A 55,442-nucleotide genomic window follows, 5' to 3' on the forward strand; every position below is an offset into this window, starting at 1 on the left:
CTGTAAACTTCGGAACCGGGTCAGGATGTTGTTGACGGTTGAGCGACCGATGTTCAGCGTTAATGCTATTTGCCGATCAGTCATCCGCCGCTCAAACTTCAAACGAAAAATGTCCAGATAAGTCCGCATATCCGTCCTCGCTTTTTTCTTTGCTTTAGTCATGATTGCCTCGGCTCACAGATAAAAACTCTGTTATGCCGAAACTCGAAAAGCGAGGGAAGAAAAACTTGTCCGGATGAGACCGAAACGGTTGTCCGGACGACGCCGAAATCACTGTCCGGATGATACCGAAATGCTTGTCCGGCTCAGACCGAAATCAATGTCCGGATGACCCCGAAATACGCAAACGTAAAGCACTTGAAGCGGAAAGTTCTTAGTGGAGATTATGAATACGTCAGGTTTATATCTGTTGGCGCATGTGCAAATTTAGTGAAGAACGTGCTAACGGATATTCGGGAGCATAGCCATGAGTGAGTCAACTGCCCAACAGCCATTTGGATCTACTGTCGTGCCTATTATTGTCGCTGTGATTATGACTGAAGCACTTATGTATAGCTTAGGCTCACAGTACAACCCACTCAGTGATGACTTTGATATCGCGAACTTCCTAATTGATTTAGGCGTGTTTGTAACAATTGCAGTGACCGCTTCATGGTTATATCAGCGAGTATTTAAGTTGCTGCGAAGAAAAACTACGAACAAGGAATAGTTAGAATATGACTATCCAGCTCAAACGCATCTATGACGATGCATCATCTGACGACGGTTACCGAGTTTTGGTGGATAAACTCTGGCCTCGTGGCATTTCAAAAGATGCAGCCAACCTTGATGAATGGATAAAAGACATAGCGCCTTCCGATGAGCTTCGTCAATGGTTTCACAGTAATCGCTCTGAGTGGGGCGACTTTCGCAATCGCTACCTATCTGAATTAAAAAAACATAAAGAAGCCTTACGCGACTTAGCAAGCAAGGCTAGTAGTGAAAAAGTCACACTGCTGTATTCCTCTAAAGATACTGAGCACAACAATGCCGTGGTGTTGAAAGAGTATCTAGAAAAGTTAACGCTATAACGTCTTGGTGCTATAACGTCTTGGTGCTATAATGTCATGGTGCTTTAAGTGTAGGAGAGTATCATGAGCGAGACAACAAAGCGGTCAACGATTTACTTTGACCCTCAATTACATGCTGCGTTGAGATTGAAGTCGGCGCATACGCATCGCTCTGTTTCGGATATTGTTAATGATGCAGTCAGAGCTGCGTTAGCAGAAGATCAAGAAGATCTAGCCGCTTTTGAGGACCGAGTAGCCGAGCCAACGATAAGTTATGAAGCTTTATTAGATGACTTGAAAGCCCATGGCAAAATATAAAGTTGTCTTTAAACGGTCTGTCGCAAAAGATTTTCGTGCCATCCCAAACTCTGACGTGGAACGGGTTTTACAAAGGATTAACCGCTTAATTGAAGACCCAAGGCCGATAGGTTGTGAAAAGTTATCTGGGCAAGAGCGTTACCGAGTCAGGCAGGGCGTTTACAGAATTATATATGAAATTAAAGATGAAGAGCTTGTTGTAACCGTGGTGAAAGTGGCTCATAGAAAGCATGTTTATAAGATTAAATAGAAAATCGTCATAAGTGCTACTATAGTATCACTATGAGATAGATGACTAGGCGGTATGCTATGAAAGTAGAGCTTGTTACAAGTCTAAAGCGTCAGGCGACAAAAATATTGGCTGATTTACATTCATCGAAAGAGCCGGTCTTGATAACGGAACACGGACAACCATCGGCTTATTTGGTGGACATTAAAGATTATGAATTAATGCAAAAGCGTTTAGCGCTTTTAGAGGGGCTCTCAAGAGGAGAGCGGGACTTACTTCACGGAAGAACGTATAGTCAGAATGAGGCCAAGAAGAAAATGAGTAAATGGCTGAAGTAATATGGACACATTCAGCATTACAAGATCTCAATGATATTGCAGAGTATATTGCGTTAGATAATGGGGCAGCTGCTGAAAAGTTAGTGAAGTCTGTATTTAATAAAACAGATAGGCTAAGTGAATTTCCTCTTTCAGGTAGGGTTCCCCCTGAACTTCAAAGCTCGGTATACAGAGAAGTCATCGCTTCTCCCTGTCGCATTATTTATCGCGAACAAGATGGCACAGTTAATATTCTATTTGTGTTCAGAGAAGAACGAGAGTTTAGAGCCTACCTTTTAAATGAAAATTAAAAAAACGTGCTAACAATAAAAACAAAGGAAAGGAACAATGGAACAACACGCACAATATGCCGGCTTTTGGATTCGCCTGCTGGCAGTCATCATTGACTCAATCATTATGCTCATTGTTTTCGCTTTACCAGCGTCGTTTATATACGGCCAGGTTTATTGGGAAGGCAATGAAATGATTTACGGCTTCTGGGACCTGTTATTAAATTATATTTTGCCGGTAGTCCTCACTATTTTCTTCTGGGTGAAATATCTAGGTACGCCGGGGAAAATGTTACTGAAGCTGCGCGTTGTTGACGAAAAAACGGGTGACAAGCTGAGCGTAGGTAAGGCAATTGGCCGTTACTTTGCGTATATTCCAGCGGCTATTCCGCTATTTCTTGGCTTTTTCTGGATAGGTTGGGCAAAGCGCAAGCAAGGGTGGCATGATCTTTTAGCGGGCAGTGTCGTTGTGAGAAGTGAAACAAAAGGGCCGTTTAAGTTCGAAGATATTGAACAACCAAACGACCAATCCAGTTAGTGCGCAATCGGGTGTTGCGGTTTTAACCACAACACCCCGATATATCTGCTTTCTCTCCCGCCTTAACGGCTCGCGCATCGCGAATAATGCGTATTGCAGAACGCAACACAACCAAGGCAATTACTGTTGCTATCACTAAGTCTGGCCACGCCATATTGAGCTGAGCGACCAGAAGCGCAGAAATAATGACACCGGTGTTCATGAGCATGTCGTTGCGAGAACATATCCAGCTGGCGCGAATATTAATATCGCCGTTTCTGGAGCTGTAAAGAAGGGCAAAGCAAGCTACGTTAACCACCAATGCCAAACCTGCAACCCATAGCATCATGTTTGCATTGGGTGCGCTGCCGAAGACTAATCGCTGCACTACGTCAGCTAATACTAATAACGCCAATAAGGTTTGCAGTGTTCCGTTAAAAATAGCTGCGTTGGCTTTGTATTTAATGGCTTTACCAACAGCGTATAAACTGACGCCATAAACGAGTGTATCGGCCAGCATATCCAGTGAGTCCGCAATAAGTCCACTGGACTGTGCTAACCAACCGGCAATGAACTCCACAAAAAACATAACCCCGTTAAGGACTAATACTGTCCAAAGCAGTTTTCGCTGTGATTTATCGATATGATCTTGCGTGGTACTGCATGAACTGCCACAGCAGGATGACATAAACTAACTCCCAAATAGACTTTTGCTGGCGCTATACTAGCAAACCGGCGTACTTAAAGACTAGGTTGCGCGCTTTTTCATTTGTCGTCATGCCCGTCTTTCGGTATACTACTTTCCCGTCTTAAAGCAATCCCAAATTCGACCTGACCAACTGGGTATCACATGGCGACAAACTATATTTTCGTAACCGGCGGAGTTGTATCCTCGCTGGGTAAAGGCATTGCTGCAGCCTCCTTGGCGGCAATTCTTGAAGCACGGGGCTTAAACGTAACTATCATGAAACTGGACCCCTACATTAACGTAGATCCAGGCACCATGAGCCCGACTCAGCACGGTGAAGTATTCGTTACCGTAGACGGGGCTGAGACCGACCTTGACCTTGGTCATTACGAGCGCTTCATTCGCACTCGCATGACCAGCAACAACAACTTTACCACCGGCCGTGTCTATGAAGACATTATTCGCCGTGAGCGTAAAGGTGAGTTTTTAGGGGCGACCATTCAGGTCATTCCTCACATTACCAACGAAATTAAGCGCCGTGTCATTGAAGGCAGCGAAGGTTTCGATATTGCCATTATTGAAATTGGTGGCACCGTCGGTGACATAGAGTCGCAACCTTTCCTGGAAGCTATTCGCCAGTTAGGCACGGAAATTGGCCGCGACCATACTTTATTTATGCACCTGACCTTAGTGCCGTTCTTAGGCGCAGCAGGTGAGGTGAAAACCAAGCCAACTCAGCACTCTGTAAAAGAACTGCGTTCTATTGGTATCCAGCCTGACGTTCTGGTGTGTCGTTCTGACCGCTCATTGCCGGCGTCTGAACGCTCGAAAATCGCCTTGTTTACCAATGTAGAAGAGCGTGCGGTTATCGGCTTACGCGACGTTGACAGCATTTACAAAATCCCGTCTATGTTAAAAGCGCAGGGGCTGGATGAAATTGTTACTCATCGCTTCCGTTTAGACTGTCCTGAAGCCGACTTGCACGAGTGGGAAGAGGTTCTGTATCAAGAGTCGAACCCGAATGGTGAAGTAACTGTCGGCTTTGTCGGTAAGTACGTTGAGCTGCCGGATGCCTACAAATCGGTAAACGAAGCGCTAGCGCATGCTGGGCTTAAAAACCGCTTAACCGTTAATATTCGTTACATCGACTCACAAGATTTAGAAACCAAAGGTACGTCCAAGCTAGAAGATGTGGATGCGATTCTGGTTCCTGGTGGTTTTGGTGATCGTGGTATTGAAGGCAAGCTTATTGCGGCGAAATACGCACGTGAGAACAACATTCCATACTTAGGCATTTGTTTAGGTATGCAAGTGGCTATGATTGAATTTGCACGCAATGTTGCAGGCTTATCTGGCGCGAACAGCACCGAGTTTGACGAAAATTGCAGCGATCCTGTTGTGGGTCTTATCACAGAGTGGATGGATGCTAACGGTCAGAAAGAGCTGCGAGACAAGCATTCTGACTTGGGTGGTACCATGCGCCTTGGGTCACAGGAGTGCCACTTGGAAAAAGGCTCAAAAGCGCTTGATATGTACGGTAAAGAGGTGATTGAAGAGCGCCACCGTCATCGCTACGAAGTGAATAACCATTACATTGAGCCGTTGGAAAAAGCGGGCTTAAAAATTACCGGTTACTCGCACGACAAGCAGTTAGTTGAAATTCTGGAAAACCCGAAACACCCATGGTTTGTGGCGGTGCAGTTCCATCCGGAATTCACATCAACGCCGCGCGATGGGCATCCGTTATTTAAAGGCTTTATCGAAGCCGCGGGTAAATTCCGTAAAGAGCGCATGGCTTAATTGAGTCACTTAACGAAACGTTACGCATTAAACAGGATTGAAGCATGAGCAAGATTGTTAAAGTTGTTGGTCGCGAAATTATGGATTCTCGCGGTAACCCAACCGTAGAAGCCGATGTTTATTTAGAGTCTGGTCACATGGGTCGTGCCGCAGCACCAAGTGGTGCGTCAACCGGTTCACGTGAGGCGTTAGAGCTGCGTGACGGTGACAAGTCGCGTTACCTCGGTAAAGGCGTACAAACCGCTGTCGCTAATATTAATGGCGCTATTGCTGAAGCTTTAATGGGCAAAGACGCTGACAGCCAGGACGCTATCGACAACATTATGTTGAAGTTAGACGGTACTGACAATAAAGAAAAGCTGGGCGCAAACGCTATTTTGGCGGTGTCTTTGGCGGTAGCGAAAGCAGCAGCGTTGAGTCAGGGCGTTGAGCTTTATCAGCACATTGCGAACCTGAACAACACCAGCGGTAAATACAGCATGCCACTGCCTATGATGAATATTCTTAATGGTGGTGAGCACGCAGACAATAACGTCGACATTCAGGAGTTTATGATCCAGCCGGTTGGCGCTGACAGCTTTAAAGAAGGCCTGCGTATGGGCGCTGAAGTATTCCATGCTCTGAAAAAGGTTCTGCAGCAGCGTGGTTTAAGCACGGCGGTGGGTGACGAAGGCGGCTTCGCACCAAACCTGGCATCTAATGAAGAAGCCTTGCAGGTTATTGTTGAAGCGGTTGAAAACGCGGGCTACAAAATGGGCAGCGACATTACGCTGGCATTAGACTGCGCAGCCTCTGAATTTTACCGTGATGGAAAATATGAGTTGTCAGGTGAAGGCAAGTCATTTACTGCGGAAGAGTTTGCCGACTATCTGGCAGAGCTTTGTGACCGTTACCCAATTATTTCTATTGAAGACGGTCTGGACGAAAGCGACTGGGATGGTTGGAAAGTTTTAACCGAAAAACTGGGCCGCAAAGTTCAGTTGGTGGGTGATGACCTGTTTGTCACGAATACGCGTATTCTGAAAGAAGGCATCGACAAGTCGATTGCTAATTCAATTTTGATTAAATTTAATCAGATTGGTAGCCTGACAGAAACCTTAGCAGCGATTGCAATGGCGCGTGAAGCTGGTTATTCGGCGGTTATTTCTCACCGTTCAGGTGAAACCGAAGACGCCACTATTGCAGACTTAGCCGTGGGTACAGCCGCCGGGCAAATTAAAACTGGTTCACTGTGCCGCTCTGACCGGGTTGCTAAGTACAACCAACTATTGCGTATAGAGGGCGATTTGAATGGCCAAGCGCCTTACCGCGGACGACAGGAAGTCAACGCTGGCTAATCAACAAGCTGACATATTTCAGCCGCTGGCACAGCAAGGCGATTTTGCCGAGCTGTGCTCTGCGCTGTATGAACGCGAATTGCAGCAACTGTCGCAAGTCGATGACATGCCGGTTGCTGCACTGCAACGCCGTTTAGCCAGCTTACCTCACTATATACGTCATGCCGCTCACGGCTGTTTGAATGCCGCTAAGCAGTCTCCGCTAAAGCTGGACGTTCAAAATGCCAGTTGGCAGGCACCGCAGCCGACGAAAGTACCTTCATCGGGTACTTCAGCAGAAAAACAAATTCCCTGGTTCTCAAAGCATGCCGCTTTAGGTCTGGTTGTGCCGGTACTTTATAGAACCCCGGAATTTACTACCATTATGCTCGATAGTATTGATCGGGTGGACACCGATAAACAGCGTTTGCGGTTGAACTACCGAGGCTGGTTAGACTTTGCCGGGCAGGGCGAGCATGAAGAAGATACGTTACTCAAGCCCAATAAGCGAGTTATGACAGCTGCCTGTTGTGGGCATCAGTGGAATCACAAAGGTCGAATTAACCCGCGCACCCTCACGCTGCGCGAGCTATTATTGGTTGCTACTCTGGACTGGAAAAAGTTTCAGGTGGCTTTGCGGATAGCTCATTAAGCCAGTCGGTCCAGACAGGCTGCAACCCTTTTGCTTTTATGGCCTCGGCCACCTCGTTGACAGAGCGGTCATCGTCTATTGAAAACTGCTCCAGCTCTTCTTTTTCGTTGGCATAACCGCCAGGCTGTGTTTTGGACTCAGCACTGACCGAGGTAACACCTAAGCTGAATAGCCCATCTCGTAAACCTTCTTGCTCACGCGTTGACAAGCTGAGCTCTACGTCTGGAAACCTCAGGCGGTATGCGCAAATAAGTTGTACGAGTTGCTTGTTCGTCATGTCCTTGCTGCCAGCAACGCCGCCGGTACAGGGGCGTAAACGTGGAAATGACAACGAGTATCGACTGCGCCAGTAGCGTTTGCGCATATAGTCGAGGTGTATTGCCGTGAAGGTACTGTCGATACGCCAGTCTTCCAGTCCAATCAACGACCCAAGACCTATTTTATCCATGCCGCATGCACCGAGCCTATCCGGTGTTTCAAGGCGCCAACGGAAGTCCCGTTTTTTGCCTTTTAAATGGTGTTGAGCGTAGGTTAGGGAGTTATAGGTTTCCTGGTATACCATTACCGCATCCAGGCCGAGACCTTTGAGTTGCTTGTACTCGCTTGTCGATAGCGGCTGAACTTCAAACATCACATAGCTGAAGTAGCGTTTAATTATTGGCATGGCCTGCCGGAAGTATTCGATGCCGACTTTGGTTTCGTGCTCTCCGGTAACAATGAGAACCGTGTCAAAACCCTTCGCTTTTATCGCGCGGCACTCCCGCTCAATTTCATCCAGAGACAAGGTTTTTCTTTTTAAGCGGTTGCTCATTGAAAAACCGCAGTAACTACAATCGTTGGCGCACAAATTTGACAGATACAATGGAATAAAGAGCTGCAATGTATTTCCGAAGCGTTGTCGCGTTAGCATGCGTGACCGTTCGGCTAAAGCGGGAAGGTAGCTCTCTGCTGCCGGTGATAACAAAGCCATAAAGTCGTCGCTGGTGAGCGTGCTTCTACTCAACGCACGCTCGACATCGGTGGCACTTGTGCTGTAAAGCTTAAGCCTAATGTCATCCCAGCGAAGTTGCTGCCAAATATCATAAAAACTCTTACTCATAAGGCCTCTAGAAACTCGGTCAGTGGACTTGAAGCACTGGCATTCATTGAGCTGTCGCGAGTACTGGGTGCTATACCGGAGAGACCCGCTTCAAAAGCTATTCTGCCTGCACAAACGCTCTGGCGAAATGCATTTGCCATTGCTACCGGGTCATGTGCTGTTGCAATGGCGGTATTAACCAGCACGGCGTCAGCTCCCATTTCCATGGCTTCAGCAGCGTGGCTGGGGGCACCAATACCAGCATCCACCACAACAGGGACCGATGCTTGCTCGACAATAATGTGCAGGAAGTCACGGGTAATAAGGCCTTTGTTTGAGCCAATAGGTGAGCCCAGCGGCATTACCGCTGCGCAGCCCACTTCTTCCAAACGTTTGCACAATACCGGATCGGCGCCACAGTAGGGCATAACAATAAAGCCTTCTTTCACCAGCTGCTCAGCAGCTTTTAAGGTTTCGATAGGGTCGGGTAGGAGGTAGTTGGGATCAGGATGTATCTCCAGCTTTAACCAGTTGGTTTGCAGTGCCTCACGAGCTAGTCGGGCAGCGTAAATGGCTTCGTCAGCGGTTTTTGCACCGGAGGTGTTTGGTAATAAGCTGAGGCCTAACTCTTTAATCGGCGTGACAATATCATCTGTTGGTTGGTTCAAGTCGACGCGCTTTAAGGCCAGTGTAATCAGCTCACTGCCTGAAGCGTGAATAGAGGCTTTCATTATATCTGCGCTGCTGTATTTGCCGCTGCCAATGAACAGCCTGGAGCTAAAGTTTTTTTCCACAATAGTAAGCATTTTAACCTCCTGCAACCGCTTGAATAATGGTCAGTGAGTCATCGTTATTCAGCCTATGTTCATGCCAATTCTCACGATGGATAACAACGCCGTTGACGGCAACAGCAATAGCCGCAGTGTTAATTTGTTGATGCTCAAAAAATTCCGATAAACGCAGCGAGTTGTTGACTGTTTCAGGTTTGCCATTAACGGTTATTTGCATGTTCACCTCCGCAAATTGGGCATGTTGTAGACTTTGGCAACTCGGCTTTCTGCCAGCGGTGAATAAGGCCGTCAAACGACTTCAGCCGACCCCAGGGCATCTCGTGTAGCGTTAGGTATTGAATAGCGAGTAGTGCCTGCATGGCTCCTATAATGCCAACGACTGGGGCCGCAATGCCGGCATTAGTGCAGTTAAGCGGCTCTTTAACCGAGGCCGGGTACAGACACTGATAACAACCATGGTCGGCGCTTGGCTTTAATGCCAATACTTGCCCGTTGAAACCTCGTGCTGCACCGCTGATAAGTGGCTTGTTAAGCCAGTAACAGTAACGGTTAATAAGGTATCGAGTGTCGCGATTATCGGTGCAGTCGACCACGATATCAGATGTGCCAATGTGGTCTCTGAGAGTGTCCTCAGAAGCAGCCTGCGATAACGTCGTAATGTCGACGTCCGGATTAATCTCGCTTAGGCGCTGTGCAGCCTGAGTCACCTTGAGCGATCCAATATCGGCACTACCGTATAAGGTTTGCCGCTGTAGGTTACTCAGTGACACATTGTCATGATCCATTAACGTGAGCTGGCCAACGCCGGATGAAGCCAGATATTGGCTGGCAGGAGTTCCTAGGCCTCCTAACCCAATAATCAGTACTTGGCTGTCGAGTAAACGTTGTTGGCCCGGCTCACCAATGGAATCGATAAGTAGGTTGCTGCTGTAGCGCAGAGCTTGTTGGTCAGTCAGCATAGGCAGCCTCCAACTCCTGATTAAGCTCGATAACGGCGGCTTCGGTGTTCGCAGCTTTTGTAATGGCACTGATTAAAGCAATGCCGTTAACACCTGTTTGTTTGACTTGCGCAATGCGCTCTTTAGAGATGCCGCCAATAGCCACAGTGGGTATGCCCGTGGGTTTTAATAAAGAAACATAGCTCGTCAAATGCTCCAGCCCTTGCGGCTTTGATGGCATCTCTTTGGTTTGCGTTGCAAAAATATGCCCTAATGCTATGTAAGAGGGCGTATATCGCAAAGCGATGAGTATTTCGGTGTAACTGTGAGTGGAAATACCCAGCCGAAGGCCGTTTGAATGAAGCGCTTGCAAGTCAGCCGTTTGTAAATCTTCCTGACCCAGGTGAACGCCGTAGGCACCGTGTTTTATGGCAAGCTGCCAATGGTCATTAATAAAGAGTTGTGCCTGATACGACCGAGCCAGTTCAATACTGCGCTTTATCTCCAGCTCTATAGAGTCTGAGGGTTTGCCTTTTATTCTTAACTGCAGTGTTCTAACGCCAAGCTGCAATAAGTGCTGCACCCATTTGAAAGAGTCGACAACGGGATATAGACCCGGTGACTTATTAAGTCTGGGAAATTCTGAACCTGGCACAGGCAGGTTAGTAGCCTCTATATTCGGAAAGTGTTTTAGGCTGTTTGGCCGAAGGGTATGAGCAACCGGGCCCGGGCCTTTACCAATTCTGGTTGCTCTCAATAAACCATGATGAATATAGGCATTAGCCAGTGTGATAGCGTCTTCTGTCGGGTATCCCTGCGCTGCTGCGGCAGCAACGGCGGAAGAAAGCGTGCAGCCGGTACCGTGGTTATTATTGGTAGCGACTTTCTCTTGCGAGTAAACAAGATACGGCTCATCGAGAAGAGGGCGTTTAGGTCGATAAATATCAAGTATAATATTTTTGCCGTATTGCTCAGTTTCAACACCGGTTACCAGAACACTGTTCGCCCCTTTTTCAATAACCGCAGCCGCGGCGTTCAACGCACTTCTTTTATCGGTCACCTCAGTGCCGGCTAACCACGACAGTTCGTCAGTATTCGGCGTGAGTAAATCGACTAAGGCTAATAGTTTGTGACTTTGCGCGAGTGTCAGCGTTGATAACGTATCATTGTGGCTGGTGATCATAACGGGATCCCACACCACAAAAGGACGTTCTATTGTGTCGGGCCAGCGGCTTAGAAAATCGACAACCGCATCCAATTGTTCACGGTTACTGAGTAAGCCAATTTTTATGGCCGCGGGTGGCAAGTCGTTAAGTAGGCAGTTGAGTTGCTCGTCAATCGCATTGCCACTTAACTCATACAAACCCGTTACTGTTAGAGAGTTTTGTGCCGTTACGGTGGTAATAATGCTGCAACCATGACATTTAAAGCTTCTAAACGTATTTAAGTCGGCCTGAATGCCGGCGCCACCGCCGCTGTCAGAGCCTGCGATAGTCCAAACCACAGGTTTTTCAGAAGGTGCGTCAGTCATGACTCCGCTCCAACTTCGTCAGCCGTGGCATCTTTAAAGGTGACATCGATGCGTTCATTCCCTAAGTGCCCAGAGTACTGTCTAACCTCGTGAGAAATTTTCATGGAGCAGAATTTAGGGCCACACATTGAGCAGAATTGCGCTGTTTTATTGGACTCTTGCGGCAAGGTTTCATCGTGATAATTGCGCGCGGTGACTGGGTCCAAAGCTAAGTTAAATTGGTCCTCCCAGCGAAACTCAAAGCGGGCTTTAGACATAGCATCGTCCCTTGCCTGAGCGCCTGGATGTCCTTTCGCCAGATCAGCCGCATGCGCTGCAATTTTGTAAGCAATGAGTCCTTGTTTAACGTCCTCTTTGTTGGGGAGTCCCAAGTGTTCTTTAGGCGTGACGTAGCACAACATGGCGCAGCCAAAGGCTCCAATCATGGCGGCACCGATGCCGGAGGTAATATGATCATAACCGGGGGCAATGTCAGTAGTTAATGGTCCCAGTGTATAGAAAGGCGCTTCATGGCAATGCTTAAGCTGCTCGTCCATGTTTTCCTGAATTTTGTGCATGGGCACATGGCCAGGACCTTCAATCATGACTTGCACGTCATATTCCCAGGCTATTTGAGTCAGTTCGCCTAAAACACGCAGTTCAGCGAATTGGGCATCGTCATTGGCATCGGCAATGGAACCTGGGCGTAAGCCGTCACCCAGTGACAGCGATACGTCATATTTTGCGCATATTTCACAAATATCGCGGAAATGTTCATACAGGAAGCTTTCCTGACGGTGCGCCATGCACCATTTGGCCATAATTGAACCACCGCGTGAGACAATCCCAGTCACCCGGTTAGCCGTCAGCTCAATAAAGTCATGCAGTACGCCGGCATGAATGGTGAAGTAGTCAACGCCTTGTTCGGCTTGCTCCAAAAGGACGTCCTTAAATACCGGCCAGGTTAAGTCTTCAGCAATACCATTAACGCGCTCCAATGCTTGATAGATAGGAACGGTACCAATGGGAACAGGGCTGTTTCGGAGGATCCACTCACGAGTTTGGTGAATGTTGCGGCCAGTGGATAAGTCCATGACCGTGTCGGCTCCCCAGCGTGTTGCCCAAATGAGCTTTTCCACTTCTTCTTCAATGGAAGAACTAACCGACGAGTTGCCGATATTGGCGTTCACTTTCACCAAAAAGTTACGACCAATAATCATCGGCTCAGACTCTGGGTGGTTTACATTCGCCGGAATAATGGCGCGACCTTGGGCAACTTCATCGCGAACAAATTCCGGGGTTACCGGGTTGTATAAATGCTCCCGTCCCATGTTTTCCCGCAAAGCAATAAACTCCATTTCCGGAGTAACAATACCGCGTCGAGCGTAAGCTAACTGTGTCACTCGGTTTTTATCAGTGTTTTTAGTTCTTTCACGTATCCAACCTGAGCGTAGCGGTTTTAATCCGGTGTTTACATCGACCACGGAGTTAGGGTCACCATAAACACTGGAGGTATCGTATACGTCGACGGGTAAGTTCGGCGGTGGCTTTAATCCGGGTGTAGGCTGATGCAGAGTTTCGCTTAAATGGATACGACGAAATGGCACATGAATGTCAGGCTGGCTGCCTTGAATAAATTCGCGCGTAGAGTTAGGAAAGTAACGGCCTGAAACAGACGATAAAAAGGACTCTGCCTGTTGGCGGTTTTGACGGTTTGTTGATGACATAGCATTCTCTCCAGCTAAAAAAATAACAGGGTTTAGAGATGCTTGTCAGGAGTGTTGAAAGGAACAACAGCGCTGAAAAAGGGAGAATCCCTGGCTGTTGCTCTCTTGTTCCCTTCGCAGGTATTAGCCTGATCAGGTTCAACGGATCCCGCTTTTTGCGGTCTCAGCCTGTTACTTTTTGAGTAACGAGGCACTCCGACAAGATTCCTTTTTAGTGGAACAAAATACTCAGCTTAATGCAACAGCGAAAGCGTGAACTGTTACTGCTGTATCAATGTATCAACGACTTTTGCGGCTTTATCCATTGGCTGACCTAAGCCTTCAACGCGGTGTTCAATAACACCGTTTTTGTCCAAAACGGTAATTAAATTACTATGGTCGAAGTCGCCGTCAGGACGCTTTCTGTAGCGAACCCCAAGGACAGTCGCTAAGGTCCGAATGTCCTGGTCTTCACCATGTAAAAAGACCCAACTATCGCTGTTTAGATTGTACTGTTTAACATAGTCGGCCAGTGTCATATGCTCACCTTTGTGTGTTATCCAGTGCGCATCAAACTGATACACCGATGAAGAATGCGATACTTTTGCGGCTTTCATCGAGGTGTGGTTTTTATGATTCTCATGCCCGGGCTTATGCTGAGAATGGTCTTGTGCTACAGCCGGAGCCAATGCAAGCAGGGCGCTTGATAGAACCAATGCGGCATAAGCGGCTGGTTTAAATAGGTTATTCATAATTGGTCTCCGTTACTGGCAATAGTGTCAGAAGAAATGTCGTAAGCGCAGCGAAAACCCATAGTGCTGGTTGAGCTCTGAGGTGCGTAGTCGCTACGAGACTGATACCGAAAGAAAGTGGCGTAATTGGCTTTGGTAAAGCTCGATAAGAAGCGAGCCCCGTCGCCACAAGAGCCTGACAATAAATCAACGTCATCGCCGTTAGTTAACAGCAACTGGTAGTCTTCGACCCATTCGTTGACCCGGTCATACATGTGGCTGAGTTCAGTGGCATTAACGTTCACCGTTTGTTCATCGCTTTGAGGCTGGCTGTACCAGGCGAATAAATCGCGCGCATAGTCATCGTCGCTTATATTTTGTTGCTGACGATACTGAACGGAAGCGTATTCCCATTCATTGAGGCTGGGCAAACGACCGCCTTGTGCGGCGCAATACTCGCGTGCAGCAAACCAGGACACATAAGTCACCGGATGCTAACCTTGACCGTCAGGGTAGGCGTTGTTTTGCGGCCAGTGCTTTAAGTAATTTCCGTCGTGAAACAGGGCAGCGATGTTATCTCGCTGCCATTTACGGTGACTTTTAACAAAGTCGAGAAAAAGTTGGTTAGTGACCGGAGTTGCGTCAAGCATGAAACTATTAATTTCGATGCTAAGACGTTCCTTGTCCAACAGAACTGGAGGTTCAAACTCGCCACCGTTAATACGGACTGGGTCTGAGAGTACTAGCGGTGACGCTGTTAGCGTCGAGAACATAAGTCCCGCAACTCCAAGCCACTTAACCATAACCGTCTCCTTATTTGTCTTTACGTGGGCCGGCAATAAGTGCGCCGGCCGCTCCAAGCTCTGCGTCAGCAAATTCGTGATCAACCAGCTTGTAAATGCCTTCTTCCGGCACAATGAAGTCGATAGTTGCGCTGTTGCTTGCGCCCAGCAGAACAGTCTGCATGCCATACCATTCGTTACGTGGGTCGCCCTCGTACCAAACTCGGTCAAAGATAGCGCCAATAACGTGGAAGCTTGAAGTGCCTGAAGGTCCTGCGTTTAATACGTGTAAGCGCACACGGTCGCCTTCATCAGCACGTAATGGTGAGTCACTCAGTGCACCGACGTGACCATTAAAAGTAACGTGGCTAGGCTGGCGATTCAGTGCTGCATCGTGGTTGTATATGAACTGACCTTCAGCGACTTCCTCTAAGTAATGTTCGGACTGGACTAACACGTACTCTTTGTCCGGCTCTGTCGGGTAGCCGTCTTTGGGTGATACAACGACTGCCCCGTACTGACCCATTGCAGTGTGCATTAACACGCTGGAAGTACCACAGTGGTACATGTAAGTACCGGCATAGTTGGCAATCCATTCAAACTCAATAGTTTCGCCTGGTGAAATAGTGCGCCATTTGTCTTCAGCCGCGACAGTGCCACTGTGGAAGTCCATTGAGTGAGGCATTGGGTTAACCACAGGCTGGTTGTTCTGATAAGTATTTGCCTGAACCTGCTGCAAGAATGGCGAGCCATTTTTGACTGGCTTAGTAATAGTTACTTCTTCGTCAGAGCGGTTCTTCATTTTGAAAATAACGCGGTCACCCTCACGAACATGCAAAACCGGACCGGGTACTGAGCCGCCAAATGTCCATGCTGAGTAGCTCACGCCTGGTGCAACTTCCACTTTTTGTGAAAATACGTCCATGCGAACGTTGTGCGTTTTGTTGCCTTCATAGTCGAGTTTTGCCAAATTAGGCACTTGAGTCAGATAGTCACCAACAACTGCGGGGCCACTGTAGTCTTCGCGGTAGACTTTAGCTTCAGGTAAACCATAAACTTTGCCGTCAATGACATATTCACTGTCGTGCTTAAGTTCAGTGTCAGCGAAAGCAACAGGGGCTGAAACAGAGGCTGCGGCTGCTAGAATAGACGCGCTAATAACTGAGAGACTGAGAGATTTCATAACTGCTCTTCCTTGTTTATATGATATTTAAAATTAACGAGAGCCTGCGACAGCGTCTGCTTGAATTGTGCTGCTGCCGTTAGCCAGTTCGGTATTGACGTAATTCACAATGGCGGCAATGTCTGTGTCTTTCAGGTACGCCATGGGAGGCATTGAGCCGTTGTAAGTAGTGCCGTTGACAGTGACCGCACCCGATTTACCTTTTACAATGGTTTGGGCGATGTAATCGGGTTTGTCTTTAATATTTGGGTTATCTGCAAGTGGCGGGAATACGCCTGCCAACCCTTTACCTGCTGGTTGGTGGCATGCTTGACAGTATTTTTTGTAGGCATTTTTTCCGTCTGCAGCTTCAGCAGGTTGTGCGAAGAAGAATGCGAAAGCAGAGGCTGCGACTACAGCTATTTTTAAAGTGGATTGAATGTTCATAATGACACCTCAGTGACTGACTTAAGATGCCTCTAGAATACTGTTTTAATGGGTTTTTACGAGTGAAACGAAGAGGTAAAAGTCGCTTACTCCCTGGGGTATAGAGTGGGTATATGAGGGAGTATACCCCGGGGTAAGCGAGGGGATAGAAAGTTGTTTAAATACTGCGAGCTTCGAGTTCAATTCGTGACGCCGCACCATAGATCTTGCTGGCATCACCTTGCAGTTCACCTTCCGGTGTAATGGTCGGCCAAAGGTCTGTTAATGATTTCAGAACACTGCGGGTCTCTTCAATCGCTTCAGAGGCCTTTTCTGCTTCTTCGCTATTAATTCTCTCTAAGCGATTGAGCGCAATTTCTTTAAAGCCGAGTGCGTCTTGATACTCATGTACTTGCGCAACTTTACCTTCCTGAATACCCACAGCGTACTCATCGGCGGTTGCCATTAGCATAGTAGCGACGCTTAACAGCACACCTTTTGCTGCCATATCGGCGATAGGCTCGTGCGCGCTGATAGCATCAAGCAGTACCTTGTAATTGTTCATAACAACGTCTTTACTGTTGTCGTTGATAACGCTATCAGCTAATGCTTCAAGCTCATCGGCAAAGCCAGGCTGACCACGGTCGTTAAAGGCTTCAGTTAGCCCCGCGTAGAGCTCATCCCCTGGGTGCTTCATGTGAGTTTTCGCCATTTCAATATGGCCCTCTTCATAAAGCTTCATGCCAACCCAAAGGTGACCACGAATAAATCCCAGTTGCGCTAAAAACGCAGTGTCATTGGTGCTTAAGTCGATTTCAGGCGCAGCCATTTCGCCTTCAGCCATTGGCGCTGCCATAAAAGACGCAGGTGCAGCGTTTGGCTGAGTTAAAGGCGCTGCATTAGCGGTTGATGCTGCCATGGTTGTCGCTAAAACGCTGCCAACACCAACCCAAACTTTTTTCTTCTCAAACATAGAAAAACCTTATGTGCTTTTTTGAGTGACGGAACTCGTGTATATTTGCAGAAATGATAACTATTCGCAAGTTAAAACTATGATACTTCATATTCAAAAAGCGGTGGATGAAGCTGTTATTGACAGCCTGGTGGCAGGTTTATCGGCAGAGCAATTCGGTGACGGCAAAGCGACGGCAGGCTGGGCTGCAAAAGAGGTTAAGAACAACCAGCAATTGACTGGAAAAAAAGCAAAAGCAGCAACCGATCTATTATTAGAGAAGCTTCACACAAACCCTCTGGTTCAGTCGGCTATGCGACCAAAGCATGTGGCTCGTTGTAGTATTAATCGTTATGAAGTGGGTCAGTACTATGGTACTCACATGGACGACTCCCTGATGAACGGTGTACGCACCGACATTTCGTTTACGCTGGGTTTATCAGAGCTTGATACGTTCGAGGGCGGTGAACTGGTTATTGAAGATACCAGCAGTGAGAGAAGCTGGCGTCTGGGAAAAGGGGATATATTGATATACCCAAGCCATTACCTCCATAGGGTTAATGAGGTGACCCAGGGAGCTCGTCTGGCAATGATAGGCTGGATTCAAAGCGTGATAAAACACCCTAGCCACCGGGAGCTTTTGTTTGACGTTGAGCAATCGTTGAAAGTGGAATTTGATGCTAATGGTAAGTCTGAGAACTTTGATCGGTTAACAAAAGTGTTTCATAACCTAATGAGAGAGTGGGCGGATATTTAAATACCGCCCACGTTGAATGCTTAGCTGGCTAGTGTTACACCGCAAACGACCAGTAAGGCAATATTAGCGAATAGACCAATCATAAAGAAATAGCTACGTGGGCTAGGGTTCTTTTCGGTGGCAATAGCGTAATAAAGCACCATGTGAATAAGGCGTGCTCCCACAAATACCCAAATCAGCAGCGCCGTCCAGAATGCACTTGCCCCCACAAAAAACGCCAGAAAGGTAGTGCCCAGCATAAGAGGGTAGTTTTCAAGTGAGTTCATAAATGTCCGGTGCGCACGAAAAACGAATGAGTCGTGACTGAGTGACTCATTAATTTTTCCCGGAACGGCGCCTGGTTGTTTGGCTTTGCGACCACTAGCGACCAGCCACTGAACCAATAAAATAACCAGAGCTGCAAAAGCGCCCCAGTAAGCTAATAAATAGGTCTCTGTTCCATTCATCGTTGTCTCCTTCGTTATTATTTTTAATGCATATTTTCGTCAATTGGCTGCAGCACCGCAATTCCAGCAAACCTCAAAGGCTGAGCCATTTAATTCCTGGCATTGGTTACAACGCCAGTCGTCACCATTTGCCTGTACTTCTATTTGCTCTATGAGTTTCTGCGCTTTGGCAAGTTGAGTGTTGTCAACTAACCAAAGCTCTGGCCACGTGTCCAGTGGCGCTAAGTCGCCAGCTGCACCACTTGAAAACTCATTTTTCATAACGGTTTCTATGCCGTTCATGCGCAATACATTACGCGCATTTTCCACTAAAAGTTTGTTTTCACGGGTATAAATTAACGTCATAGCTACCTTCAAGTCATTTTACGAGCTAATACTTTGAGCCAATACACTAACACCGGACAGCATCATTAATACTAGCGTTAATTGACGAAAGCGATATTCCGAAACATGATGCTGAAGCTTGTGACCGACTGTTGCGCCAATGAGTGCGCCAGGCAATAGGCTCAAAATAAGGTAAAAATGTCCCTCTGCGTAAATGGCCTGACGTGAAAAATTAAATACGTTAGCAATAGCGATACAGCAAAAAAACAGGCTTAAGGTGGCTCTGAACTGCTGCTTAGGAATACGAGCGTTTGCCAAAAACAGAACTATGGGTGGACCGCCGAGTGTCATTAAGCCATTTAGAATTCCTGAACTACTGCCTACCGCAATGTGGCCCGGCGTGTGCTCGGCTGTCGGAAACTGTTTACCGCTGGCAAGAGCAAGCGCGACCGCTAAAATTACACCGCCAAGCACCAGCTTAATGAGTTGGTCATCGATAGCGAGTAATAAGGAGCCCGCAATAATTGATGTGATAACGCCGGATATAATTAGCCACTTCCATTGCGACGGACGTGCGGCTTCACGGTTTTTCCAGTATATCCAGGCACCAACAATGATGTTAATAACGGATAATGCAGGCGTAAGAACGCTAATAGGGAACCATAAAGCCAGAATAGGAACGGCGAGCAAGCCGGAGCCAAAACCACTAATGCCTTGCAGCATAGCGGCAAAAAAGAATACTAATGCGGCGGCAAAATACTCCAATTTAACCTCTTTTATTGCTAATGTTTGAAAACGGCTTTTCAGTCGCTGCAATAGTCTTCATAATGATAACAATAATAACAACGGAGCTGAGCATGCGGGTGACTCTGGTCGTGTTGTTGACCTTATTCCTGGCACTACAATACCGTCTCTGGTTTGGGAAAAACAGTTTGCCAGATTATTGGCGTTTGCAACAGGAAGTCAGCAACCAAAAAGTAACCAATGAAAATCTCGAACGGCGCAATCAACTGATTTACGCAGACATTGAAGACCTGCGTGACGGTGAAGATGCGTTAGAAGAGCGTGCTCGCAATGAACTGGGAATGATTAAAAAGGACGAAGTGTTCTTCCGTCTGGTTCCGGACAGAGCACAATAATGATATGACAAGTACAGAGCCCACCGAACACTGCAACGTTAAAGCGGTTATACCGGCAGCCGGCCATGGCAGCCGAATGCAAAGCGATATTCCTAAACAGTTTTTAACCGTTGGCGGTAAAACCTTATTACAGTACAGCATTGAAGCGGTATGCGCTGACCCTCGCGTGACTGAAGTGATCGTGGCCGTGTCAGATCCTGACTCAAGCGACTTGCCGAATGCCTCTGAATTTCACGTGGCACAACCCGTTACTTATATCAGTGGTGGTGATACTCGTGCTGAGTCAGTTTGTAGAGGTGTTGAGTACGCTGTGGCACAGGGAGCAACTCATACACTGGTTCACGATGCTGCACGTCCTTGCTTGCCCAAAGAGGCGTTAGTGCGAGTCATTGATAGCGGAACAGCCAGTCAGCATGGTGCTATTTTAGCGATTCCGGTTCGCGACTCTTTAAAACGTGCAATGACATCGAGTGGCATGGCAGCCCACATTGAAGAAAGTGTTGATCGTGAACACTTATGGCAGGCACAGACGCCGCAAGTGTTCCAGGCACAGGCACTGTTAAATGGTATTAAACACATGGGGGCTCATAATCCGCAACTGACGGATGAAGCATCAGCGATGCAATGGCTGGGTTACCAACCGGTGTTAGTGGAAGGGGCTTTTAAAAACGTAAAAGTTACGCATCCCGAAGATTTTGAATGTGTTGCCAGCTGGCTGCTGGCATCTACAACGACGGAGTAAGGAAATAACTCAATGAAGATTCGAGTGGGTCATGGTTACGACGTGCATCGGTGGGGGGCTGATAAGCCGCTGATTTTAGGCGGTATTGAGGTTCCTCACTCGCAGGGGCTGGAAGCACATTCAGATGGCGATGTTATTCTTCACGCGGTGACTGACGCACTGTTGGGGGCTATGGCATTAGGCGATATTGGTAAGCACTTCCCGGATACCGATGAACAATACAAAGGTGCTGACAGCGCACAACTTCTTGAGCATGCCGTGCACTTGTGTCAGCAGAAAGAGTTTCAGGTGGGCAATATTGACGTAACTATTGTTGCTCAAGCGCCGAAAATGGCTCCTCACATTGATGATATGCGTGCCCGCATTGCAGGCTGTTTAAAAACCTGTGTAGATAACGTTAATGTAAAAGCAACCACAACCGAAAAGCTGGGCTTTGTAGGGCGTGAAGAAGGTATTGCCTGTCACGCAGTGGTACTGATGGAGTCGTTTTAATGCTTGCTCCAGAGACGGTTAATTGTCAGGAGCTAACCACTCTCAATGCCGGTGAGAAGCCGAGTGCCAATTTCAAAGCGACCGCTGAAGACTTTCAGGTTATAGAGCAACTGGACGTCGAAGATGAAAAAGAAGGTGAGCACCAGTGGCTTTGGATAAAAAAGCGAGGGGCCAACACCGTCTTTTGTGCTGAGAAAATTGCCCGCTTTGCCGGCGTGTCACCAAAACAAGTGAGCTACTCTGGTCTGAAAGACCGACAAGCGGTCACCTGGCAATGGTTTTCGATACAGCTACCCGGTAAAGACACGTTGGACTGGCAGTTGCTGAACGATGACGAAATGACGATTGAGGAGGTCATAAGACGCACGAAAAAGCTGCGTAGCGGTTTGCATAGTGGCAATAGGTTTGTCATTCGCTTGCACAGTGTTAGCGACATGGCGCTGTTAAAAGAGCGCTGGAAGCAGGTCACGCAAAACGGCGCCATTAATTACTTTGGCGAACAGCGCTTTGGACGCAACGGTGACAATGTGGCTGCGGCTGAGCGTTGGATTATGGCCAGTCGTCCAAAACGTTTATCAAAAGCCAAGCGCGGACTTTATTTGTCGGCCTTACGGAGTTTCTTATTTAATTTAATAGCTTCAGAGCGTGCAAAACAGCTGGGCGCAGATTCCTTATTAGAGGGCGATTGCGCAATGTTAGCTGGCTCTAACTCGATGTTTACTGTTGAGCAGTGGGACCATGAGCTTAAACAAAGACTTGCCAGTAAGGATATTGAAATAGCGCTGCCGCTGCCGGGGTCTGCCAATAAGTCAATGAGCGCGGGTGAGTCGGCTGACTTTGAGGACAAGCAGCTCGAGCCTTACCAGAGCTGGGTAGAGGCACTTGCTAAGCTTCGGGTTGATGAGGGGCGACGCGCGTGGAAAGTCATCCCGGGTGAACCAGAGCTAAAAGAACTTGACGGAAGCACCGTTGAGCTTAGCTTTACCCTACCATCTGGCGCCTATGCGACAACGATTTTGAATGAAATTGCGACGATAAGTGGTGAACACAAATGATGAAAATTCTATTGAGTAATGATGATGGTGTACATGCTCCGGGAATTCGCGCGCTTTATTTAGCGCTCAAAGAGGTTGCAGAAGTACGGGTAATAGCACCTGACAGAAACTGTTCCGGTGCTAGTAACTCGTTAACGCTGCATAACCCGCTGCGCATTCGCAAACTCGACAATGGCTTTTACTCGGTCAATGGTACGCCAACAGATTGTGTTCACTTAGGCACTAACTCGCCAATAGCGGAAGATGTCGATATTGTCGTTTCTGGCATTAATGACAGCCCAAATATGGGCGACGATGTTCTTTATTCCGGCACCGTCGCTGCCGCTATGGAAGGGCGCTTTATGGGACTGCCATCCATTGCTGTGTCGATGGGGGGACGAGGGCACGACTACTATGAAACTGCGGCAAAAGTTGTTGCTGATATTGTCGCTGATATGGAAAAAGCGCCGCTGCGTTTAGATACCGTGCTGAACATTAATGTACCCTATACCACTTACGACAAGTTGAAAGGTACAAAAGTGACCAAGTTAGGTCGTCGTCACCGCGCCGATACCATGGTTCATGACCGTGACCCGTTCGGTAATGAGATTTTCTGGTACGGGCCTATTGGGCACCACACCAGCGACGAACCGCAAACGGATTTTGCTGCCATTAACGAGGGGTATGTTTCCATTACGCCTTTGAGTCTGGATATGACAGCTCAACGCCATACTGACACGCTAACGGAGTGGTTAGATCAGAAAAAATGATGAATACAATGAGTGGCCAGGCAAGAGCCAAAAAACTGATACAGCAGTTGACTGATTTAGGTATAACCAATCAGGAGGTGTTACGGGTTATTGCTGAAACACCGCGCCATGTGTTTATGCCTGAGTCATTAGCACACAAAGCATACGAAAACACGGCGTTGCCTATTGGAAATGGTCAGACTATCTCGCAACCGCTAATGGTCGCGACAATGACCCAGTTACTCATGCAGCATAACTGCCACAATGTACTGGAAATAGGTACGGGCTCTGGATATCAAACGGCGATACTGGCGCAGTTGGTGGATAAGGTGTTTAGTGTGGAGCGCATTGCTCAATTGCAGTATCAGGCAAAGCGCCGTTTACGCCAGTTAGACCTACATAATGTGTCAATGCGTCATGGTGACGGTTGGAAAGGCTGGAGCAGTAAAGCGCCTTTTGACGGTATTATTGTCACAGCAGCCGCCAGCGAAGTACCTTCTGACTTAGTGGCACAATTAGCCGACGGTGGGGTCATGATTATCCCTGTTGGCGATAAGGATGAAGCACAAAGCCTGACGGTTATTCGTCGTTTCGGCGATAGCGTTGAACAACAGCAAATTGGTGATGTTCGGTTTGTACCTTTGGTGAAAGGAGAGCTCAGTTGAAGTTGTTTTCTGCGCTTTATGACAAAGTATTAAGTTGGTCCGAACACCCTCGGGCTAAAACAATTTTGGCCTTACTCAGTTTTTCCGAGTCGGTGATTTTCCCCATTCCTCCGGATGTGATGCTGGCGCCAATGGCAATGACGCAACCGGACAAAGCCTGGCGCTTGGCATTTTTAACCACGGTGAGCTCAGCTGCTGGTGGGGTGCTGGGTTACTTCCTTGGGTTCTGGGCGTTTGAAACTGTTGTTTTACCCGCTGTAGAGACTATGGGGTATGAAAGCAAGCTGGACACTGTCAAAAGCTGGTTTGCAACCTGGGGCTTTTGGATAGTTTTTATTGCCGGCTTTTCGCCTATTCCCTATAAATTATTTACGGTGACAGCGGGCGTTATGCAAATTGCGTTTTTCCCATTTTTATTAGCCTCGGTTATTAGTCGCGGTTTGCGCTTTTATCTGGTGGCATGGTTGCTCAAAACGGGTGGCCCTAAAATGGCTGTGAAACTTCGTGAATATGTTGATCGAATAGGCTGGTCACTGGTAATACTATTGATAGTAGCCTACATAGTGGTGCAATTGGTTTAGGGATGCGATTGAAAAACGGGATGTTACAGAGTCTTATAGTGCTTGCCTTGCTGCCAATTGTGCTGCAAGGCTGCAGCAGTCGCTCTCAACCAGCTCCCGTTGACACCTTATATACAGGCAAAACCTATCGCGACTTTCAGCCCAACTCTTTGAATGCGAAAAAGTACGAAGTACAAAAAGGTGAAACACTTTACTCAATTGCTTTTCGCGCCAATATGGATGTCGATGACATAGCCCGCCTGAATAACTTAAGCCGGCCTTACACGATTTACCCGGGGCAGACACTGGACTTAGCGGGCAGTGCAAAAAGTACCGGCACCAGTGAACCGACTCAAAGACCTCAAAGTAATAAAGAAAGAGCAAATAACGCACAAAATAATATAAAAACGCCCGTTGCCAAGACTCAGAAGAAAGAGTATGGTCAAAAAGTAGACACGAAAAAAACAGTGAAAAAACAAGCCGATACTCGCAAAAAGAACCGTCAAAAGCCGGTGCGGGTAAGGTCTGAAGCGGCAATGCCAAGTAACGCTGAGTTAGCCTGGCAATGGCCGTCGACAGGTAAGGTTATTGAACATTTTTCACTGAAAGATCGAGGTAATAAAGGTCTCGATTTCGCCGGTGACAGGGGCGATCCTGTAAAAGCTGCGGCGGCCGGTAAAGTAGTTTATGTCGGAAGTGCGCTTAGAGGTTTTGGTAATTTAATCATTTTGAAACATAACGATGATTACATTACAGCTTATGCCCACAATGAGGACATTCTGGTGAAAGAAAAGGAATGGGTGGACATGGGTGAAACGATAGCTCGCATGGGCGACTCAGGTGCTAAACAAGTGAAGTTGCACTTTGAGGTTCGTTTCAGAGGCAAGTCGGTGAATCCTGAGCATTATTTACCGAGCTCTCGCTAGTGACGTGGAAATAATAATAACAAGATATGGAGGTCGACGTGTGCAGTAACACGGTTTTCAGATTAACAGGAGCTTGTTATGAGCCAGATAAAGGAAGAAGCAGTCGACACTATCGAAATCAGCGAGGAAGAAGCGCTACTTGAAAACGCAGACGAGGCGCAGCAGTCCGCAACGAGCTCTGACGAGGCGTTAGAAGAGGCGCTGTCATCGTCCTCAAGTCAGTACCAAAAGAAAATGGATGCCACTCAGCTTTATTTAGGTGAGATAGGCTTCTCCCCATTATTGACCGCCCAAGAAGAGGTCTTTTATTCACGTCGTGCGTTAAAAGGTGATAAAGCCGCCCGCCGACGCATGATTGAAAGCAACCTTCGCTTGGTGGTTAAAATTGCCCGCCGGTACTCAAACAGAGGTTTAGCGCTATTAGATCTGGTTGAAGAAGGTAACCTGGGTCTTATCCGCGCCGTTGAAAAGTTTGATCCAGAGCGCGGCTTCCGTTTTTCAACCTACGCGACTTGGTGGATACGCCAGACAATAGAACGGGCAATTATGAATCAAACGCGAACTATTCGTTTGCCAATTCATGTGGTTAAAGAGCTCAATATTTACTTACGCGCAGCGCGCGAGCTGGCGCACAAGCTCGACCATGAGCCGACAGCTGAAGATATTGCAAAAAGTCTGAATAAGCCTGTGGGTGACATTACTAAGATGCTGCGTTTGAACGAGCGTATTGCATCTGTCGACACTCCGGTTGGCGGTGAAAACGATAAAGCTCTGCTGGATATTCTCGCTGACGAGGATGACCACGGCCCAGAGGGTGTACTGCAAGACGAGAACTTGAAAGCTAACATTACCGATTGGTTGGATTCGTTGAACTCTAAGCAGAAAGAAGTTTTGGCGCGTCGTTTTGGTTTATTAGGATACGAAGCCTCAACGCTTGAAGACGTTGGTCGTGAAATAGGTTTAACTCGGGAACGGGTTCGCCAAATTCAGGTGGAAGCGCTAAGAAAGCTAAGAGATTCTCTGAAGCAGCAGGGACTGACGTTGGATGCCCTTTTTTCCGGGCAATAATTTGGCATAACTGTTTTAAAGAGAGGGCTCGGATAAAACCGAGCCCTTTTTGTTTCTAGAGTTTGTTTTGCCAACTAAAGAGTAAATCGAGTGCTTGTCTCGGGCTTAAGTTATTTAAGTCGGTTGTTTTCAGCTGATCTAAAATGGGGTTTGGCTGTGTGGGTTCAAGCGGCAAACTGGGCTGCTTTTCGTTGGTCTCAGCCGGAACTGAATTGTGGCTCCCATGATGCGCCGTCTCCAGCTCTTTTAGTTTACGTTTAGCTTGTTGAATAACGTGCTCCGGAACCCCCGCTAATTTCGCAACCTGTAAACCAAAACTTTGGTTTGCAGCACCTTCAGTAACCGTGTGCAGGAAGGCGATGGTATCGCCGTGCTCTTTGGCATTGACGTGCACATTACTGGTTGCCGGGAGTTCATCTGCCAATTCTGTTAACTCAAAGTAGTGTGTGGCAAACAGAGTTAGGCATTGCAGCTTTTGAGCCAGATAGTCAGCACAGGACCACGCAAGCGACAAGCCATCGTAGGTTGACGTGCCTCGACCAATTTCATCCATAAGCACCAGACTATTTGGCGTCGCATTGTGCAGAATGTTTGCCGTTTCTGTCATTTCTACCATAAAGGTCGAGCGACCAGAAGCGAGGTCATCAGATGCACCAATACGCGTAAAAATTCGATCGATGCGGCCAATGCGAGCGGCGCTTGCAGGAACGTAACAACCCATGTGCGCCAGAATAACAATCAGCGCTGCCTGACGCATAAAGGTAGACTTACCCCCCATGTTGGGTCCGGTAATCATTAACATGCGCTGTGTATCGTTTAAGGCAACGTCGTTGGCTATAAAAGGAGTCTCGCTGAGCTGCTCAATAACCGGGTGGCGGGCTTGCTCAAGTTCTATCAGGCTCGACTCATCCGTCAGCTCTGGGCGGCAATAGTTCCAGTTGTTCGCTAGTTGAGCGAAGCAGCTGAGCGTATCTAGCTGAGCTAACGCCGAGGCGGTTCTTTGTAAGTCAGCGACGTGCGGCATAAGCTGCTCAAAGAGTTGATCGTATAACCACTTTTCTCGAGCCAACGAGCGCGCCTGCGCATTGAGTACTTTGTCTTCGTGCTCTTTCAGCTCAGGAACAATATAGCGTTCTGTGTTTTTTAATGTTTGGCGACGCTGGTAGTGATCAGGGACTGAGTCTGCATTTTGTCGGCTAACTTCAATAAAGTAACCATGCACCTTGTTATAGCCAACTTTCAAGGTCGCAATACCGGTTTGTTGGCGTTCCCGCTGCTCTAGTTGATGCAGGTAGTCAGTGGCACCGGTGGCTAGATCCCGCAGGTCGTCCAGCTCACTGTCGTAGCCTTCGGCAATAACGCCGCCGTCCCTTATCAGTAAAGGCGGGTTATCGATAATAGCGCGCTCTAAGTGATCAACCACTTCAGGGAAAAGCAAAATAGCCTCGTTCAATTGGTTGAGACTTTGGTGCTGTAATTGGCTTTTAATATCAGGCAGCTGTTTCAGACTGTCTCTTAAGCGGGCAAAGTCTTTGGGACGGGCTGTTCTTAAGCCAACTCGCGCAACGATACGCTCAATGTCTGAGAGCGACTTCAGGCTGGTTTGCAAAGGCTCGTAAGCGTTATTTTCTAGTAGAGCTGCAACTGCATCATAGCGTTTATTTAAGGCTTGCTGATTTCGAATTGGACGTTGTAACCAACGTTGAAACTGGCGGCTGCCCATAGCCGAGGCTGTTTTATCCAATACTGCCGATAAATGCGTGTTAGCGTCGCCCAGGCTTTGTTGTAACTCGAGGTTACGGCGAGTAGCAGCATCCAGAATAAGGGCATCATTAGGGTGCTCGGTAACAATCGACTGAATATGCGGTAACGCCGAGCGCTGAGTTTCTTTAACATAGTGAAGAATAGCCCCGGCCGCTCCTAATGTAGGTTCGTCGGCTTTAAGCCCAAAGCCTTCCAAATGCTGGGTAGCAAACTGTCGGGTTAGTAACTCAAAGGCGGTTTTTTGTTCGAACTCCCAGGCTGGACGGCGTTTACAGTTTGCTTTAGCCAGCGGTAAACCAGTTAACGACAAAGTGTCTGGGTAGAGAAGCTCTGCCGGCTCCAGACGTTGCATTTCTGCGGCCAGTTGCTCGTGGGAATTAGCTTGAGTTAACCAAAAACGTCCGCTGCTAAGCTCCAGGCTGGAAATTGCATAAAGGTCGTCTTTTAAGGCCGATATAGCGACTAACAGTTTTTGTTGTCGCTCGGCCAGTAGCGACTCGTCAGTTACTGTTCCCGGCGTGACAATGCGAACGACCTTGCGTTCGACAGGCCCCTTGCTCGTAGCAGGGTCGCCAACTTGTTCACAAATAGCGACAGATTCACCTAAATTGACGAGTCGAGCTAAATAGTTTTCGACCGCGTGGTAGGGAACACCGGCCATTGGAATGGGCTCGCCGTTACTTTGTCCGCGAGCGGTCAGAGAAATATCGAGAAGTTCTGCCGAACGTTTGGCATCATCATAAAATAGCTCATAAAAATCCCCCATGCGATAGAATAAAAGCATGTCTGCATGTTGCGCTTTTATACGTAAGTATTGCTGCATCATTGGGGTATGTGATTGGATATGTTTTTCAGAAAAATCAGGCATAGTTGAGTTATTTTTATCTGGAGCCAATGTTATGGTAACAACCACAGTTATTACGCCGCAAACCTTAGAACTCGCGGAACAGCTTGGTCAGTGCTTGTTAGAAAAACAGCAAACAATTGCCACTGCTGAATCCTGTACCGGAGGAGGAATAGGATACGCTATTACGGAAGTGGCGGGAAGTTCTGCTTGGTTTAATGGCGGATTAATCACCTATACTAACGACCTTAAGCGACAGCTACTGAATGTGAGTCAGAAAACGCTTGAACAAGATGGGGCTGTATCGGCTGAGTGTGTGAAACAAATGGCGCTTGGCGCCCAGGCTCAATGCAATACGTCGTGGGCTATTGCGGTTAGTGGTGTGGCAGGGCCCGGCGGTGGTACCGCCGAAAAGCCGGTGGGACTGGTTTGGATGGCTTTAGTTGGACCCGATTGCGAGGAAGTTTGGTCGCAAACTTTCACGGGGAATAGACAGAAGGTGAGAAGCCAAACCATCGACGAAGTCTTGGGGAAAGCAATAAATCAGTTTTTATTACAGTAACTTAGCTGTCATTTCATAAAACTTTTTAATGAATACTTGATACTGTAAAAACGTACAGTATACTGTGTATAAAACCAGTAATTAATGCGGAGCTTAAAATGAGCAATGATCGTCAAAAAGCGTTGGATGCAGCGCTCGGGCAAATCGAACGTCAATTTGGTAAAGGATCTATCATGCGGTTGGGTGACAACCAGACGTTGGATATTGCCTCTGTTTCAACAGGTTCGTTAGGGCTAGATATTGCTCTTGGCATTGGTGGTTTACCCTTTGGACGAGTGATAGAAATTTATGGACCGGAGTCCAGTGGTAAAACGACAATGACTTTAGAAGTTATTGCTGAAGCCCAAAAAATGGGGAAAACCTGTGCCTTTGTTGACGCTGAGCACGCTCTCGATCCTATCTACGCTGAAGCTCTAGGCGTTAACGTAGATGACTTACTTGTGTCTCAGCCTGATACGGGAGAGCAAGCACTGGAAATTTGCGATATGTTGGTGCGTTCCGGTGCTGTTGACGTTGTAATTGTTGACTCTGTAGCTGCCTTAACACCTAAGGCCGAGATAGAAGGCGAAATGGGCGATAGCCATGTTGGCTTGCAGGCGCGTTTAATGTCACAAGCGCTTCGTAAATTAACGTCAAATATTAAAAAATCGAACACCATGTGTATTTTCATCAACCAGATTCGTATGAAAATTGGTGTGATGTTCGGTAACCCTGAAACCACAACGGGTGGTAACGCACTGAAGTTCTATTCCTCTGTTCGTTTGGATATTCGCCGTACGGGTGCCTTGAAAGAAGGCGATGAAGTTGTCGGTAACGAAACTCGTGTGAAAGTGGTTAAGAACAAGGTTGCGCCTCCGTTTAAAGAAGCAAACTTCCAAATTTTGTATGGTAAGGGCATTTCTAAAGAAGGCGAGCTTATTGACCTGGGTGTTAAGCACAAGATGGTTGATAAAGCGGGCGCTTGGTATAGCTATAAAGGCGATAAAATTGGCCAGGGCAAAGCAAACTCAATGAAATTCTTGCAAGAAAACCCCAAAATAGCGGACGAATTGGAAAGCAGAATACGTGAACTCTTGCTGTCAAAGCCTGAAAAGAGAACCAAAGAAGATCGTGAAGCGGAGAGAGCAGCTGCAAAAGAAGCTGAAAACTCTACAGAGTCAAGCGATGACAACGTGTTGTAAGTTGCGTCGTTAATAATGAAAGTACAAAGGCCCTGGATTTATCCGGGGCCTTTTAAATTGAGGGATTTATTGCAAAGAGTTGTTGGTAGAGCTTTGCCGCATAAGCGTCGGTCATGCCGGATAAGTAATCTGAAATAACCCGAGGGGCATTGTTTCCATGCTCTTGTTCGTGCAGGTAGCGTAAGCGAGTATTTTCCGGAAGCAATCTTTCTGGCTCTACAGAAAGCACATCAAACAGCTCCATAACTATTTGCTGCCCTTTAAACTCTTGCGCCTGCATTTCAGGTTTGCGAATAACCCACTTAAAAATGAATTCTTTTAATGCATTAAGCAGGTGCTTCTCGGCATCTCCAAGTGCAACTTGGTACTGTAACAACGGGCATTCAAAGTCGTTGTCTGTTTTTATCAAGGTTGCAGAAGTAACCAGGCGGTTGACCAAGCTACCAATGGCTCCTTTGCGCTCATAATGATCATCGGAAAACAGTGCATGAGTCAGCGATTCAGCGTTAAAGTCAGGCAGAGCGCTTTCCAAAGACCGCAACCTGTCGAACATATGCTTCATCCAGTGATCGCGCTGAATAAGCCCAACAACTATGGCGTCTTCGAGGTCATGTACGCCATAGGCAATATCGTCAGCCGCTTCCATAATAGAGGCATCAACGCTTTTTAACGCGCTGCGGCCGTGTTTAGTGGTTTGTGGCTCTGCTGAAAGTGCCTGAAAGGCTTGTTTGTCACTAGTCGATAATGGGGCAAGCACCCAGTCTAATTGGGCGGCGTCATCGTTATATAAGGCTTTAGGGGGCAACCATTGCCGCGTCGGTAAATGCTTAAAGTTACTGACATCTTCAGGTAACTGTTCGCGGCGAACCTGGCTGGCTAGAACAGGGTATTTCAGTAACCCGAGTAAAGTGCGACGGGTTAAATTCATGCCATGCTCTGGCGTGTAGGCTTCGAGCTTGGTAACGATACGAAAGGTCTGGCCGTTACCTTCAAAACCACCGTTATTGCGCATCATGTAATTGAGCGCAATTTCTCCGCCATGACCAAAGGGCGGATGACCAATGTCATGTGCCAAACATAATGACTCTAGCAGAGGCTCCGAAAACTCAAGTGACTTTGAAAGCTCAGGGTGCCGGTGACTTAAATGAACAATAAGGCTTGCGCCAATTTGGCTAGCCTCCAATGAGTGGGTTAAACGAGTTCTTGGAAAGTCGTGCATACCCACGTACATAACTTGAGTCTTTGCCTGCAGCCGTCTAAATGCGGCGCTATGCAATATTCTGGCTTTATCTCGCTGGAATGGGGTACGGGTGTCATTGGGTCGATTACTTAATGTGTTAACTTGACGGTCAGTCCAGGGCATAGATAGCTCAGGTAGGTTGTTGAAAACTCAGTAATCATAGTACGATACTTAAACACATTAAAAAAGTGGGAAAAATCACATGTCGGAAGTGAAAGTTGCATTAGCTCTAGGCTCTGGAGCGGCTCGTGGTTGGTCACATATTGGTGTTATTAAAGCCCTCGAAGAAATGGGTGTGCGCATTAATATGGTGGCAGGCACTTCCATTGGCTCACTAGTTGGAGCGGGTTATGCGTCTGGTCGCCTAGCTGAAATAGAGCAATGGGTGCAGGGAATGAGTCGCTGGGAAGTGTTCAACCTACTGGACTTTGGGTTTAACCAAGGCGGCATTATCGGCGGCGAAAAAGTATTTAACCATGCTCGGGAAGAGTTCGGGCAAAGAAATATTGAAGACCTACCTATTACTTATGGCGCTGTGGCAACAGACCTCTACAGTGGCCGTGAGATTTGGTTACGGAAAGGGGATTTATACGACGCATCGAGAGCTTCCTGCGCCATGCCTGGGGTTCTCTCACCTAAAGCATTTGACGGACGCTGGTTAATTGATGGTGGACTGGTTAACCCTGTTCCCGTGTCGCTGTGTCGGGCCCTGGGTGCTGACTTTGTTATAGCCGTGCATTTGAATTCTCAGTTGAACTCCCGGGCGGTAGAGAGAAGAGGTCGCAGTATTCCGCCGCAAACAGAGGCTGAACAACTCGAGAAGGAAAAAGCAGAAATAGAAAGACATGCGGAAGACGATAATGGCTTTTTCGATAACCTGTGGTCGGGCAGTAAAGAGTACTTAGACAGCTTTAAAGAGCGTTTTAAAAGCAATGGTCATAAAGCGCCGGGTATGTTCAGTGTCATGGCAAGTTCTATTGATATCATGCAGGAGCGTATTACTAAGGCACGTATGGCGGGCGATCCGCCGGATATTTTAGTGCAGCCCAAACTTGGCCATATCGGCATTATGGAGTTTTATCGTGGGCAGGAAGCTATTGATATTGGTTATGACACTACCACGCGGATGCGTGATTTGATCATGGATGAAATTGAGTTATACCGAGAGCGCCGCGGTTAAGCGGCGCCCAAACTTTTAAACGTGTTCTTTAATAGCCAGCTGCGTGCCCGTCTTTGCGGCTTTCAGAGGCGCCAATATAAACATCCTGTTCGTGGTCTTTCCAAATAGCCTGATAGCCGCCATAAGGACCGACTGCTTCCTGCAGCGTATGTCCCATTTTTATCAGTTCGCGTCGAGTGTTCTTAGAGAAGCCGTTTTCCAGACTGACAACACCGCCGTCGGACATGACAGAGCCAGTTGGCTGGCTTGAACCTGTATGCAGAATGCGAGGCGCATCGCCGGCTTCTTGCAGGTTCATGCCAAAATCAATCATGTTAATAAGAATTTGTGCATGCATTTGAGGTTGTGTGGCGCCGCCCATAACGCCGTAACTCATTAATGGTTTACCGTCTTTGGTCACAAATGCGGGAATTATAGTGTGGAAAGGGCGTTTACCTGGTTCAAACACATTGCGATGATTCGCATCCAGCGCAAACAGTTCACCACGGTTCTGCAAAACAAACCCTAAACCTGTCGGTGTTACTCCTGAGCCCATGCCGCGGTAGTTACTTTGAATAAGCGATACCATGTTGCCGTCTTTGTCAGCGGTTGTTAAGTAAATGGTGTCGCCCTCTGTCGGCGGCTTACCTGGCTCGTATGAACGACCGGCTTTCTCCGGATTAATGAGTTTTGCGCGCTCCTTAGCGTAACCTTTGTCCAGTAGCCCTTCGACAGGCACATCATTAAATGCCGGGTCAGAGTAGTATTTCGCACGATCTTCGAATGCTAGCTTTTTAGCCTCGACGAAGTGATGAATGTACTCAGGGCTGTCAAAGCCCATACTGCTAATGTCGTACTGCTCAAGTATATTGAGTATTTGCTGAGCCGCTATTCCCTGGGTGTTCGGTGGCAGCTCCCAGAGGTCATAACCACGATAGTTGGTCGAAACCGGGTTAACCCAAGTCGACTCATGCTCCGCTAAGTCCTCGTAAGATAAAAAGCCACCGTGTTTTTCGACAAAGGCATCTATTGTGCGTGCAATTTTGCCTTTATAGAAAGCATCGCGGCCTTCATTAGCTAAGAGCTTATAGGTATTGGCCAAGTCGGGGTTTTTAAAACGCTCACCTTTTTCAGGAACGTCGCCGTCTTTCATAAAAACATCAGCGAACCCGGGTTGGTCAGCGAGTACTGCGGCGTTTCGACCCATGTAGTAGGCAATAACTTCAGTCACCGGAAAGCCGGACTCTGCGTAGTTAATAGCCGGTTGCAGCACGTTCTCCATGTCCAATTGACCGAAACGGTCATGAAGTTCAAACCAGCCATCGACGGCACCAGGAACCGATAGCGGTAGTACGCCACGAGGAGGAATTGACTCATAGCCGTTTTCTTTAAAATATTCCAGCGACAAACTTTTCGGCGAACGGCCTGAGGCATTAAGTCCATAGAGCTTTTCTGACTCGGCGTCCCATACAATGGCAAATAAATCGCCACCAATACCGTTGCCGGTCGGTTCAACTAAGCCTAACACTGCGTTTGCAGCAATGGCTGCATCGATCGCATTGCCGCCTTCCTGCATAACGTCCAGTGCGACTTGTGTGGCAAGCGGTTGGCTTGTCGCTGCCATGGCGTTTGGAGCCATAGCTTCCGAGCGAGTGGCAAAGTGATGACCTGTTATACGGTCACTGGCCGCAGCGGGTAGGGTAGACGCCGCACATGTAAAAGCGAGAGCGGCTGAAGCGATAATATTCAATCGTGCCATAGTGTTTACCTTGTTAACTGTGTTGTATTCACTATAGACCGACAGTTAGAAACAAAAAAGACCAGCACGATAGGCTGGTCTTTTTATAGGTTTAAGGCGTGTTGTTATTTAGCCTTTTTTGTCACCGTGATAGTAATCATCGATAACGCTTTCCATTTCTTCGAACTTATCTTGTAGCTCTTTCTCTGGTTCAGCAGTGACTTTGCTAACGAATAGAACAGCAACAGTTGACAGAATAAAGCCAGGCACCATTGCATAAACCCAAGCAACCGAAAGATTATCACCATTGATAGTTGGTCCGTAAGTCCAGATTAGAACCGTAATTGCCCCAGTCAACATACCGGCTAAGGCACCGTGACGGTTCATACGCTTCCAGAATAAGCTCAGGATAACCACGGGACCGAATGCAGCACCGAAGCCAGCCCATGCATCACTTACTAAGCTTAAAATAGTATTTTCTGGGTTCCAGGCCAGCCAAATAGCGACCAATGACACAGCCAGTACTGACATACGACCAACAAAGACCAGCTCTTTCTGGCTAGCGTCTTTACGTAAAAAGGCTTTATAAAAGTCTTCTGTTAGTGAACTTGAGCTCACTAACAACTGAGATGAGATAGTACTCATAATAGCGGCCAAAATAGCGGCTAACAGGAAACCACCGATTAATGGGTGGAATAACACCTGAGAGAACTCAATAAATATTGTTTCTGCATCGGCAATGCCCATTGGTTGAGTTGCAACGTAAGCAATACCTACAAAACCCGTTGCCATGGCACCGATAATAGAAACGGTCATCCACGAAACGCCGATGCGGCGTGCCGCTTTCACGTCACTGACAGAGCGAATCGCCATGAAACGAACAATGATGTGTGGCTGACCAAAATAGCCAAGACCCCAGGCAAGCAAAGAAATAATACCTAAGGTGCCCAGTATTTCACCGGTGGCTCCATCCTTAAAGAATGCTAAGAAGTCAGGGTTAATTTCACCGACTTGGCCAACGACACTGCTGTACCCACCGAGCTCAGAAAAGGCGACAATAGGCACCAGAACCAGAGCCACGAACATAATGCAGCCTTGAACAAAGTCCGTCATGCTTACCGCTAAGAAACCACCGAACAGGGTGTAAGCACATACCACACCGGCGGTTACCCAGAGGCCCGTGGTGTAGTCCATGCCAAATGAGCTGTCGAACAGCTTACCGCCGGCAACCAGGCTGGCTGAGGTGTAAAGCGTAAAGAAGATAATAATAACCACAGACGAGAATATACGCAGTCTACGGCCTTTATCATTGAAGCGGTTTGCAAAGTAGTCCGGAATTGTAATGGAGTCGTTTGCAACCTCTGTATAGGTTCTTAAGCGTGGTGCTACGATAACGTAGTTTAGATACGCGCCAATGACCAGACCCACTGCAATCCACAGCTGCGAGACACCTGAGACATAAATTGCACCGGGTAAGCCCATCAGCATCCAACCACTCATGTCAGATGCACCCGCAGATAACGCGGTAACGCCAGGACCGAGGCCTCGACCACCTAGCATGTAACCTGATACTGAGTCAGTTGACTTTTTGTAGGCGTAAAGACCAATACCTAGCATGGCGATAAAATACGCTGCTAGTGATATCAGAGTACCTGTTTCCACATTAAACTCCTGTTGTTTTGATTTTTAGTCAGCGATCTTTTTTGCTTTGTCGCTTTTGAATTTAATCTGTTTATTCAAGTGGTCATGCAGCAGCTGGTGAACATAAGGCTGCTGATCATCACTTAGTACTATGTCTGTTTTATCAAACACAATCATTTTACCACGATATAAAATTAATATCTTATCAGCAATGTGTTTCACGATTTGCGGTGAATGAGTGACTAAAATATACGAAATACCCATATCTTGCTGGAGATCGAGCATTAGATTAATAATTTGAGCTCTAACTGATGGATCGAGTCCAACTAAGGCTTCATCGGCAACGACAATCTGCGGCTCCAGAATGATAGCCCGCGCAATACAGACACGCTGTTTTTGCCCACTAGACAGCATGTGTGGGTAAAACTCACCATGCTCGGTCAGCATTCCCACGCGACGCAGGGCTATGTCGACTTTTTCGTTACGCTCTTGCGCGGTTAAATCGGTATTAAATTTTAAGGGCTCTTCGAGTTGTTTGCGAAGAGTCAGGTGAGTATTCAGGGAGTTCTCGCTGTCCTGAAATATCATTCGGATATTGTTACAACGTTGCTGGTAATGCTGGTTATGTAGCTTTTGGCCGTTTAACCACAATTCACCAGAGCTGGGGTTATCGACGCCGGCAATGATTTTTGCCAGCGTTGATTTGCCGGAGCCTGTTTCGCCCATAACCGCCAGCGTTTCACCAGCATCGATATGAAAGGATATTGGCTCTATCGCCACTGACTTTTGACTCCAGGGCCACGCCTTACGGGGACGATACGTTTTACCGAGGTTTTTTACTTCCAGTAAATGGCTCATGACTCAAGCTCCAAAAGCGGGAAGTGGCAATGGAAGACACGTTGCTGCTTCTGGGTGGCCAGTGGTGCTTTTACACACTGCTTTTGCGCATAGGGGCAGCGAGGGCCAAGGCGGCAGCCAATTGGCATATGACGCAGTGTCGGAATTGCTCCCGGCAAGGTCGGCAGGCGTGCTTTATGCGGTAGCTCTTGTTGCGTTTGCAGCGACATTCTGAGCATTGAGTCGGTATAAGGGTGGGCCGGATGGTTAATAACTTCCTCCGCAGGCCCTGTTTCCATAAGCTGACCACAGTACAATAAAGTCAGTTGTTTGGTCTCTGGCAAAATTGAGGTTAAGTCTTGAGAAATCAGCAGCACAGACATTTCCTGACTGGCAGCCAGTCGCGCCAAAAGCCGATGAATTTGTAGCTTTGTCGATGGCTCCATTGCGGTTGTTGGTTCATCGGCAATAAGCAGACGAGGGCGGTGAGCAATGGCTATGGCAATACTGACTTTTTGAGCAACCCCTTGCGAGAGCTCGAACGGATAACTGTCTATGACCGACTCGTGATCGCGAATACCTACCCGGTGCAATAACCGCTTAACCCGAGTTTTCCTGTCCACACGGCGCCGCATGAACGTACCACGTACGTCGCCTTCAGGAATGGCTTCTACAATTTGTTGCTCGATCGTACTGTTTGGATCCAGATAAGAGTATGGATCCTGAAATATCATGGCCATATCCCGGCCGGTCACGGCGCGGCGTTGTTTGGTGTTCATGGCTAATAAGTCCTGGCCATTCCACCACAGTCGGTCAGCGGTTACCTCCCAGTTGGGGTTAGCAAAACCAACAATGGCCTTTGCCAAAAGGCTCTTGCCAGAGCCAGACTCACCAACCAGGCTATGAATTTCCCCTTTACCGAGTTGTAGGTTCACCTTATCCAGCACCCGAACAATGCCGTGCGGTGTTTTCATTTCAACCGTTAAATTGCGAATATCCAGTAACTGCATTAGCTGTTCACCCTTTCGCTGAGTGCACGGCGCAGACTATCGCCGACAATATTAATCGACATTATGGTGACGAATAAGGTCACGCCCGGCAACACCATTGACCAAGGTGACAAATACACTTCGTCAAGGCTGCGTGCCAGCATGCTTCCCCACTCAGGTGTTGGTGACTGTATGCCAAGCCCCAGGAAGCTTAACGCAGCAATATCCATAATAGCGACGGATAAAGACACGGTCAGTTGCATAACCAGTATAGGGGTAATGTTTGGTAGAATGACTCGGTACAGCAGGTAAGGTTTGGAACAACCATTAAGTCGCGACGCGGTGACATAGTCTTTGTGCCACTCCTGATGAACCGCGTTACGAGTGACAAAAATAAATTGAGGTATCAGTGACAGGGTAATAGCCAACGCAACATTAAATAACCCCGTCCCTAATATGGCAATAATAATCAGTGCCATTAAAAATGAGGGAATAGAGAGCAAAGTGTCGAATACGCGTGAAAACGTTTGATATTTAATGGTGCGGTCAATGCCCAAAACTGCCCCGACAACCATGCCAATAATGGACGAAACAGCGACCATAAGAATAGGCAGACCCAGGCTGTAGATGCTGCCGATAAGCAATCGCGACAACATGTCCCTGCCAAGGTCGTCCGTTCCCATTAGAAATTGAATGTTGCCTTGTTCCGTCCACGAAGGAGGTAATGAAACGGCGTCGGCAAATTGCATCGACGTGCTGTAGGGAGCAAGTATGGGTGAAAAAATAACAACCAGAATCATAGCCAGCAGTATGTACAACGCCGTCATGGACAGCAGGCGCTGATTAAAGCGCCGCCATACCAGCGTTAACGGGCTGGGGTTTTCGTCTTTGTAATACAGGTTAATATGCGGCATGTTATTCCTGCCTCACAATAGGGAATCGCCATCCACGATAGAGATCCACCACTAAGTTAAACAGTAAAATAGTCAGGGCGATAATAAGTACACAAGCCTGAATGACAGGAAAGTCGCGCTCGAAAATAGCGCGTACCAGCCAGTTACCAATGCCCGGCCAGTTGAATATAGACTCGATAACAATGCTATTGCTGAGTAACAAGCTGAAAATAAGTGGCACTTGCTGCAAGACTGACTGCGTGGCATTTGGCACAGCGTGTTTTATTAACACTTGAAACTCGTTAAGACCGCGGGCTCTTGCCGCTTTGACGTATGGCTTTTGCAGCATGTCCTGAGTGGCGTTACGCATTAGTCTAAGCAGCAGCATCATTGGCATGATGGAGAGAATAATCACCGGCAGAATAAGGTGATTAAGTGCATCCTGAAGTGCTGCCGCTTTATAGTCTGAGTCGCTTATTACAATATCAATTAAAATTGACCCGGACTGAGGGGCAATACCGTACAACGGATTGATTTGCCCGGTAATAGGCAGCCAGTCTAGTTTTACTGCAAAAAACAGAATAAGTAGCTGAGCTAACCAGAACACCGGAATGGAGTAACCTGCCATGGCCAGGCTAATAACGCCTTTATCAATGGGCCCACGAAACTGGGTGGCAGCAAAGATACCGCTGGGTACACCAATAAGTACCGCAAGAACTAATGCGCCGACAATAAGCTCCAGAGAAGCGAAGAGGTGTTGATAGGTATGTTCGAAAACATAGTCGCCGGAGCTTAGAGAAGCTCCCCAGTTGCCTGACAACAAGTTCTGCATATAGTTAATGTACTGAAATGCGATGTTTTTATCGGCACCTCGTATTTCTGAAATAACCGGGTAATAGTCGCTAAAAGTGCGCACCCCAGTCATATTGGTGACAGGGTCGCCGGGAAAGAAAAAGTTAAGCGAAAAAGTGAATACAGTTAATAAAAAGAACGCAATAATAAAAACAAACAAACGGCTGCTGAGGTAACGGATCATTGTTCGCTCTCCTCAGCTGTTGTCACTTTGGTTGCCAGGCGGAAGTTGATTCCCCCATAAGGCGGTAACTGAACGCCTCGTACCGATTTTTTCTGAGCCTGGTAGCGTCGTGAATGAGCAATAGGTAATAGCGGTAGCTGCTGGTTGAGTATGTGCTGAGCGCTTTGATAGAGCGCCTTGCGTTCATTTGCGTTAGTTGTCGCAATGGCTTCGTACAACAGCTGGTCAAACCCAGGGTGACACCAGTTAGCGCGGTTACCGCCGGTTGCTACCGCAGCGCAGCTTAATAAAGGCCGGAAGAAGTTATCCGGGTCAGCATTGTCTGCATACCAACCTATTAAAACAGTGTCGTGTTCGCCGCGCGACAAGCGTCGTCTAAAGGTATTCCACTCATAAGAAACAATACGGGCATTCACACCGACTTGTGCAAGGTCCGACTGCATAAGCTCTGCCATTCTGCGTGCATTAGGGTTGTAGACACGCTGGACTGGCATTGCCCAGATATTAATGCTGAGTTCACTGTTGCCAGCTTCTTCAAGCAGTTTGCGGGCTTTCTCAGGGTTGTAGTCATATTGAATTCCCTGATTATCGTAAGCCCAGGACGTTGGTGGTAGTATTGAGCGTGCCAACTCCGCGTTACCGTAGTAAATTGTATCAATAATGGCCTGGCGATTTATGGCATGGCTGAGCGCCTGGCGAACCAGTGGATCATCAAACGGTGGCTTCTTTGTATTAAACGCCCAAAACGAGACATTAGGGCTAACCTCGTTAGTGACCATTATGTCATCGCGATTCAAAGCCTGAAGTTCGCTAATAAGTGGGTAAGGAATAATATCGCATTCACCGGTAACAAGTTTTAACATGCGTTTATTGGCATTGGGAGTAATGGAGTAGACTAGCTGTTTAATTCCGGGGCCTTCACGCCAATAATCAGGGTGCTTTGTATACCGTATTAGCACGTCTTTGCGGAAGCTTTCAAAGCGGTAAGGGCCAGTGCCTATGGGTTTTTGATCGATTAAGTAGGGCATGTCCTTAACCGACAGTAATTGGGCGTACTCTGCTGACAGAACAATGGCGAAGTCGGTCGCTAAATTTGCAAGAAAAGAACTGTCAGCATTATTCAACACAATGTCGACGGTCATCTCGTCGACTTTCACTACCTTTTGAATGAGTTTATCGAGCCCGGTGGCGCTGAAGAATGGGTAACTGCCGCCAACGTTATGATACAGACTGGTTTCATCAAGCCAGCGATTAAAACTAAAGCGCACGTCTTCTGCATTGAACTCTCTCGTTGGTGTGAAATAGTCTGTTGAGTGAAACTCGACACCTTCGCGTAAATAAAAGCGATAGCGCGTACCGTTATCGAGAGGCTCCCAGCTTTCGGCGAGCGCTGGCACAAAGGCCTGCTTTTCAGCGTCGTAGTCAATTAAACGGTCATAAAGCTGGGCTGCGGTAGCGTCGACGGTTGTGCCTGAGGTAACCAGTTGCGGGTTGAAGGTATCGGGGTTGCCCTCTGAACAGTAGATAATACCTTCGGACAGCGGCGTCACTTCTTCTGTGCCGGGTTCACAGCCGCTCAGTAGTATGGTTGTTGCTGAAATGAGTAAAGAAAACGCTTTAGTCATTATTCGCGGCCGCTCCGTCCAGCAGTTGGTATTTCTTTAAGTATCCTCTGAGCTGATGATAGGTCAAACCGAGATAAGATGCTGTCTTTTTTTGATTAAATTGCGATAACCGAAGCGCTTGTTTTAGCAGTTCTTTCTCGTAGTCCTGTGAGAGCTGTTTAAATTCGACAGGCTCATCGGGCTTCAAAGTCGAGGTTACTTTTGAATGACCGTTGTCTGACGCTGGCTCCGGCGGTGCGTTTTCTGAGACCTGAGGGCTTGCCTGCGTTGCTGTTGAGATACCGGGACGGAAAGGACTGTCGAACGGATCAAGAATAATATCATTAATGGGAACGTGGCCATTGCCTAGCCGGTACAGGCTGCGCTCAACGGTGTTTTTAAGCTCACGAACATTGCCCGGCCAGTCATAGCTTAAAAGAATTTTACGAGCTTTTTCGGTAAAGCCACTAAAGAGTTCAAGCTCCATTTCCCGAGCCATTGATACAGCAAAGTGCTCTGCCAGAATCATAATATCTTCTCGCCTTTCCCGAAGGGGAGGCAGCGTTATAACGTCGAAGGCTAAACGGTCGAGTAAGTCGGAGCGAAACTTACCTTTTTCAGCCAGGGTTGGTAAGTCTTCATTTGTCGCTGCAATTAAGCGGGTGTCGACTTTAACCGGCTGGCGGCCACCGACACGCTCAAATTCGCCGTATTCAATGACGCGGAGGAGTTTTTCTTGAACCCGTAAGGATGTGTTGGCCAGTTCATCCAAAAATAACGAACCACCGTCAGCGCGCTCAAAACGGCCTTCATGACGCTTAGCGGCGCCCGTAAATGCTCCAGCCTCGTGTCCGAAGAGTTCACTGTCTAGCAGGTTTTCATTTAAAGCGGCGCAGTTGAGGGTTAAATACTGCTGCTGCCAGCGTTGTGACAGGTAATGGCAGCGCGCAGCAATAAGCTCTTTACCGGTACCACGCTCACCAATAATAAGGACGGGCTTATTTAAAGGGGCTATTTGTGAAATCTGTTCCAGAACTTCAACAAAGCTGTTGGACTGACCAATTAAATTGTCTGATGGACGCGAATTACTCATCGACTGAGCCTTAATTATAGTTATTTTTGCTAATTATTAGTCTATTTCACCAACTGTGACAATGCCTGGTTATGTCACAAAATATAAAAAACCTTATTAATCAGTGCTCTAGCTAAGTACAAAAAGTTGGCTCGATACTTGAATAATGTATGAGCGAATAAATCATTAGCTATGTAAGAGGTATTTATTATGGGTATTTTTTCACGTTTTAGCGATATCGTGAACTCTAATATCAATGCGTTATTAGATAAAGCCGAAGATCCGCAAAAAATGGTGCGTCTGATTATCCAGGAAATGGAAGACACATTGGTGGAAGTACGCTCAACGTCTGCGCGTTTATTAGCGGAGAAAAAAGACATTCAGCGTCAGCAGCAGCGCATGGAAAAAGAAGTTGCCGACTGGGAAGCAAAAGCTGAATTAGCGCTGAGCAAAGAGCGTGAAGACTTAGCTCGACAGGCACTTATAGAAAAGAGCCGGGCGCAAGACAATGTCGATGCTTTGCAAAACGAAATGCAGCGTGTTGATGAGTCACTCGACAAACTGAATGACGAAATTGCACAGCTACAGGAAAAGCTGGCGGACGCGAAGTCTCGTCAAAAAGCGATTTTGATGCGCCAGAAAACCGCAAGTAGCCGATTACAGGTGAAAAAGCAGGTGGATAGTTCTAAAGTAGATGATGCAATGCAGCGCTTTGATCGTTACGAAGCAAAAATCGATGACTTAGAAGCGCAAGTTGAATCCTACGATATGGGTAAACGCACTTTGCGTGACGAGTTTGCCGAATTAGAAAACGAAGGCAAGGTCGATGAAGAGTTAGAAGCTCTGCGCGCTCGTATGAAGTCAAAGTCATCTAAAGACTCTGAATAAATAGGCAACGCAACATGGATATTGAAGCTATTTTAGGGATGTTGATGGCGCCGCTGATTCTGTTTGTATTGGTTGTTGCACCCATTTGGATAATTTTACATTACCGAAGCAAACGACAAATGAATCAGGGGTTGAATGAGGAAGAGCGTGAGTCGCTTGCGCTCTTGGCCGACCAGGCAAAACGTATTCGTGAGCGCGTGCAGACGCTGGAGCGTATTCTGGACGCTGACTCACCCGGTTGGAGGGACAGACAATGAGTATTTCAAAAGCACGCAGAGAGCTGACCCGCGACTCAGAAAAAGGCAAAATAGCCGGTGTTTGCGCCGGCCTGGGAGACTACCTGAACGTTGAGCCTTGGTTGGTACGAGTCGTATTTTTCACAGGGTTGATTTTCGCATCTGGCTTTTTCTTTGTATTGTATTTGGCAGGGTGGTTGATTCTCGACAAAAAAAAGCCCGATTTGAACTCGCATCGCGTCGACGTTAAAACCAAAGTTTGGCAAGGCGGCGAACCACCAAGAGACGCCATTCATGACATAAAGCGCGAGTTCGATGAGCTGGAAGCTCAGTTGCAATCTATGGAGAAATACGTAACCTCCAATCATTATAATCTTCAGCGAGAATTTAATCGTCTGTGAGTCGTATTAAGCAGTTTAAAAGCCAAACCCGCGATCTCATCCATCGCGGGTTTGATCGTCATATCAAGCTGGCAGTAACAGGGCTAAGCGGTGCGGGTAAGACCGCATTAATTACCGGCGTGCTGGAGCAGCTACTGTATGCGAATGAATCGCAAAACCTGCCTTATTTTAATGTGCGTCAACACCAGCGGCTTATAGGCTGCCGCCTGCATACCAGCCCTAACTGGGACACACCGCGTTTCGACTATGAAAAAGCCATTGAGCGCTTAACGGGTACACCGGGACAGTGGCCGGAGTCTACCCGCGATGTCAGTGAAATTCGGTTGGAGCTGAAATACCATCCGGAGCGGGGGCTAGCGGGTAAAGTTCTTGATGAGCGTCGACTTACCGTAGATATTATTGATTACCCCGGCGAGTGGCTACTCGACTTACCGCTGTTGTCGCTGACTTACGAGCAATGGTCTAAAAAACAGCGCACCTTGTTTTCCACTGAACCACGTAAAGAGCTGGCAGAAGCATGGCTTCATCAATTAAACGATCTGACAGCCGTTGCTACTGATGATAACGCCGAGAAGCAGATAAAAGTTGTCGCCAAGGCATATCGCCAGTATTTGGCAGACTGTAAAGAGCAGGGCTTAAAGTTGCTGCAGCCCGGGCGCTTAGTGCTGCCCGGCGAGTTAGCGGGAACGCCTTCTCTCGACTTCTTTCCGTGGCCTTTAGAGCAGCCCGTGCCTGATGCCTGGCAAAGCTTACTTGAGCGTAAGTTTGAGTATTATAAAGAGCAGGTGGTTAAGCCTTTTTATCAGAACTATTTTCGCCATTTTAACCGCCAGCTCATTCTGGTGGATGTGTTAAGTGCCTTAGAAGGTGGCGAGTCTTATTTTGACGAACTTAAGCTGGCGCTGAACGAAATTATGCAGAGCTTTAATTATGGTCAAAACAGTTTGCTAAGGCGCCTGTTTTCGCCGCAAATTGATAAAGTCTCATTCGTCGTTACGAAGGCTGATAGCGTTGTACCGTCTGATCATGCCAAGCTCACCGGGCTTATTAATGCACTGACCCTCGAGGGTCGTCAGCAACTGCAATTTGAGCGTATTCCTTTTGATTTATTCAGCGTGGCAGGTGTTGCGACCAGCCAATGGAAGCAACTGAAAAACGGTACTAATGTGCTGGAGGGAATTGATCAGTCCGGCGAGTTAGTCCGGGTTGGCGCTCCCCATGTGCCGGGTCGTTTGCCAACGCGAGAAGACTGGCAACAAGGCTATGTTTATCCGCATTTTCAGCCAAACTTTACGCTTGCAGATTCCCCGTTGCCGCATATTCGCTTAGACAAGTTGCTGAATTCAGTCATTGGAGACAAATTACGATGAGTAAGCATCGCGAACTCACCTATTATTCTGTCGAGGAAGAGGCACAGCCTCAGGTCTCCCCAGAGCCTTTCGATGAGCAAGGTACAATAGAGGACAATACGGAGTGGCGCACACACTATGACCGGAAGCCTCGCCGTTGGGGGCGTTGGCTGCTGTTTGGCCTGGTGTTAGCGGTAGTCGCCGGTATTGCCGAGATTGTATTAGCCGTTATCGAATCCTGGCAGCAAAGTTGGGTGTTGGGTGGGCTATGGAGCCTTGGTTTCGCATTAATAGTGGGGATTTTCTCAGCATTTATCGTCAAAGAGTTTTGGCAACTACGGCAACTAAAACGCCGCTGGCATGCACAAAGCCATGGAATAGAAAGTGTTGAGCAGCAGTTAAAATTGCTTGACCACCCAGACTTAGAGGAGCGTTGGGCGCAAATTTACCAGCCATACTGGTCTGATAGTGAGAAACGCGAACGTTTTGAGTGCGATATTCTCAGTCGGGTCGACCAACAAGCCAGTCGCTTGGTCAGTCGCTGGTCAGCGGAAGCTGCCGCTATGATAGCCGTTAGCCCCTTTGCGGTCTTAGATATGCTGATTATTTTATGGCGCAACCAACGAATGATTCATCGCATTGCCGCACTTTACGGCGTGAAGCTGGGCTATTTGGCTAGGCTGCGTTTGTGGCGGCAAGTGCTGGCAAATATCGCTTATTCGGGTCTGAGTGAAGCGGCTGTTGATTTGGGGACGCAGTGGGTCAGTGCAGAGCTTATTACCAAACTGTCTGCCCGCGCCGGACAAGGGCTAGGCGCCGGCTTATTAACGGCACGTTTAGGCTATCAGGTCATATCACTTTGTCGACCAATGCCATTTCAACACACCAAAAAACCAGGGTATGGTCGTTTGCAAAAAGACTTGCTCAGTCAGTTAAAAGGTGTTTTACCATCCTTATATAAAGCCCGTTTCACAAAGGCTGCGAAGAGCTCAGACACTAAGGTGGAAAACTAGCGTTACACTTTAAAAGAGGTTTGAGATAGCGCAAAGATTGCCAATATTGGGTTGCTCGTTGCACTCTGTTGCTCGTTAACATTTTACTGACAAACGAGTGAAATTTGTATGTCTGCCAAGAGCAACCACAACAATTCTAATAATAAGTGGCAACCTGCAACTCAGGTGATTCACGCTGGCGCTAATCATGATGATCCGTATGGTGCGCTAAGCAGTCCGTTGTATCAAACATCGACGTTTGCCTTTGCATCGTCTGAGCAGGGTTCGCGTCGGTTTGCAGGCGAGGAAGAGGGCTATATTTATAGTCGTTTAGGTAACCCAACCACGAACGAACTTGAGCAACGCATGGCTCAGTTAGAAGGCTATGAGGCCGCCGCCGCTGCAGCAACCGGTATGGGGGCGATAGCGGCAACGACTATGGCGTTCGTTAAAGCGGGCGACCACATTGTCGTTTCTGACGCCATTTACGGTTGTAGTTTTGCGTTATTCAGCGAATTGTTTGAACGCTTCGGTGTTCATGCTGACTTTATCGACTTAACGGATACCGAGCTCTTAGCGTCTACCATTAAAGAAAACACGCGTCTGGTGTTTTTAGAAACACCCGCGAATCCGCATTTAAAAACGGTCGACATTGACGCCGTACACGCTGTTATTAAGAACAAAGACATTCGGCTGATTGTCGACAACACCTTTATGACGCCGCTATTACAGCAGCCCAAGCAGCATGGTGCGGACATAGTCGTGCATAGCGCTACTAAGTTTTTGAACGGCCATGGTGACGTGGTTGCCGGTGTTGTGTGTGGTAGCGCGGAAGACATAGCCACTATTAAAAGCACGACATTAAAAGATATGGGAGCGACTATTAGCCCGCACGATTCCTGGCTTATTTTGCGTGGCTTAAAAACCCTGGATGTGCGTATGCAGCGTCACTGCGAAAACGCCAATAAGGTTTATGAATTTTTAACTCAGCGCAGTGACGTTAAAACCATCTATTTCCCCGGAGCGCCTGACCATAGCGCTCAGAAGCTGATGGGGCGGCAGATGAAGGCCAATGGCGCCGTTATTGCGTTTGAGCTTGACGGCGATGAAGCTATGGCGCGTTACTTTCTGGATCAACTACGCATGATTAAGCTGGCCGTGAGTTTAGGAGACGCTGAAACGTTAATTCAGCACCCGGCTTCGATGACGCATTCGCCGTATACACCGGAAGCACGGGCCAAAGCAGGCATTTCAGATACGCTCATTCGCATTGCTGTCGGCCTAGAGGCCGCAGAAGACATTATCGCTGACATTGAGCAAGCGCTGGATGCGTGTAAAGCGCAATGGCAACAGTCAGCGTAATTCTGAACTAATAATAACAATAACTATCAAAATTTAATGAGGAAGCAACAAGGTTGAATTATGGGTAAAGAAAGTCAATACGTATCGAAGCAGCCGGACGAGAACGGTATTATTCACTGGACTGACGAAGAGAACGCGATATGGAAAGATCTCGTTGAGCGTCAGTTAGAATGCATTCCGGGTAAGGCTTGTGACGAGTATATGAAGGGACTTGAATTACTCAACTTACCGAAAGATCGTCTGCCACAGTTGCATGAGTTGAACGAGGTGTTAGAGCGTGAAACTGGCTGGCAAGTCGCGGCTGTGCCGGCTCTTATTCCGTTTGACGAGTTCTTCCGCTTACTGGCGAATAAACAGTTCCCGGTCGCCACCTTTATTCGAACTCGCGAAGAGTTTGATTACTTGCAGGAGCCGGATATCTTCCACGAGATATTTGGACACTGTCCGTTATTAACCAACCCGGCGTTCGCTCACTTTACCCACCAGTACGGTAAACTGGGGTATGCGGCAACACCTAAAGAACGTGTCTATTTAGCTCGTTTGTACTGGTTTACGGTTGAGTTTGGGCTGCTGCAAACTAAAGAGGGCACACGTATTTACGGTGGTGGTATATTATCGTCGCCGGCGGAAACCGAGTATGCGGTTAACAGCGACAAGCCAGAGCGCAAACCATTAAAAGCCCTTGATGCACTGAGAACGCCGTACCGCATTGATATTATTCAGCCCATTTACTACACCATAGAAAGTGTTGATGAGCTGTTTGAAATTTCTGACATGGATATCATGTCACTTGTACATGAAGCGATGGAGCTCGGCTTGTTTGAACCGAAGTTTCCACCGAAAGATGCAGCTTAGCTTTTGCCAACGATAAAGAACAACGAGGAGTAAAGTTACATGGCACAATTAGATCAGGAACGTTGTGAAGCTTGCCACGCTGACGCACCCAAAGTGAGTGACGACGAGCTAAAAGAGTTAATGCGTGAAATTCCGGACTGGACGCCGGTCACCAAAGACAACGTTATGATGTTACAACGTGAATACAAGTTTAAAAACTTTAAGCAGGCACTGGCGTTTACTAACCGTGTTGGTGATATTGCCGAAGAAGAAAAGCACCACCCAGAGCTAATTACCGAGTGGGGCAAAGTGACAGTAACGTGGTGGACGCACGCTATTAACGGCTTGCATAAGAACGACTTTATTATGGCTGCGAAGACCGACAAGGTACTGGACGCCTAGGTAATCGCTTCCACTAAAATGCGAATAAAACCCTGGTGAAAATGTCCGGGGTTTTTTGTTTTTAAATGCCCACCTTTGGTGTATCATTTGCTTTACATTTAGACGGTGAAGCAAGGTGTTATGCGGCTAGAAATTACCTGTGATGACAGGCTTGGTATTTGTCAGGATGTCCTGCAAATTCTGCGTGATCACGAAATTGACCTACGTGGCATTGAAGTCGACCCTAAAGGGAAAATTTTTCTGAATTTCCCTGAGTTAGACTTTGATGATTTTCGTCATTTAATGCCGCAAATTCGTCGTATTCCTAACGTCAAAGACGTAAAAACCATTCCTTACATGCCGTTCGAGCGCGAGCATTACGAGTTTAATCTGCTGCTTTCTACGTTACCGGATCCGGTTCTGTCCATAGACACCAAAGGCGTTATCGATATTATTAACGATGCGGGTTTAAAACTCCTTTCGGACAGTCATGACGTGCTTAAAGGTGAGCTTCTGTCACAGTTTGTGCAGGGTATTGCGCTGCAGCGCTGGCTGGATAAACAGCCGAAAATGCCTATTTATGAAGCTGTGACCATAGGCAGTGATCAATACTATGCTCAGCTACTGCCTATTTGGGTTAATGACGAAGAGGGTATCGAAGTCTTTGCGGGTGCCGTAATGACCTGTAAGTCAGAGCCTGTTACCGAGAACTGGCAGCAAGCCAGTAATAAAGCTGCGTTTGATCGCTTACTAACGGAAACGCCGATAATGAAACGTGTTATCAGCGATGCGCAACGTATGGCCGAACTTGATGCGCCTCTGCTATTAGAAGGCGAAACGGGAGTTGGTAAAGAACTACTTGCGAAAGCTTGCCATTTGGCCAGCCCACGACATGAAAAGCCGTTTCTCGCCATAAACTGCGCAGCGTTGCCTGACAACGTCGCTGAGAGCGAACTTTTTGGTCATGGTGAGGGCAGCTTAAGTGCGCAAAGCGCAAAAAAAACTGGCGTGCTTGAACAGGCTGCCGGTGGAACCGTGTTGCTCGACTCTGTTGGGGAAATGTCGATTGGTCTGCAAGCCAAGCTACTGCGCTTCCTGGAGGACGGTGTATTTCGCCGCATTGGCGAAGAGCAGGAAGTGAGTGTCGATGTTCGGGTGATTTGTACAGCGCAAGGTAACTTATTCGAACTGGTTGAAAATGGTGAGTTCCGTGAAGATCTCTATTATCGCTTAAACGTATTGGCTTTGACCGTTCCACCTCTGCGCGAGCGCAAAGCGGATATTATTTTATTGGCTGAGCATTTTGTTATTCAGGCCTGCAAAAAACTGGGACGTAGCCAGGTTCAATTAAGCCGCACGGCGAAAGACAGGCTCAAAAATTATCATTGGCCGGGCAACGTACGTCAGTTAGAGAATACGATGTTCCGTTCCGTCTCTATGTTGGAAGGGCAGACACTGGAGCCGGCAGACATTCGGTTACCGGAACTGGAGCGAAACGACGAGCGTCTGGCGGTTGATATTGAAGATATTACGCTGGAAGAGGCGTTGAGGCAGTTCGAAAGCCATATTATGAAACGGCTGTATCCAAACTACCCGAGTACGCGTCAATTAGCCAAGCGTTTAGGACTGTCGCACACGGCCGTTGCGAATAAATTAAGAGACTATGGTATTGGAAAACAACGCAAAGGGCGGCCACGTAAGCCCAAAGACTAAGAGCCGTCGTAAACTTAACCTGCCAAAAAAAGCACTTTGTAAATTTTAGTTTACAAAAAATAACAGGATAAACCTTGATATAGAGCAAAGGTTTATCCTGTAACAATTACTTTACAATAATAAGCTTCCCCGTGCCTGGCACTATTTCCGGTTTGAATTCGCATTGTTAACACTTTTACGGCTACAGTCTTAGTGTTAATAAACGAATAACAAGAGGAAGTAATAATGTCAGAGCAAGTCATGAACCCCCTAAATACTGATGGTTTTGAATTCGTTGAGTACACGGCTCCGGATCAAAAAGGCATCGACGCATTAAAAGATCTGTTCGATAAGTTGGGCTTTACTGAAGTGGCTAAGCACAAGTCAAAGCAAGCTTGGTTGTTCAAACAAAACGACATCAACTTTATTGTAAATGCTGAACCAGGTGGTCAGGCAGAAGAGTTTGCTAAAGACCACGGTCCCAGTGTTTGTGGTATGGCATGGCGTGTTAAAGATGCTGGCCACGCATTAAAGCATTCATTAGAGAATGGCGCGAAGGCGTTTCCAGATGACAAAGGCGTTATTGAAAACATTCCAGCGGTTTTCGGTATTGGTGAAAGTGCGTTGTACTTTGTCGACAACTATCAAAATAACGAAATCTACCAGCAACATTTTGACTTCTATGATAACTGGGAAGGAAAAATGAAAGACCATGCGGCAGGTTTGTATGAAATTGACCACCTGACGCATAACGTCTTCCGCGGCAACATGGATACCTGGGCAGGCTTTTATGAGCGCATTGGCAACTTCCGCGAAATCCGTTACTTCGACATTGAAGGTAAGCTAACAGGTCTGCTAAGTCGTGCAATGACTGCACCTTGTGGCAAAATCCGTATTCCAATTAACGAGTCGCACGACGACAAGTCACAAATTGAAGAATACCTGCGCGAATACAAAGGCGAGGGCATTCAGCACATTGCACTCACCTCAGACAACATCTACAAAACCGTTGAAGACCTGCGCTCAATTGGCATGGAATTCATGGACACGCCAGACACCTATTACGAGAAAATCAACGAGCGTGTTGAAGGCCATGATGAAGACGTTGACGCGCTGCGCAAGCAACGCATTCTGATTGACGGTGCGCCAATGAAAGACGGTATTTTGCTGCAAATTTTCACGCAAACCGTTATTGGCCCGGTATTCTTCGAGATCATTCAGCGTAAAGGTAACGAAGGCTTTGGTGAAGGTAACTTTAAAGCGCTGTTTGAGAGCATTGAAGAAGACCAAATTCGCCGAGGAGTATTAGACGATGCGTAAATGGATCAGCTTCCCGAAGCAGGAAGGGACGTCGTCACGACAAGCCCATGCTGACTTTCCGGAGCAGGCCATTTATGAGCGTGAAGCGGGTCGCAGCGGCTTTTTTGGCCCTGCGACACACTTCCATCATCAACATGCGCCGACCGGTTGGTCGGAATGGGAAGGCCCGCTTAAACCGCGTGCCTTTGATTTTAATCAGCTGACCGAGCAAGCACCGGAAAACCCGTGGTTAACGCCGGATTTGCTGTCAAACAGCAGTTGTAAGTTCCGTGTTTGGCACTGTACTGAGAATATGCCGTATTTGGTGCGCAATGCCGACGGCGACGACCTGTTGTTTGTGCATGAAGGCAGCGGTCATTTGTATTGTGACTATGGCCATATTCATCTGGTTAAGGGGGACTATTTCTTAGTGCCGCGTTCGACCAATTGGCGTCTTGAACCTGATGAAAAAATGGAACTGCTGATGATTGAAACCACTAATGGTTCGTATCAGCTGCCGGAGAAGGGTATTGTCGGTAACCATGCGGTATTCGACCCAGCGGTTTTGGATACGCCTGCCATTGATGACGAGTTTAAAGCACAGTACAGCGAAGACAGCTGGAAAGTGTACGTTAAGCGTCACCAGCAAGTCAGCGTTATTACTTATCCGTATAACCCGTTGGATGCCATTGGCTGGCACGGTGATTTAGCACCTGTGCGTTTGAACTGGCGTGACATACGGCCACTGATGAGTCACCGGTACCACTTACCGCCGTCAGCACACACAACTTTTGTCGCTGAACGTTTCGTGGTGTGTACTTTTGTGCCAAGACCTATTGAGTCTGACCCTGGCGCACTTAAAGTGCCGTTCTATCACAATAACGATGATTACGACGAAGTATTGTTCTACCACGAGGGCGACTTCTTTAGTCGCGATAATATCGACCGTGGTATGGTAACCTTCCATCCCGCAGGGTTTACCCATGGCCCACACCCGAAAGCTTTCAAGGCGGGTCGGGAACACAAAAAGAAATTCACTGACGAAGTAGCAGTCATGCTGGATACCCGCGATTCGCTGGAAATGAGTGACGCGGCGATGAAGGTCGAAAATCCAGATTATGTCTACAGCTGGCAGGAGAAATAACAACTTATGAAATTAGCCACTTATAGAAATGGAACGCGTGACGGCCAGTTAATGGTAGTTAGCAAGGACTTAACTCGAGCAGTTGCAGTACCCGCTATTGCTTCCTGTATGCAAGAAGCCATTGATAACTGGGACGATGTTGAGTCAAAGCTTAATGACGTTTACACGCAACTGAATAAAGGTAGCGTTGATGGTGAAGTGACGTTTGAGCAAGTCATGTGTGAGTCGCCATTGCCTCGTGCGTACCAGTGGGCTGACGGCAGTGCTTATGTCAACCACGTTGAACTGGTGCGTAAAGCGCGCGGTGCCGAAATGCCACCAAGCTTCTGGGAAGATCCACTGATGTATCAAGGTGGCTCGGATGACTTCTTAGGTCCACACGACGAAATTCAAATGGGCAGCACCGAGTGGGGCATTGATTTTGAAGGCGAAATTGCTGTAGTCACTGACGACGTACCTATGGGTGTCGATGCGAAGTCGGCTGCAAGTCACATTAAATTACTTATGTTGGTTAACGATGTGTCGTTGCGTGGTCTTATTCCGGGCGAACTGGGCAAAGGCTTTGGCTTTTTCCAGAGTAAACCATCGTCTGCGTTCTCGCCTGTGGCGGTAACACCGGACGAGCTGGGCAGTGCCTGGAAAGACAGTAAAGTTCACTTACCGCTGTTGTCAGAATATAACGGCAAGCCGTTTGGTAAGCCAAACGCGGGCGAGGACATGACCTTTGACTTTGGTCAGTTAGTTGCGCATGCCGCTAAAACTCGAAACCTGGGTGCGGGCGCTATCATTGGTTCGGGTACGGTGTCGAATAAACAAGGCACAGACCACGGCACGTCGATTGCTGAAGGTGGTGTTGGTTATAGCTGTATCGCTGAAGTTCGAATGATAGAAACCATCCGTGATGGCAAGCCAACGACTGAGTTCATGAAGTTTGGCGACACTATTCATATGGAAATGAAAGATGCCAATGGCGAATCTATCTTCGGTGCGATTGATCAGAAAGTGGTTGAATATAAAGGACCTTCAGAATGATGAAGCTCTATGGATACTGGCGCTCTAGCGCCAGTTTTCGTGTCAGACTGGCGTTGTATTTAAAAGAGCTAGAATTTGAATATCATCCCGTGCACTTGGTCAAAGATGGCGGTGAACAACACACTCCTGAATACCGAAAATTAAACCCGGCCGGATTAGTGCCGACTTTTGTCGATGACGAAGTCACGCTGAATCAATCGTTAGCCATTATTGAGTATTTGGATGAACGCTATAAGCAGCATCCGCTATTGCCAAGTGCTACCGTTGATAAGGCGCGGGCAAGAGCTTTGGCTTATGATCTCGCATGCGAATTACAGCCGGTCACAAATTTGCGAGTACTGAAATACCTTACTGGTGAACTTAATTGTAGTGATGAACAGCGCAATGACTGGATTCATCATTGGGTTCATCAGAGTTTCACCGCATTTGAACAGCGCCTGACCGAAACAGCGGGTGATTATTGCTATGGAGATTCGGTAACATTAGCGGATATCTGCTTGTTGCCTCAGGTGTACAATGCCGAGCGTTTTAAGGTACCGTTAGATAACTACCCGACGCTTGTGGCAGTGCATGACCGCTTACAACAATTAACCGCGGTACAACAGGCACGCCCAGAGAATCAGCCAGACGCACAATAAGGAATAACTAAATGGTTAAATCACGTCTAGTGATGGCAATAGGGGCGGCATTAATGGCCGCCTCTTGCGCATCTACAACCCCTGCAAATGAAAATACAAATAAAACCAATGCAACGGCGCCACAGGTACAGACTCTTAGTGCTGACCCGTTAGCTTCGGCACAAGGCACTGCGGAACTTACCATGGAACAGATTATGGCTGACCCGGACTGGATGGGGCGCTTCCCGGAAAATGCTTTTTGGAGCATGGACGGTGAGCATATTCTGTTTTATCAGAAGCGCGAAGGCAGTGATATTCGTGACCTGATGATTATCAATAATGCTGAAGGCGAAGCCTCCAAAGTGGCACTGTCGGACTATCACCTTTACGTGGCGGATGAAAAAGAGCAGTCAGTTGCTGGTAATTGGCTGGCCTACACTTTTGAGGGCAATGTGTTTGCCCGCTTTGGCGATGGCAGCGTTAAGCAATTGACCCGTGACG

At 47.6% G+C, this 55,442-nt stretch carries 63 protein-coding genes and 1 riboswitch (1 of these 64 running past the window's edge); of the genes, 37 read left to right on the plus strand and 26 right to left on the minus strand.

Annotated features, from left to right (window positions below):
• Nucleotides 1-466 precede the first annotated feature (466 nt).
• The 7 genes from BLT32_RS05300 to BLT32_RS05330 all read left to right on the plus strand — a co-directional run bounded on the left by BLT32_RS05300 (nt 467) and on the right by BLT32_RS05330 (nt 2,741).
• On the plus strand, nt 467-709 hold the full coding sequence (locus BLT32_RS05300; RefSeq protein ID WP_053953492.1) for a hypothetical protein: 243 nt from the start codon (nt 467-469) through the stop codon (nt 707-709).
• A 7-nt stretch (nt 710-716) separates the two neighbouring features.
• Entirely contained in the window at nt 717-1,070 is a 354-nt protein-coding gene (locus tag BLT32_RS05305) for a DUF488 domain-containing protein (protein WP_053953493.1), read from the plus strand.
• Between the two features lie 63 nt (nt 1,071-1,133).
• Nucleotides 1,134-1,367: a hypothetical protein gene (locus BLT32_RS05310; RefSeq protein WP_053953494.1), complete on the plus strand. Its 234-nt coding sequence runs from the start codon at nt 1,134-1,136 to the stop codon at nt 1,365-1,367.
• On the plus strand, nt 1,354-1,617 hold the full coding sequence (locus BLT32_RS05315; protein WP_053953495.1) for a type II toxin-antitoxin system RelE family toxin: 264 nt from the start codon (nt 1,354-1,356) through the stop codon (nt 1,615-1,617). Before BLT32_RS05310 ends, BLT32_RS05315 begins: the two co-directional genes overlap by 14 nt.
• Nucleotides 1,618-1,676: 59 nt before the next feature.
• Nucleotides 1,677-1,934 carry a type II toxin-antitoxin system Phd/YefM family antitoxin gene (locus BLT32_RS05320; protein WP_053953496.1) on the plus strand — a complete coding sequence of 86 codons (258 nt, stop codon included), beginning with the start codon at nt 1,677-1,679 and terminating at the stop codon, nt 1,932-1,934.
• Nucleotides 1,922-2,224 (plus strand): type II toxin-antitoxin system RelE/ParE family toxin, encoded by a 303-nt coding sequence (locus BLT32_RS05325; RefSeq protein ID WP_053953497.1) that lies wholly within the window; start codon nt 1,922-1,924, stop codon nt 2,222-2,224. Before BLT32_RS05320 ends, BLT32_RS05325 begins: the two co-directional genes overlap by 13 nt.
• 37 nt (nt 2,225-2,261) lie before the next feature.
• A complete protein-coding gene (locus tag BLT32_RS05330; protein ID WP_053953498.1) occupies nt 2,262-2,741 on the plus strand; it encodes an RDD family protein in 480 nt (159 codons plus the stop codon).
• A gap of 22 nt (nt 2,742-2,763) precedes the next feature.
• Here the strand turns inward: BLT32_RS05330 and BLT32_RS05335 are convergent, their stop codons facing one another.
• Nucleotides 2,764-3,408 (minus strand): cation diffusion facilitator family transporter, encoded by a 645-nt coding sequence (locus tag BLT32_RS05335; RefSeq protein WP_053953499.1) that lies wholly within the window; start codon nt 3,406-3,408, stop codon nt 2,764-2,766.
• A gap of 162 nt (nt 3,409-3,570) precedes the next feature.
• Here BLT32_RS05335 and BLT32_RS05340 point away from each other — a divergent pair, with 162 nt between their 5' ends.
• Genes BLT32_RS05340 through BLT32_RS05350 form a run of 3 tightly spaced genes read left to right on the plus strand, consistent with a single transcriptional unit; the run spans nt 3,571 to nt 7,176 of the window.
• A complete protein-coding gene (locus BLT32_RS05340) occupies nt 3,571-5,208 on the plus strand; it encodes a CTP synthase (protein ID WP_053953500.1) in 1,638 nt (545 codons plus the stop codon).
• Between the two features lie 44 nt (nt 5,209-5,252).
• Complete coding sequence (eno, locus tag BLT32_RS05345) at nt 5,253-6,545, plus strand: phosphopyruvate hydratase (RefSeq protein ID WP_053953501.1); 1,293 nt, start codon at nt 5,253-5,255, stop codon at nt 6,543-6,545.
• Nucleotides 6,499-7,176, plus strand: coding sequence for a hypothetical protein (locus BLT32_RS05350; RefSeq protein WP_053953502.1), 678 nt, complete (start codon nt 6,499-6,501; stop codon nt 7,174-7,176). Before eno ends, BLT32_RS05350 begins: the two co-directional genes overlap by 47 nt.
• Here BLT32_RS05350 and thiH read toward each other — a convergent pair.
• The 12 genes from thiH to BLT32_RS05405 form a co-directional block, all read right to left on the minus strand.
• Nucleotides 7,127-8,275 carry a 2-iminoacetate synthase ThiH gene (gene thiH / locus BLT32_RS05355; protein WP_053953503.1) on the minus strand — a complete coding sequence of 383 codons (1,149 nt, stop codon included), beginning with the start codon at nt 8,273-8,275 and terminating at the stop codon, nt 7,127-7,129. The genes BLT32_RS05350 and thiH overlap by 50 nt on opposite strands.
• Nucleotides 8,272-9,060 carry a thiazole synthase gene (locus BLT32_RS05360; RefSeq protein WP_053953504.1) on the minus strand — a complete coding sequence of 263 codons (789 nt, stop codon included), beginning with the start codon at nt 9,058-9,060 and terminating at the stop codon, nt 8,272-8,274. Before BLT32_RS05360 ends, thiH begins: the two co-directional genes overlap by 4 nt.
• 1 nt (nt 9,061) lies before the next feature.
• Nucleotides 9,062-9,262: a sulfur carrier protein ThiS gene (thiS, locus tag BLT32_RS05365; protein ID WP_053953505.1), complete on the minus strand. Its 201-nt coding sequence runs from the start codon at nt 9,260-9,262 to the stop codon at nt 9,062-9,064.
• Complete coding sequence (locus tag BLT32_RS05370) at nt 9,246-10,004, minus strand: HesA/MoeB/ThiF family protein (protein ID WP_053953506.1); 759 nt, start codon at nt 10,002-10,004, stop codon at nt 9,246-9,248. Before BLT32_RS05370 ends, thiS begins: the two co-directional genes overlap by 17 nt.
• Nucleotides 9,994-11,514 (minus strand): thiamine phosphate synthase, encoded by a 1,521-nt coding sequence (gene thiE, locus BLT32_RS05375; RefSeq protein ID WP_053953507.1) that lies wholly within the window; start codon nt 11,512-11,514, stop codon nt 9,994-9,996. The genes BLT32_RS05370 and thiE overlap by 11 nt, the downstream gene beginning before the upstream one ends.
• Nucleotides 11,511-13,220 carry a phosphomethylpyrimidine synthase ThiC gene (gene thiC / locus BLT32_RS05380; protein WP_053953508.1) on the minus strand — a complete coding sequence of 570 codons (1,710 nt, stop codon included), beginning with the start codon at nt 13,218-13,220 and terminating at the stop codon, nt 11,511-11,513. The genes thiE and thiC overlap by 4 nt, the downstream gene beginning before the upstream one ends.
• A 92-nt stretch (nt 13,221-13,312) precedes the next feature.
• A riboswitch (TPP riboswitch) is annotated at nt 13,313-13,428 on the minus strand.
• A 52-nt stretch (nt 13,429-13,480) separates the two neighbouring features.
• Nucleotides 13,481-13,951, minus strand: coding sequence for an SCO family protein (locus BLT32_RS05385; RefSeq protein WP_053953509.1), 471 nt, complete (start codon nt 13,949-13,951; stop codon nt 13,481-13,483).
• The gene (locus BLT32_RS13040; protein ID WP_321163936.1) at nt 13,948-14,418 is read right to left on the minus strand and encodes a formylglycine-generating enzyme family protein; all 471 of its coding nucleotides are present in this window, start codon (nt 14,416-14,418) and stop codon (nt 13,948-13,950) included. Before BLT32_RS13040 ends, BLT32_RS05385 begins: the two co-directional genes overlap by 4 nt.
• Before the next feature lie 6 nt (nt 14,419-14,424).
• Entirely contained in the window at nt 14,425-14,733 is a 309-nt protein-coding gene (locus BLT32_RS13045; protein WP_235443976.1) for a formylglycine-generating enzyme family protein, read from the minus strand.
• A gap of 10 nt (nt 14,734-14,743) precedes the next feature.
• Complete coding sequence (locus BLT32_RS05395; RefSeq protein WP_053953510.1) at nt 14,744-15,895, minus strand: multicopper oxidase domain-containing protein; 1,152 nt, start codon at nt 15,893-15,895, stop codon at nt 14,744-14,746.
• Nucleotides 15,896-15,928: 33 nt separating this feature from the next.
• Nucleotides 15,929-16,321 carry a c-type cytochrome gene (locus BLT32_RS05400; protein ID WP_053953511.1) on the minus strand — a complete coding sequence of 131 codons (393 nt, stop codon included), beginning with the start codon at nt 16,319-16,321 and terminating at the stop codon, nt 15,929-15,931.
• A gap of 157 nt (nt 16,322-16,478) precedes the next feature.
• Nucleotides 16,479-17,273, minus strand: a complete 795-nt coding sequence (locus BLT32_RS05405) for a 4-helix bundle domain-containing protein (RefSeq protein WP_053953512.1) — start codon at nt 17,271-17,273, stop codon at nt 16,479-16,481.
• Nucleotides 17,274-17,352: 79 nt separating this feature from the next.
• On the opposite strand from BLT32_RS05405, the gene BLT32_RS05410 reads away from it, so the two are divergent.
• Nucleotides 17,353-18,009 carry a Fe2+-dependent dioxygenase gene (locus BLT32_RS05410; RefSeq protein ID WP_053953513.1) on the plus strand — a complete coding sequence of 219 codons (657 nt, stop codon included), beginning with the start codon at nt 17,353-17,355 and terminating at the stop codon, nt 18,007-18,009.
• Between the two features lie 20 nt (nt 18,010-18,029).
• Here BLT32_RS05410 and BLT32_RS05415 read toward each other — a convergent pair whose 3' ends face one another.
• Genes BLT32_RS05415 through BLT32_RS05425 form a run of 3 tightly spaced genes read right to left on the minus strand, consistent with a single transcriptional unit; the run spans nt 18,030 to nt 19,595 of the window.
• Nucleotides 18,030-18,455 (minus strand): MAPEG family protein, encoded by a 426-nt coding sequence (locus tag BLT32_RS05415; protein WP_053953514.1) that lies wholly within the window; start codon nt 18,453-18,455, stop codon nt 18,030-18,032.
• A gap of 39 nt (nt 18,456-18,494) precedes the next feature.
• Complete coding sequence (locus BLT32_RS05420) at nt 18,495-18,800, minus strand: putative signal transducing protein (RefSeq protein WP_053953515.1); 306 nt, start codon at nt 18,798-18,800, stop codon at nt 18,495-18,497.
• An 18-nt stretch (nt 18,801-18,818) separates the two neighbouring features.
• Nucleotides 18,819-19,595 (minus strand): sulfite exporter TauE/SafE family protein, encoded by a 777-nt coding sequence (locus BLT32_RS05425; RefSeq protein WP_235443977.1) that lies wholly within the window; start codon nt 19,593-19,595, stop codon nt 18,819-18,821.
• A 41-nt stretch (nt 19,596-19,636) separates the two neighbouring features.
• Between BLT32_RS05425 and ftsB the strand changes: the two genes are divergently transcribed.
• The 9 genes from ftsB (at nt 19,637) to rpoS (ending at nt 26,154) form a co-directional block, all read left to right on the plus strand.
• A complete protein-coding gene (gene ftsB, locus BLT32_RS05430) occupies nt 19,637-19,918 on the plus strand; it encodes a cell division protein FtsB (protein WP_053953517.1) in 282 nt (93 codons plus the stop codon).
• Between the two features lie 4 nt (nt 19,919-19,922).
• Nucleotides 19,923-20,660, plus strand: a complete 738-nt coding sequence (gene ispD, locus BLT32_RS05435; protein WP_053953518.1) for a 2-C-methyl-D-erythritol 4-phosphate cytidylyltransferase — start codon at nt 19,923-19,925, stop codon at nt 20,658-20,660.
• A 12-nt stretch (nt 20,661-20,672) separates the two neighbouring features.
• A complete protein-coding gene (gene ispF / locus BLT32_RS05440; protein WP_053953519.1) occupies nt 20,673-21,152 on the plus strand; it encodes a 2-C-methyl-D-erythritol 2,4-cyclodiphosphate synthase in 480 nt (159 codons plus the stop codon).
• Nucleotides 21,152-22,207 (plus strand): tRNA pseudouridine(13) synthase TruD, encoded by a 1,056-nt coding sequence (truD, locus tag BLT32_RS05445; RefSeq protein ID WP_053953520.1) that lies wholly within the window; start codon nt 21,152-21,154, stop codon nt 22,205-22,207. The genes ispF and truD overlap by 1 nt, the downstream gene beginning before the upstream one ends.
• Nucleotides 22,204-22,956, plus strand: coding sequence for a 5'/3'-nucleotidase SurE (gene surE / locus BLT32_RS05450; RefSeq protein WP_053953521.1), 753 nt, complete (start codon nt 22,204-22,206; stop codon nt 22,954-22,956). The genes truD and surE overlap by 4 nt, the downstream gene beginning before the upstream one ends.
• Nucleotides 22,957-22,964: 8 nt before the next feature.
• The gene (locus tag BLT32_RS05455; RefSeq protein ID WP_407716540.1) at nt 22,965-23,600 is read left to right on the plus strand and encodes a protein-L-isoaspartate(D-aspartate) O-methyltransferase; all 636 of its coding nucleotides are present in this window, start codon (nt 22,965-22,967) and stop codon (nt 23,598-23,600) included.
• Nucleotides 23,597-24,181: a YqaA family protein gene (locus tag BLT32_RS05460; protein WP_053953523.1), complete on the plus strand. Its 585-nt coding sequence runs from the start codon at nt 23,597-23,599 to the stop codon at nt 24,179-24,181. Before BLT32_RS05455 ends, BLT32_RS05460 begins: the two co-directional genes overlap by 4 nt.
• Nucleotides 24,182-24,201: 20 nt before the next feature.
• On the plus strand, nt 24,202-25,086 hold the full coding sequence (locus BLT32_RS05465) for a peptidoglycan DD-metalloendopeptidase family protein (protein WP_200906807.1): 885 nt from the start codon (nt 24,202-24,204) through the stop codon (nt 25,084-25,086).
• 78 nt (nt 25,087-25,164) lie between these two features.
• Entirely contained in the window at nt 25,165-26,154 is a 990-nt protein-coding gene (gene rpoS / locus BLT32_RS05470) for an RNA polymerase sigma factor RpoS (RefSeq protein ID WP_053953525.1), read from the plus strand.
• 55 nt (nt 26,155-26,209) lie between these two features.
• Here the strand turns inward: rpoS and mutS are convergent, their stop codons facing one another.
• Nucleotides 26,210-28,786, minus strand: coding sequence for a DNA mismatch repair protein MutS (gene mutS, locus BLT32_RS05475; RefSeq protein ID WP_053953656.1), 2,577 nt, complete (start codon nt 28,784-28,786; stop codon nt 26,210-26,212).
• 31 nt (nt 28,787-28,817) lie between these two features.
• On the opposite strand from mutS, the gene BLT32_RS05480 reads away from it, so the two are divergent.
• Both BLT32_RS05480 and recA read left to right on the plus strand, forming a co-directional pair.
• Complete coding sequence (locus BLT32_RS05480; protein ID WP_053953526.1) at nt 28,818-29,324, plus strand: CinA family protein; 507 nt, start codon at nt 28,818-28,820, stop codon at nt 29,322-29,324.
• Nucleotides 29,325-29,422: 98 nt separating this feature from the next.
• Nucleotides 29,423-30,505 (plus strand): recombinase RecA, encoded by a 1,083-nt coding sequence (recA, locus tag BLT32_RS05485; protein ID WP_053953527.1) that lies wholly within the window; start codon nt 29,423-29,425, stop codon nt 30,503-30,505.
• 52 nt (nt 30,506-30,557) lie between these two features.
• Here recA and BLT32_RS05490 read toward each other — a convergent pair whose 3' ends face one another.
• The gene (locus tag BLT32_RS05490) at nt 30,558-31,868 is read right to left on the minus strand and encodes an anti-phage deoxyguanosine triphosphatase (protein WP_053953528.1); all 1,311 of its coding nucleotides are present in this window, start codon (nt 31,866-31,868) and stop codon (nt 30,558-30,560) included.
• 79 nt (nt 31,869-31,947) lie between these two features.
• Here BLT32_RS05490 and rssA point away from each other — a divergent pair, with 79 nt between their 5' ends.
• Entirely contained in the window at nt 31,948-32,925 is a 978-nt protein-coding gene (rssA, locus tag BLT32_RS05495; RefSeq protein ID WP_053953529.1) for a patatin-like phospholipase RssA, read from the plus strand.
• A 28-nt stretch (nt 32,926-32,953) separates the two neighbouring features.
• On the opposite strand, the gene ggt is transcribed toward rssA, so the two are convergent.
• The 8 genes from ggt to pspF all read right to left on the minus strand — a co-directional run bounded on the left by ggt (nt 32,954) and on the right by pspF (nt 42,735).
• Nucleotides 32,954-34,663 (minus strand): gamma-glutamyltransferase, encoded by a 1,710-nt coding sequence (gene ggt / locus BLT32_RS05500; protein WP_053953530.1) that lies wholly within the window; start codon nt 34,661-34,663, stop codon nt 32,954-32,956.
• Nucleotides 34,664-34,771: 108 nt separating this feature from the next.
• Nucleotides 34,772-36,304 (minus strand): sodium/proline symporter PutP, encoded by a 1,533-nt coding sequence (gene putP / locus BLT32_RS05505; RefSeq protein ID WP_053953531.1) that lies wholly within the window; start codon nt 36,302-36,304, stop codon nt 34,772-34,774.
• A gap of 24 nt (nt 36,305-36,328) precedes the next feature.
• A complete protein-coding gene (locus tag BLT32_RS05510; RefSeq protein WP_053953532.1) occupies nt 36,329-37,141 on the minus strand; it encodes a peptide ABC transporter ATP-binding protein in 813 nt (270 codons plus the stop codon).
• Complete coding sequence (locus tag BLT32_RS05515; RefSeq protein ID WP_053953533.1) at nt 37,138-38,130, minus strand: oligopeptide/dipeptide ABC transporter ATP-binding protein; 993 nt, start codon at nt 38,128-38,130, stop codon at nt 37,138-37,140. Before BLT32_RS05515 ends, BLT32_RS05510 begins: the two co-directional genes overlap by 4 nt.
• Nucleotides 38,130-39,023, minus strand: coding sequence for an ABC transporter permease subunit (locus BLT32_RS05520; RefSeq protein WP_063744332.1), 894 nt, complete (start codon nt 39,021-39,023; stop codon nt 38,130-38,132). Before BLT32_RS05520 ends, BLT32_RS05515 begins: the two co-directional genes overlap by 1 nt.
• 1 nt (nt 39,024) lies before the next feature.
• Nucleotides 39,025-40,038, minus strand: a complete 1,014-nt coding sequence (locus tag BLT32_RS05525; RefSeq protein WP_053953534.1) for an ABC transporter permease — start codon at nt 40,036-40,038, stop codon at nt 39,025-39,027.
• Complete coding sequence (locus BLT32_RS05530) at nt 40,035-41,663, minus strand: ABC transporter substrate-binding protein (RefSeq protein WP_053953535.1); 1,629 nt, start codon at nt 41,661-41,663, stop codon at nt 40,035-40,037. The genes BLT32_RS05525 and BLT32_RS05530 overlap by 4 nt, the downstream gene beginning before the upstream one ends.
• Nucleotides 41,656-42,735: a phage shock protein operon transcriptional activator gene (gene pspF, locus BLT32_RS05535; protein ID WP_053953536.1), complete on the minus strand. Its 1,080-nt coding sequence runs from the start codon at nt 42,733-42,735 to the stop codon at nt 41,656-41,658. Before pspF ends, BLT32_RS05530 begins: the two co-directional genes overlap by 8 nt.
• 189 nt (nt 42,736-42,924) lie before the next feature.
• Between pspF and pspA the strand changes: the two genes are divergently transcribed.
• The 14 genes from pspA to BLT32_RS05605 form a co-directional block, all read left to right on the plus strand.
• On the plus strand, nt 42,925-43,602 hold the full coding sequence (gene pspA / locus BLT32_RS05540) for a phage shock protein PspA (protein WP_053953537.1): 678 nt from the start codon (nt 42,925-42,927) through the stop codon (nt 43,600-43,602).
• A gap of 14 nt (nt 43,603-43,616) precedes the next feature.
• Nucleotides 43,617-43,859, plus strand: coding sequence for an envelope stress response membrane protein PspB (gene pspB / locus BLT32_RS05545; protein ID WP_053953538.1), 243 nt, complete (start codon nt 43,617-43,619; stop codon nt 43,857-43,859).
• Complete coding sequence (pspC, locus tag BLT32_RS05550) at nt 43,856-44,239, plus strand: envelope stress response membrane protein PspC (protein ID WP_053953539.1); 384 nt, start codon at nt 43,856-43,858, stop codon at nt 44,237-44,239. Before pspB ends, pspC begins: the two co-directional genes overlap by 4 nt.
• Nucleotides 44,236-45,609 (plus strand): YcjX family GTP-binding protein, encoded by a 1,374-nt coding sequence (locus BLT32_RS05555; protein ID WP_053953540.1) that lies wholly within the window; start codon nt 44,236-44,238, stop codon nt 45,607-45,609. Before pspC ends, BLT32_RS05555 begins: the two co-directional genes overlap by 4 nt.
• Nucleotides 45,606-46,601 carry a YcjF family protein gene (locus BLT32_RS05560; RefSeq protein WP_053953541.1) on the plus strand — a complete coding sequence of 332 codons (996 nt, stop codon included), beginning with the start codon at nt 45,606-45,608 and terminating at the stop codon, nt 46,599-46,601. Before BLT32_RS05555 ends, BLT32_RS05560 begins: the two co-directional genes overlap by 4 nt.
• A gap of 108 nt (nt 46,602-46,709) precedes the next feature.
• Nucleotides 46,710-47,942, plus strand: coding sequence for a methionine gamma-lyase (megL, locus tag BLT32_RS05565; RefSeq protein ID WP_053953542.1), 1,233 nt, complete (start codon nt 46,710-46,712; stop codon nt 47,940-47,942).
• A gap of 60 nt (nt 47,943-48,002) precedes the next feature.
• The gene (gene phhA, locus BLT32_RS05570) at nt 48,003-48,797 is read left to right on the plus strand and encodes a phenylalanine 4-monooxygenase (RefSeq protein ID WP_053953543.1); all 795 of its coding nucleotides are present in this window, start codon (nt 48,003-48,005) and stop codon (nt 48,795-48,797) included.
• Between the two features lie 39 nt (nt 48,798-48,836).
• On the plus strand, nt 48,837-49,178 hold the full coding sequence (locus BLT32_RS05575) for a 4a-hydroxytetrahydrobiopterin dehydratase (RefSeq protein ID WP_053953544.1): 342 nt from the start codon (nt 48,837-48,839) through the stop codon (nt 49,176-49,178).
• A gap of 120 nt (nt 49,179-49,298) precedes the next feature.
• The gene (gene tyrR, locus BLT32_RS05580; protein WP_053953545.1) at nt 49,299-50,870 is read left to right on the plus strand and encodes a transcriptional regulator TyrR; all 1,572 of its coding nucleotides are present in this window, start codon (nt 49,299-49,301) and stop codon (nt 50,868-50,870) included.
• 225 nt (nt 50,871-51,095) lie between these two features.
• Nucleotides 51,096-52,169, plus strand: a complete 1,074-nt coding sequence (hppD, locus tag BLT32_RS05585; RefSeq protein WP_053953546.1) for a 4-hydroxyphenylpyruvate dioxygenase — start codon at nt 51,096-51,098, stop codon at nt 52,167-52,169.
• Nucleotides 52,162-53,292: a homogentisate 1,2-dioxygenase gene (locus BLT32_RS05590; protein WP_053953547.1), complete on the plus strand. Its 1,131-nt coding sequence runs from the start codon at nt 52,162-52,164 to the stop codon at nt 53,290-53,292. Before hppD ends, BLT32_RS05590 begins: the two co-directional genes overlap by 8 nt.
• Before the next feature lie 6 nt (nt 53,293-53,298).
• Nucleotides 53,299-54,324: a fumarylacetoacetate hydrolase family protein gene (locus BLT32_RS05595; protein ID WP_053953548.1), complete on the plus strand. Its 1,026-nt coding sequence runs from the start codon at nt 53,299-53,301 to the stop codon at nt 54,322-54,324.
• On the plus strand, nt 54,324-54,962 hold the full coding sequence (gene maiA, locus BLT32_RS05600; protein WP_053953658.1) for a maleylacetoacetate isomerase: 639 nt from the start codon (nt 54,324-54,326) through the stop codon (nt 54,960-54,962). The genes BLT32_RS05595 and maiA overlap by 1 nt, the downstream gene beginning before the upstream one ends.
• A gap of 11 nt (nt 54,963-54,973) precedes the next feature.
• Nucleotides 54,974-55,442, plus strand: partial view of a S9 family peptidase gene (locus tag BLT32_RS05605; protein WP_053953549.1) — the 5' end (the start) only. The gene runs 2,024 nt beyond the window's last position; the window shows 469 of its 2,493 coding nt (coding positions 1-469); it begins with the start codon at nt 54,974-54,976; its stop codon lies beyond the right edge, outside the window.

It is taken from the genome of Idiomarina zobellii (genome assembly GCF_900100855.1).
GTDB lineage: Bacteria > Pseudomonadota > Gammaproteobacteria > Enterobacterales > Alteromonadaceae > Idiomarina > Idiomarina zobellii.

Bases quoted from the DNA above. Each gene is read 5' to 3' on its own strand.
- BLT32_RS05455 (WP_407716540.1), top strand. From the start codon at position 22,965: ATGAGTGGCCAGGCAAGAGCCAAAAAACTGATACAGCAGTTGACTGAT.
- BLT32_RS05590 (WP_053953547.1), top strand. From the start codon at position 52,162: ATGCGTAAATGGATCAGCTTCCCGAAGCAGGAAGGGACGTCGTCACGA.
- BLT32_RS05420 (WP_053953515.1), bottom strand. From the start codon at position 18,800: ATGACGTTAATTTATACCCGTGAAAACAAACTTTTAGTGGAAAATGCG.
- BLT32_RS05320 (WP_053953496.1), top strand. From the start codon at position 1,677: ATGAAAGTAGAGCTTGTTACAAGTCTAAAGCGTCAGGCGACAAAAATA.
- thiH (WP_053953503.1), bottom strand. From the start codon at position 8,275: ATGAGTAAGAGTTTTTATGATATTTGGCAGCAACTTCGCTGGGATGAC.
- BLT32_RS05520 (WP_063744332.1), bottom strand. From the start codon at position 39,023: ATGCCGCATATTAACCTGTATTACAAAGACGAAAACCCCAGCCCGTTA.
- BLT32_RS05415 (WP_053953514.1), bottom strand. From the start codon at position 18,455: ATGAATGGAACAGAGACCTATTTATTAGCTTACTGGGGCGCTTTTGCA.
- BLT32_RS05370 (WP_053953506.1), bottom strand. From the start codon at position 10,004: ATGCTGACTGACCAACAAGCTCTGCGCTACAGCAGCAACCTACTTATC.
- BLT32_RS05525 (WP_053953534.1), bottom strand. From the start codon at position 40,038: ATGATCCGTTACCTCAGCAGCCGTTTGTTTGTTTTTATTATTGCGTTC.
- BLT32_RS05325 (WP_053953497.1), top strand. From the start codon at position 1,922: ATGGCTGAAGTAATATGGACACATTCAGCATTACAAGATCTCAATGAT.
- pspB (WP_053953538.1), top strand. From the start codon at position 43,617: ATGGATATTGAAGCTATTTTAGGGATGTTGATGGCGCCGCTGATTCTG.
- BLT32_RS05400 (WP_053953511.1), bottom strand. From the start codon at position 16,321: ATGAACATTCAATCCACTTTAAAAATAGCTGTAGTCGCAGCCTCTGCT.
- BLT32_RS05300 (WP_053953492.1), top strand. From the start codon at position 467: ATGAGTGAGTCAACTGCCCAACAGCCATTTGGATCTACTGTCGTGCCT.
- maiA (WP_053953658.1), top strand. From the start codon at position 54,324: ATGAAGCTCTATGGATACTGGCGCTCTAGCGCCAGTTTTCGTGTCAGA.
- BLT32_RS13045 (WP_235443976.1), bottom strand. From the start codon at position 14,733: ATGGTTAAGTGGCTTGGAGTTGCGGGACTTATGTTCTCGACGCTAACA.
- rpoS (WP_053953525.1), top strand. From the start codon at position 25,165: ATGAGCCAGATAAAGGAAGAAGCAGTCGACACTATCGAAATCAGCGAG.
- ggt (WP_053953530.1), bottom strand. From the start codon at position 34,663: ATGGCACGATTGAATATTATCGCTTCAGCCGCTCTCGCTTTTACATGT.
- mutS (WP_053953656.1), bottom strand. From the start codon at position 28,786: ATGCCTGATTTTTCTGAAAAACATATCCAATCACATACCCCAATGATG.
- BLT32_RS05575 (WP_053953544.1), top strand. From the start codon at position 48,837: ATGGCACAATTAGATCAGGAACGTTGTGAAGCTTGCCACGCTGACGCA.
- BLT32_RS05340 (WP_053953500.1), top strand. From the start codon at position 3,571: ATGGCGACAAACTATATTTTCGTAACCGGCGGAGTTGTATCCTCGCTG.
- BLT32_RS05350 (WP_053953502.1), top strand. From the start codon at position 6,499: ATGGCCAAGCGCCTTACCGCGGACGACAGGAAGTCAACGCTGGCTAAT.
- BLT32_RS05465 (WP_200906807.1), top strand. From the start codon at position 24,202: ATGTTACAGAGTCTTATAGTGCTTGCCTTGCTGCCAATTGTGCTGCAA.
- BLT32_RS05385 (WP_053953509.1), bottom strand. From the start codon at position 13,951: ATGAATAACCTATTTAAACCAGCCGCTTATGCCGCATTGGTTCTATCA.
- ispF (WP_053953519.1), top strand. From the start codon at position 20,673: ATGAAGATTCGAGTGGGTCATGGTTACGACGTGCATCGGTGGGGGGCT.
- BLT32_RS05560 (WP_053953541.1), top strand. From the start codon at position 45,606: ATGAGTAAGCATCGCGAACTCACCTATTATTCTGTCGAGGAAGAGGCA.
- recA (WP_053953527.1), top strand. From the start codon at position 29,423: ATGAGCAATGATCGTCAAAAAGCGTTGGATGCAGCGCTCGGGCAAATC.
- BLT32_RS05595 (WP_053953548.1), top strand. From the start codon at position 53,299: ATGAAATTAGCCACTTATAGAAATGGAACGCGTGACGGCCAGTTAATG.
- BLT32_RS05395 (WP_053953510.1), bottom strand. From the start codon at position 15,895: ATGAAATCTCTCAGTCTCTCAGTTATTAGCGCGTCTATTCTAGCAGCC.
- surE (WP_053953521.1), top strand. From the start codon at position 22,204: ATGATGAAAATTCTATTGAGTAATGATGATGGTGTACATGCTCCGGGA.
- truD (WP_053953520.1), top strand. From the start codon at position 21,152: ATGCTTGCTCCAGAGACGGTTAATTGTCAGGAGCTAACCACTCTCAAT.
- BLT32_RS05360 (WP_053953504.1), bottom strand. From the start codon at position 9,060: ATGCTTACTATTGTGGAAAAAAACTTTAGCTCCAGGCTGTTCATTGGC.
- pspC (WP_053953539.1), top strand. From the start codon at position 43,856: ATGAGTATTTCAAAAGCACGCAGAGAGCTGACCCGCGACTCAGAAAAA.
- tyrR (WP_053953545.1), top strand. From the start codon at position 49,299: ATGCGGCTAGAAATTACCTGTGATGACAGGCTTGGTATTTGTCAGGAT.
- pspF (WP_053953536.1), bottom strand. From the start codon at position 42,735: ATGAGTAATTCGCGTCCATCAGACAATTTAATTGGTCAGTCCAACAGC.
- BLT32_RS05330 (WP_053953498.1), top strand. From the start codon at position 2,262: ATGGAACAACACGCACAATATGCCGGCTTTTGGATTCGCCTGCTGGCA.
- pspA (WP_053953537.1), top strand. From the start codon at position 42,925: ATGGGTATTTTTTCACGTTTTAGCGATATCGTGAACTCTAATATCAAT.
- BLT32_RS05530 (WP_053953535.1), bottom strand. From the start codon at position 41,663: ATGACTAAAGCGTTTTCTTTACTCATTTCAGCAACAACCATACTACTG.
- hppD (WP_053953546.1), top strand. From the start codon at position 51,096: ATGTCAGAGCAAGTCATGAACCCCCTAAATACTGATGGTTTTGAATTC.
- phhA (WP_053953543.1), top strand. From the start codon at position 48,003: ATGGGTAAAGAAAGTCAATACGTATCGAAGCAGCCGGACGAGAACGGT.
- BLT32_RS05490 (WP_053953528.1), bottom strand. From the start codon at position 31,868: ATGCCCTGGACTGACCGTCAAGTTAACACATTAAGTAATCGACCCAAT.
- BLT32_RS05305 (WP_053953493.1), top strand. From the start codon at position 717: ATGACTATCCAGCTCAAACGCATCTATGACGATGCATCATCTGACGAC.
- megL (WP_053953542.1), top strand. From the start codon at position 46,710: ATGTCTGCCAAGAGCAACCACAACAATTCTAATAATAAGTGGCAACCT.
- BLT32_RS05515 (WP_053953533.1), bottom strand. From the start codon at position 38,130: ATGCAGTTACTGGATATTCGCAATTTAACGGTTGAAATGAAAACACCG.
- rssA (WP_053953529.1), top strand. From the start codon at position 31,948: ATGTCGGAAGTGAAAGTTGCATTAGCTCTAGGCTCTGGAGCGGCTCGT.
- BLT32_RS05335 (WP_053953499.1), bottom strand. From the start codon at position 3,408: ATGTCATCCTGCTGTGGCAGTTCATGCAGTACCACGCAAGATCATATC.
- eno (WP_053953501.1), top strand. From the start codon at position 5,253: ATGAGCAAGATTGTTAAAGTTGTTGGTCGCGAAATTATGGATTCTCGC.
- ftsB (WP_053953517.1), top strand. From the start codon at position 19,637: ATGCGGGTGACTCTGGTCGTGTTGTTGACCTTATTCCTGGCACTACAA.
- BLT32_RS05405 (WP_053953512.1), bottom strand. From the start codon at position 17,273: ATGTTTGAGAAGAAAAAAGTTTGGGTTGGTGTTGGCAGCGTTTTAGCG.
- thiS (WP_053953505.1), bottom strand. From the start codon at position 9,262: ATGCAAATAACCGTTAATGGCAAACCTGAAACAGTCAACAACTCGCTG.
- thiE (WP_053953507.1), bottom strand. From the start codon at position 11,514: ATGACTGACGCACCTTCTGAAAAACCTGTGGTTTGGACTATCGCAGGC.
- ispD (WP_053953518.1), top strand. From the start codon at position 19,923: ATGACAAGTACAGAGCCCACCGAACACTGCAACGTTAAAGCGGTTATA.
- BLT32_RS05510 (WP_053953532.1), bottom strand. From the start codon at position 37,141: ATGAGCCATTTACTGGAAGTAAAAAACCTCGGTAAAACGTATCGTCCC.
- BLT32_RS05310 (WP_053953494.1), top strand. From the start codon at position 1,134: ATGAGCGAGACAACAAAGCGGTCAACGATTTACTTTGACCCTCAATTA.
- BLT32_RS05480 (WP_053953526.1), top strand. From the start codon at position 28,818: ATGGTAACAACCACAGTTATTACGCCGCAAACCTTAGAACTCGCGGAA.
- BLT32_RS05315 (WP_053953495.1), top strand. From the start codon at position 1,354: ATGGCAAAATATAAAGTTGTCTTTAAACGGTCTGTCGCAAAAGATTTT.
- BLT32_RS05410 (WP_053953513.1), top strand. From the start codon at position 17,353: ATGATACTTCATATTCAAAAAGCGGTGGATGAAGCTGTTATTGACAGC.
- thiC (WP_053953508.1), bottom strand. From the start codon at position 13,220: ATGTCATCAACAAACCGTCAAAACCGCCAACAGGCAGAGTCCTTTTTA.